Raw genomic sequence first — 57,671 nt, 5'->3', positions numbered from 1 at the left:
CGCTAGTTCACCTGACATCGTGATGGACGGGATCAGAAGTAGTATCCAAAAAACGACGATTTTCGGCATTTATATACCCTTTCATGTATCAGAAAGGAGCCTCGCACAATTATGCCAAATGGTTAAGAGGGTTAAGTTTGCGCTCACAGCATGTGCATCCATGCCTGCGGCGCGGATATTTTGAACATTCGGAGAAATGACGTTGGGAATTGGCGCGGTTCACGTCCGTGTGTTTCACCTTGTCGCCAGTTCTATGCTCTGTTAGTTTGGGGATACCTTAGCACCAAGGATCGGTGCGTTACACGGAGGATACGGTTCTGGCTAGAACTGTTGATGCAGCAGAACCTGCAAATGCGACAAACATCCCGAGCATGTCTTTGCTCGATTTGGTTTTGAATTCACTTCAAGATGACAAAGCAGAGGATATCATTCCCATCGACCTGTCTGGAAAATCTTCCATGGCGGATCATATGGTTGTGGCATCTGGCCGTTCATCACGCCAAGTGGCGGCGATTTCTGAAAAGTTATTGCAGCGGATCAAAGAAACCACAGGGATAATCGCAAAGCTGGAAGGCAAAGGCACGGGCGACTGGGTTTTGGTGGATGCGGGCGATATTATCGTTCATGTGTTCCGCCCAGAAGTGCGCGAATTTTACCAGATCGAAAAGATGTGGTTGCCTGACGAAGCCGCCGAACCAGCGGACGCATAAATGCGCGTGCATCTATGCGTGATTGGCCGATTGCGAAATGGGCCGGAACGCATATTGATTGACGACTATCTTGATAGATTTAACAAAGCGGGACGTGGCATGGGCCTTGGGCCCGTTGTTGTGCATGAATTGGAAGCCAAGAAAAGCGGCATGGCCGACGAAGCCACGCTGTTGCGCCGCGCCATTCCAAAGGGTGCGATTTTAATCACGCTGGATGAACGCGGCAAGGTGATATCAAGCCCCGACTTTGCGCATCGGTTGGCAGAGTACCGCGACCAAGGGCGTGGAGATATTGCTATTGTCATTGGGGGTGCGGATGGCATTGCACCCGATCTGCGCAAAGAGGCGGATTTCAGCATCAGTTTAGGCAAAATGGTTTGGCCACATATGTTAGCGCGTGTGATGATCGCAGAACAGTTATACCGCGCCGCCAGCATTCTGAATAATAGCCCATATCACCGCGTGTAATGCCGCCACGAAAGAATTGTTTGATTTGGCCATTTGAGTTAGCCGTTTAAAAACTTTGGAAAGAATTGCATGACACATAGTGTAGAAGACATCGTCGCCCTGTTGGATAGCAAAGCACGTGGGAACATTCGCGGCAGTGCAAAATTGGTGTTCACCGACCTTGCCACCATAATCCTGACCGAGGACGGTGCCACATTGGGTGACGCAGACGCCGATGTGACATTGAGTGCCGCACCCGAAGTATTTGCCGCGATTTTGGACGGAAGCCAAAACCCAATGATGGCGGTGATGAAGGGTAAGTTAAAGGTGGATGGCTCAAACACGCGCGCATTGAAGGTGAGCGACATCTTAACACGTTGAATGGTTGATTACGCAGCCTTTGCACAGTAAAACGCTGGTAAGCAAAGGACATTATCCATGACGACCCCCAAACCTGTTATTCTGTGTATCCTCGATGGCTGGGGATTAAGCGATATACGCGATGGCAATGCCGTGGCATTGGCAAACACCCCGACATTTGATCGGATCATGGCGGATTACCCATCGTCGACCTTGATCACATATGGCACGGATGTTGGTTTGCCCGCAGGGCAGATGGGCAATTCCGAAGTGGGCCATATGAACATTGGCGCTGGGCGTGTTGTGGAAATGGATCTGCGTAAGATTGAAAGCGCGGTGGAACGCGGCGTATTTGATACCCTACCTGGGATCACGCGATTTATAGCGGCGCTGAAGGCCAGCGGCGGTGTTGCCCATTTATGTGGCGTGCTGTCCGATGGCGGTGTGCATAGCCATGTGGATCATATGATCGCCACCGCCAAGGCCTTGGGTGCAGCGGGGTTGGACGTGAAGTTGCACCTGTTTGGCGACGGGCGCGATGTGGCGCCAAAGTCGGCAATTGGATATTTGGAACATTTGGAGCGTGAGCTTGGCGATACAGTTGAGATCGCCAGCATTTCCGGACGGTATTTCGCGATGGATCGTGACAATCGTTGGGAACGTGTGGCACAGGCCTTTGGCGTGATGGTGCATGGAGATGGAGTGCGTGGTGATAGCGCGCGCATAGTGATTGAAGCAGCCTATGCCAATAATGTGACGGATGAATTTATCCCGCCAACCGTGTTGGGCGATTATGCAGGGATGCGTGATGGTGATGGCATCATGTGTTTGAATTTTCGTGCCGATCGTGCGCGCGAAATTATGGCGGCGATTGGTGATCCTGCCTTTGATGCGTTTGATACGGGTGCGCGACCATCGCTTGCGACTATCTGTGGGTTTGGTGAATATTCAGATGCGCATAATGCGTATATGGATGCGGTATTCCCGAATGAGGATATCAAGAACACATTGGGTGAATGGGTTTCAAAGCATGGGCGCAGACAGTTTCGTATTGCAGAGACTGAGAAATATCCGCATGTGACGTTTTTCCTTAATGGTGGGGTGGAGACACCCGCACTAGAAGAGCATCGCTATTTAGCGCCGAGCCCCAAGGTGGCGACGTATGATTTGCAACCTGAAATGTCATCGGGCGAAGTCACGGATCATTTGGTCGAGGCAATTTCGCAGGGCGGGTATGATTTGATCGTGGTGAATTATGCCAATCCAGATATGGTCGGACATACAGGTGATTTGGATGCAGGGATCGCCGCGTGTGAATCGGTTGATCGTGGGTTGGCCGCGGTGATGTTGGCGCTGGATGCGCAGGGCGGAGCAATGATTGTTTGCGCCGATCACGGCAATTGCGAAATGATGATTGATCCAAAAACCGGCGGGCCACATACCGCGCACACGACCAACCCTGTGCCCGTGGCATTGATCGGCGGCCCCGAAAATGCGCAATTGCGCGATGGCGGACGATTGGCGGATTTAGCGCCCAGCCTGTTGGCGTTGATGGGTTTGGAACAGCCCACGGAAATGACAGGCGAAAGTTTAATTATTCAATGAAACCCGTGCGTGCCATTGTTGGTTTGATCGCGGCGATGTGCATGGCATCAGGCGCATTTGGCGCGGCCAGTTCAACAAAAATGGCGCGGGATGCATCGCAATCGTTGCGCGAAGCGAGTGCCAAGCTGATCGCTGCGGAGTCTGCAGATGACCGCATTGCCGCACTGACCCAAACCATTCGCGCATTCGAAGACGGATTGTTAGCCATGCGCGATGGGTTGCGCACCGCCGCCATTCGCGAACGTGTGATCAAGTTGGAATTTGAAAACCGCCGCGATCAGATTAGCCAGCTTTTGGGGGTTTTGCTCACACTTGAGCGCGCGACAACCCCATTGTTATTGATCCATCCAGAGGGCGCGGTTGGCACGGCGCGATCTGGCATGATGGTATCAGAAGTAACGCCGGGATTACAGCTTGAGGCGGAAAACTTGCGCGTTCAATTGACCGAATTAGAAGAAATTCGCAGCATGCAACAGCTTGCTGAAGAAGATTTGCAACTAAGCCTTGCTGGTGTGCAAGAAGCGCGGGTGAAATTATCACAAGCAATCAGCCAGCGCGAAGAATTGCCAAAACGGTTTAGCGAAGATCCCATCCGCATTCAAATTTTGGCAGACAACAGCGCAACATTGGATTTTTTCGCCGATGCGTTAACACAAATTCCATTTGATGAGCTGGACGAACAACCGATTCCATTTGAAGAATTACGTGGGAAATTGGTGCTGCCGACCACTGGAACGCTGTTGCGCAAGTTCAACGAGGCGGACGCGGCTGGGCTAAAACGCCCTGGTATTTTGCTGGCAACATCCAGTTTGGCATTGGTTTCATCCCCCGTTTCGGCAACAATTCGATACGCTGGACCATTTCTTGATTACGCAAATGTTATTATTCTTGAACCCGATGCGGGTTATCTTATTGTATTGGCAGGCATGAGCCAAGCGTATGGTGCGGTTGGCGAAGTGGTTGAAAAAGGCGACCCTGTGGGGCTTTTGGGCGGAAAAGAAGCGAAACTTGGCGATTTTCTGGTCGACGCATCACAAGGGAGTGGTACTCTGGGGCAAGAAACGCTCTATATAGAAGTACGAGAAAACGGAAACCCGACGAATCCTATGGATTGGTTCGGATTGGAACAGAATTAGGATATCTGATGAACAAATTGTTTATGGCAGCTTTGGGTGGCACGCTTGCTGGGGTTGTAATGACATCGCAATTCACCGGCCCTTTGATCGCGCAAGAAACGGCAAAGGTGAAATCGACCTATGAACAGTTGGATTTGTTTGGCGATATCTTTGAGCGCATCCGTTCGGCATATGTCGAAGAGGTTGATGAGGGCAAATTAATCGAAAGCGCAATCAATGGGATGTTAACGTCCCTTGATCCCCACAGCAGCTATATGCCGCCAAGCGATTTTGATTCCATGCAAGTGCAAACACGCGGCGAATTTGGCGGCCTTGGCATCGAAGTGACCCAAGAAAACGGCTTTATCAAAGTTGTATCACCGATTGACGATACACCAGCGGCAAACGCGGGCATCGAGGCGGGCGATTTCATCACAAAGGTCGATGGCGACAGCACAATGGGATTGTCATTGGATGAATCCGTTGAAAAAATGCGCGGGCCTGTTGGATCTGAAATCATCGTCACAATCGCACGCGAAGGCGTCGAAGAACCATTCGATGTGTCAATCGTACGCGATATCATCAAGATCAAAGCAGTACGTGCGCGCACCGAAGGCGAAACCGTTGTTTTGCGCGTGTCATCATTCACCGATCAAACCTATGAAAACCTAGAAGACAGCCTTGCCGATCAAGTGAGCGAGCTTGGCGGGATTGGCAATGTAAACGGGTTTGTCATTGATTTGCGTAACAACCCTGGTGGTTTGTTGAAACAAGCGATCTTGGTTTCCGATGCGTTTTTGAACAAAGGTGAAATCGTTTCAACCCGTGGACGCGACAGCGGTGACAGCGAACGGTTCAACGCAACAGACGGTGATTTGGCACAAGACAAACCCATTGTGGTTTTGATCAATGGCGGATCCGCATCTGCATCTGAAATTGTTGCCGGTGCATTACAAGATCATCACCGCGCGATCATCATCGGCACAACCAGTTTTGGTAAAGGATCGGTTCAAACCATCATGCCACTGCAAGGCGATGGTGCAATCCGTTTAACCACGGCGCGGTATTACACGCCATCTGGGCGATCCATTCAATCGCTGGGCGTGGCGCCCGATATCTTGGTTGAACAACGCCCGCCGCTGGACGATATTCTAGAAGAAGATTCACAGGCGCAACGGTTCGAGGCAGATTTGCGCGGTTCATTGGAAAATGACAGCCTGACAGAAGATGAGCGCAAACAGTTGGAAGAAGAGCGCAATGCGCAAATCGAAACGGCGAAATTGCGTGATCAGGATTATCAGCTCGCATATGCGTTGGATGTGCTCAAAGGTTTGTCCGTTTTGAAAAACGGCAACTAAAACGCGGGGGCGCAACAGCCCCCGCCTATTTTACCCCAAGGTTTCAAGATGACCGAAGAAGAAATTCACGCGCTACCTTATCGTCCATGCGTGGGCATAATGTTGTGCAATCGTGATGGTGGTATTTTCGCAGGTCAGCGTTTGGATAATCCAACCGCCGCGTGGCAAATGCCCCAAGGTGGCGTTGATCCGGGTGAAGACCCCCGCGATGCCGCGTTACGCGAACTAGAAGAAGAAACTGGCATTCCCGCCAACGCCGTGGAAATTGTTACACAAACGGATGATTGGATTCCATATGATCTGCCACATGCGCTGGTTCCCAAATTGTGGAAGGGCAAATATCGCGGGCAAGAACAACAATGGTTTTTGATGCGGTTTTTGGGTGATGATAATTTGGTAAATATCGAAACCGAGCACCCCGAATTTGCAAAATGGTGCTGGATGCCCGCCGATCAACTGTTGGACAGTATCGTGCCATTTAAACGCGCCACATACGAACGGGTTTTACGCGAATTTCAAACCCAACTGGCGTAAGCACCCATTTGATATCTGATAAATCGTTATTACCTGTCTATGCGAGAGGATCGATATGAAACCTATTATTTTACTTGCATGCGCTGGCATGATGGTTGCCCAATCCGCCCACGCGCTGTCATGTATGCGCCCGAATATTGCCCGTTCGTTCAATGATTTTGCCGCGAGCGATGACACATATGTTTTGGGGTTTGGTAAAATAACCGCGACACAAAAAATTGTTAACCCAAACAAGGGTAAAGACGGCACCGCGCAACATGAATCATATTCTGTTCAAGCATCATTCAGCGGTCGATTTATGGGCGATGCAGGATGGGGTGATCCAAAAACCCTGCCTGTGAATGTCCAAGTCCAATGTTTATCCGTGTGGTGTGGTGGGTTTCCAACCGATGACCAAGACGCCATCGCATATTTTCAAAAAACCAGTACCGGATATGTTTTACAAATGGGCCCTTGTGGTGGGCATTACAAAGCATCCCCAACATTACAGGAACAACGCATTTTAAAATCCTGTTTTCGCAATAAAAAATGTTCCAATTCCCAGATTGAAAAACTAGGTGGGACATATCGTTAATTCTTAAGGAGAACTTATGAAACCGATCTACGCATTTTTCGCGGTCTTCGCGCTTGGCGCATCCGCGTTTGCACATGGCAACGCGACGGGTGCTGTATTGGAACGCATGGAAGGGATGAAATCCATACAGGCGGCCATGAAGGTCTTGGGAAAACAAGCCAATTCAAATGACACATTCGACCGCGATTTGGTCAGCGCCGCCGCGAATGACATCGCGGTTCACGCGCATAACATCCCCGCGCTTTTCGCCGAAAAAGATATGTCGATGCCAACCGAGGCAAAAGCAGAGATTTGGGACGATATGGATGCGTTTAACACGCTCGCGCACGATCTGGAATCTGCTGCAATGGCTGCAGCAACGGTGCAAAATGGCGATGATCTAAAATCTGCGATGGCCGCGATTGGTGCATCTTGCAAAGCCTGTCATAGCCAATATCGCATCAAAAATTAAACGGCACATACCAAGACATGCTTATGGATGGGCCATGGTGTGTTTCATCCGAAATATAGCGTCGATCAGCGGTATAGCGCAGATTTAGATTTAAATTCCCACGATCATAAATCGGCCATTTCAACCGAATCCCCCCGTCTATTTTCACCTTGTTATTGTAATCCAATCCTTCGTGATCGGTAACAAATCCTGCACCCAGAAAAACGCCCACGCTTGGCGCTGGGTCGATATGGCGAAGCCGTGTAATTTCGCGTGCGACCTCAAAACGCCCTTGGCCAACCCAATTGTCCGCGCGCGCGCCATCACGCCCGGCAGAATTGCGCAGATTTGCCCACCCGCTCAACACAATTTGATCGCCGTCTTTAGCGGGGTTCAATCGTTTCCACAGATCAAAATCCGCTGTTGCAATCCAGCGCTTGTAGCGTGTTTGCGACAGATCGCGGTTGTCCATGTCATATCGCGCACCAAATGCAACCTTGGCGCCTGCAAACAATTCATATCGCAGCTTTGCACCAATGCTAAGCCGTTGTTTGGAAGCAAAACGGTTGTCTTGGGAATCGCGCGCGCCGAAAAGTGCGCTGTACAAAATGAAATCCGCGGTTCCCAAAACGCGCCCGTAATTCACACTATGCGTCAATGTGGTTTCCGCGTTCAGGTTATCATCATCCGATGGCAATGCCGAATTTGGAAAAACCAAGCTGCCAGAAAAAACGCTACTGGTTTGCGGGGCGGCAATCACGGCGTTGGGGATAATGCTCATCAACAGAAAGGTTATCTTTTTCATATGGCGAGTGTTACCGCCAAGCCTTGAGAAATTCTAAACGTATAAAAATTTACCCACAATAAATACGTTCAATGCGACCTAATTTTCCAATCGCAATGTTCATGCGGTCGCTACGATAATCCATGGTTACAGCCGTATCTGGCCCAATCACGCGGGTGCCTTTTGGCAGTGTGACACCGTTTAGAAAATCTTGAGGCTGCCACAATAAGTGCTGAAATGAATCAGCTGCGCATTCTTGGGGTGCGCCGATCACCTCAACAGGCATTTGCTGTTCGCAAGCTGTTACGCCCACAAGCGCACCGCAGATTAACAAAGTTCTTGTATCAAACATAAATCCATTTTCCTTATGGGGCGAAATTGCCTACACTCTGTCTGAAATATCAGCTTGGAGATGAATCATGATAACACGCGCCGCCGTCGCCATGGAAGCAGGCAAACCACTCGTCGTAATGGATGTAAACCTAGAAGGCCCAAAGGCGGGCGAAGTGTTAATCGAGATCAAGGCCACTGGCCTGTGCCACACCGACGAATTCACACGATCAGGCGACGATCCAGAAGGCGCATTTCCCGCCATCCTTGGCCACGAAGGTGCAGGCATTGTGATCGAGGTTGGCGAGGGTGTCACATCACTAGAAGTTGGCGATCACGTGATCCCGCTTTACACTCCTGAATGTCGCGAATGCGAATATTGTTTGAACCCAAAAACCAATCTGTGCCAAAAAATTCGTGCCACCCAAGGTGCAGGCGTTATGCCCGATGGCACCACGCGGTTTTCCATGATGGATGGCACGCCGATCCTGCATTACATGGGCTGTTCCACATTTGCCAATCACACAGTGATGCCCGAAATCGCATTGGCCAAGGTGCGCAAAGACGCGCCATTCGACAAGATTTGTTATATCGGTTGTGGTGTCACAACGGGCATTGGCGCTGTGATTAACACAGCCAAGGTTGAAATCGGATCAACCGCGATCGTGTTTGGTTTGGGTGGTATTGGTTTGAACGTGGTTCAGGGCTTGCGCCTTGCGGGCGCAGATCAAATCGTTGGTGTTGATTTGAATGATTCCAAGGTTGAAATGGCCACCAAATTTGGCATGACCGATTTTGTGAACCCCAGCGAAGTTGAAGGTGACTTGGTCGAACATCTGGTCAACGTCACGGGTGGTGGCGCGGACTATACATTTGATGCTACTGGCAACGTAAACGTAATGCGCACCGCATTGGAAGCAGCCCACAAAGGTTGGGGCGAAAGCGTCATTATCGGTGTGGCACCAGCAGGTGCGGAAATTTCCACACGTCCATTCCAACTGGTTACTGGGCGCGTGTGGCGCGGCACCGCATTTGGTGGCGCATCTGGACGCACGGATGTTCCCAAGATTGTTGATTGGTACATGGATGGTAAAATCGAGATCGACCCAATGATCACGCATAAACTTTCGCTTGATGAAATCAACGAAGGATTCGAATTGATGCACCAGGGTAAATCCATCCGCGCGGTTGTTGAATTTTAAGTTCGAAAAATGATCCAAATCTCGCCTGCAACAAACGCCGATCAAGATGCAATATGGGCAATCTTGGAACCTGTGTTTCGTGCAGGCGATACGTATGCCATTGATCCAGATATCAGCCGTGAGAACGCGCTGTCATATTGGATGGAAGGTAATCACTCTGCATTTGTTTGCCACGACGGCAACACGGTTTTGGGTACATATTATATTTGTCCCAACCAAGCGGGTAATGGCGCACATATCTGTAATTGTGGATTTGCCACCAGCAACGCGGCACAAGGAAAAGGCGTGGCGCGCGCAATGCTGGATCACGCGCTAACAACCGCCACAACGAAGCAATTTCGTGCCATGCAGTTTAATTTCGTCGTTGCCAGCAACACCCGCGCAATTGCGATATGGCAACGCAATGGGTTTGACGTCATCGGGCGCATTCCCGATGCATTCGATCACCCACAAAACGGCATGGTTGATGCGTTGATAATGTATCGCAAACTGGATGAATAAACCTTGCGTGGGAAAACCCGTGCAAATATCCTGATCATGAAACACGGGAACGACGCATGTCTCATTATGACCTGATTATTATTGGTAGCGGCCCATCCGGGCGCGCTGCCGCGATGCAAGCCGGTAAATTAAAACGCAAAGTGTTGGTTGTGGAACGTGGGCGCAAGGTAGGCGGCGTATCTGTGCATTCAGGTACGATCCCGTCGAAAACCTTGCGTGAAACCATTATGAACCTGTCTGGGTATCGCGAGCGCAGCTTTTATGGTCGTGCGCACCGCGCCAAGGATGTGATCAAGGCGGATGATCTGCGCCAACGGTTGGTTAAGACATTGAACTACGAGGTTGATAACCTTGAAAATATGTTCGCGCGAAATCATGTGGACATCATGCACGGCGAGGCACATTTTACATCGAAATCATCAATCGAAGTCATCGGTGAAGACGACGAACGCATGACCTTCACCGCGGATCGTTTCCTGATCGCAACAGGCACCGTGCCATTTCGCCCCGAATATATCCCGTTCAACGGCAGCACAATTTTGGACAGTGATGACGTGATCGAACTAAACCGTTTGCCCCGTAGCATGATTGTAATTGGTGCGGGTGTAATCGGCGTGGAATACGCCACAATGATGCAAGCACTAGATGTTAAGGTCACATTGATCGAGCCGCGAAAGACGTTTTTGGATTTTATAGATGCCACCCTTATCCAAGATTTTTCACATGAAATCAGAGATATGGGGCTTGACCTTCGACTAGGGTGCAAGGTGACATCGGTGGAAGACGAAGGCGATCAGATCGTTGTGCAAACCGACAATGGGCGGCGTGCTTGTGCGGAAATGTTGTTGTTTGCTGCGGGTCGTATGGGTGCCACCGAAAGCTTGAACTTAAGCGCCTGCGAGCTGGAAACAGATCACCGTGGGCGCGTGAAAGTAACTGAAAAAACCTATCAAACAGAACAACCGCATATCTATGCGACGGGCGATGTTATTGGGTTTCCATCGCTCGCGTCAACCTCGCTATCACAAGGGCGCATTGCGGCATGTCATGCGTTGGGTGAAAAAACCCTACCTGAATCACCGTGGTTTCCGTATGGCATTTATGCTGTACCCGAAATTTCAACCTGCGGCATGTCCGAAGAAGAGCTTCAGGAGCGTGGCATTCCATACGAAGTTGGGATCGGCAAGTTTCGCGAAACATCACGCGGCAACATCATGGGCATCGAACATGGCGTTCTAAAAATGCTGGTCAGTCTGAAAACGCGCCGTATTTTGGGCGTTCAAATCATGGGCGAAGGCGCGACAGAGCTTATCCATATTGGACAAGCCGTGATGAACCATTCGGGCACTGTGGATTATTTCATTGAAAACACGTTCAATTATCCAACATTGGCAGAAGCATATAAAGCGGCTGGTTTCGATGCATGGCAACGTATGCCAAAGCCCGAAATGAAATCATGACCAGTGTTTATGTCGATGCCGACGCTTGCCCCGTCAAAGACGAGGTCGTGCGCGTGGCCGAGCGCCACAAATGCAAAGTCTTCATCGTATCAAACGGCGGTTTGCGCCCCAATCCGCACCCGCTGGTGGAAAATATCATTGTTCCAGACGGCCCAGATATCGCCGATATGTGGATCGCGGATCGCGCAAAGTTGGGCGATGTGGTGATCACGGGGGACATTCCCTTGGCGGCAAAAACCGTTGCTGGTGGGGCGCGAACCATTCGCCACAATGGCGATATGTTTACATCAGCAAACATCGGTAACCAATTGGCAACGCGTGATTTAATGGCGGATGTCCGCGCCGCAGATCCATTTCATCGCGACGGTGGAAAACCATTTTCCAAGGCGGACCGATCCAATTTTCTCAATAGCCTAGAGCGCGAAATTCGCGCGGCATTAAAGGAGACCGCCCCATGATTACCGCCGTTATTTTTGACATTGGAAATGTTCTGATCGAATGGCAGCCAGAACGGCTTTATGATGCGGTGATTGGCGCGGATCGACGCAAAGCGATGTTTGCGGAAATTGATCTGCACGGCATGAATGACAGCATTGATCGCGGCGCACCGTTCAAAGAAACTATTTATGACTTTGCCGAGAAAAATCCAAAATGGCGTGACGAAATTCGAATGTGGCATGATCGTTGGATCGAAATGGCAGCACCCGTTATTCCCCAATCTGTAAGCTTGCTGCGAACATTAAGATCAAAGGGTATTCCTGTGTTTGCATTAACAAATTTCGGAATTCAAAGCTTTGATTATGCTGAAACGGTGTATGATGTTTTGGGCGAATTTGATCAACGATATGTCTCTGGGCACATGGGTGTAATCAAGCCCGATGCGCTGATCTATGAAATGGTCGAAGAGCGTTGTGGCCATGCACCAGAAAATCTGTTGTTCACCGACGATCGCGCAGACAATATCGAAATGGCAAAATCACGCGGGTGGAATACCCACCTGTTCACAACATCCAGTGGATGGGCGGATTGTCTGGTCGAACATGGGTTGCTCACCAAATCTGAGATTTAGTTATGGCACATATACCATTGATATCATTCGAAGAAATGAACGGCGTCCTTTCGTGGACAGACATGGCAAATGCTATTCATGCGGGTCACGCTTTGCCCAAAGCACAGCTTCAAGATGTCTTTATCCGTCGCGATGCCGATACGTTGTTAAACCGAAGTGCGTGGATCGATGGGCTGGGTGTAGCGGTTAAAGCCGCCACCATTTTCCCGAAATCCAACCCATCAGTGGATGGCGGAATGCTGGTGTTTAATGACGACAATGGCACGCTTGAAGCAGTGGTCGATTTCAAACTGGTCACAAAGTGGAAAACCGTTGCAGATAGTATGTTAGGCGCGAGCCTGTTGGCCCGCCCTGACAGCAAACGATTGTTGGTTGTGGGTGCAGGTACCGTCGCGGAAAATCTGATTGCCGCATACCAAGAGTTTTTCGACCTTGATCAGATTTCTGTATGGAGCCGTAGCGGTGAGAGCGCCGAAAAATTGGCGCAAAAAGCCAATTTGACACCTGTCAGTGATTTGCAAACGGCCGTTGCCAATGCCGATATTGTTAGCTGTGCAACCATGGCAACCGCACCCGTGGTGTTGGGGGAATGGCTGCGGGCGGGGCAGCATATCGATTTGATCGGTGCGTATCGCGGCGATATGCGGGAGGTCGATGATAACGCTTTGACCCGCGCAAACATATTTGTGGATTCGCGCGAAACCACGATTGATCATATTGGCGAGCTGAAAATCCCCATTGCGGATGGTGCAATCAACACAGATGATATTATTGCCGATTATTACGATATTTCCACAGGCAAGTTCGCACGTAAATCAGACAGCGAAATCACCCTATTTAAAAATGGTGGTGGTGCGCATATGGATTTGATGATTGCCAAGGCGATCATCAAAATTTGGCAACAGACTAATTAGACGATACAGTTTCATCAGGGGCGATAATCTCGGCCTCTTGAACGTCAACATCTGGCTGTTTTTCGGTCTCTCCCGTTAACATACCAGCGGTAAAGCCGAGCATTGCGGTGCTGCTTTGCAAATCGGCGCTGGTTGGGGGAACCTTCCATGCCAAGGTATCAAAACCGGCACAGTTTTCGCATCGTGGTGTCCATGCTGCGTGTATGTTTGAACAATTTCCACAGACCCATTGTGCACCGCGCGGGGCATCCAATGCCTTGTTCAACCAACCGCGCACGACCTGTTCCGATGCACCCTCGCCTTTTTCAATGGCTGCCATGATGGTTAACGAACGTGTGGTGGGCTCGTCCTGTGCCAATTCACGCGCCGCGCGGCGTGCTGCGGGAAAATCTTCGTCCGCAAGTGCAAGTTCAGCCTTTAGCAATTTTGTTTCACTGCTGTCGGGGTGCTGTTTCGTCAATACGCCAAAACGTTTCAATCGCGCGCCCGGTGTTTCGTCTGGTGCAACTTCTGCCAATGCGGCAGCAAGATCAGGGTGCGGATTTGCCCCCCATGCCTTTTTCAACACGGCCGTGGCGGCGCGTTTGTTGTTGTCCAACATATACATTTCAGATGCCAGCACCGCAGCAGGAACCAATGCAGGTGACAGTTTATTCGCATAGAGCGCCGCATTTTTGCCAGCCTCAATATCGCCCGCATCCAGCATTTGGCGCGCATCGGCAAGTGCAACCACCGCCTCGCGGCGCTTGCCGACATCCTTGGGCAGGTTGTTCGTGCGAACCTTTGCCTCGATGGTTTTTTGTGCGCCTTGCCATTGGGATTTTTCCGTTTGCAAATCAAACAAGGTTTGCAATGTCGCCCCATGATTGGGGCGCAGCGCGAATGCCTTTTCCGCTAGCTTTAGCGCGGTATCCGTATCACCATCCGCCAGTTTTTGTTTCATAATGCCATGCACACCGACAAAACGCGTGCGATCATTATCCAACAATTGTTTGTAGTATTTCATCGCACGATCTGTATCGCCGTTCAATTCGGCGGCTTGGGCGCTGATCAAATTTGTAAGCTCGGGTTTATCCAAATACCGTTCAGCGGTCGCGATCTGTTTGATTGCGGTGCGTCCTTCGCCTGCGGCCATTGCAACCATGCCATCGGTCAACGCATCAAACCCGCGTTTTTCTTTGTTACGGCCAAAATAACGCGTGATCGCGGTTTCATCCCCGTTAAAAAATTTAAAGATAGAAATTGCCAAACCCACCAAAAATTCGGTGACCCACAATGCGGCAATAAACAACACAATCGCCAAAACCGCCTGCATTGGTGAAATGCTGATTTCTTGGTCGCCAAATTGAATGTTCACGGATCCGCCCGTGTCAATCACTTGGCCTGCGCCAAACGTGATGGCCGCAATGACAACAACGAAAAGGATGATTTTAACAAGAGACCAAAGCATAAAAAATTCCTTTTCGATTAACTGTCAAATGACGCGGAAATTGATTGCAATGCTGATTGAGCATCAACACGCGCGGTCGCATTTCCAATCCAGTCGGACATCGCTGATTTTGCACCATCATTGAGCGTTGCCAATTCCGTCAGCGCCATGGCCAAATCGTTTTCGTCCAATGCACCCTGTACACGCGACAATATCGCATCGGTGCCATTGCCAGCCTTGGGTGTTAATGACCGCACGGTGACTTGGGATTTGAAAAACGAAGAAATCTTGCCGCCCACACCTTCCGCTTGTTCAGATGCAATTGATGCCTTGAGTGCGGCGTGCGCAGCAGGAGAGAAATCTGATTTCAACTGTGCCATTGGCATCACGCCAGATTGTGCAACATTTGACAGTGCTTGGGGTATTTCCACACCATTATTTCCCAAATGTACCAGAACGGTTTCAAAACCAGCACCCGATTCAATTGCGCCTGACAGATCGCTAATCGCTTTCTTTACTTCGGCATTTGCCACGCGTGCATTTGCGGTTTCTGTGACAGCCGCGATTTTGGTTTCCGCTTCTTGAACCTTGCGTTCAGAGGTTACAGAAACCTCGTCAATTTTTTGGCTAAGCGAACCTTGTTTCGATGACACATCGTTAAGCTCTGCTTTTAAACCTTCGATTGTCGCGGCGTAGCCAGCGATTTTGGCGGCTGTAGCATCATCAACTGTGCCGCCATTCAAATCGACATCGGCCAATTGATCCGTCAATGTTGAAAGCTGTGCGGCCACGCCTTCCATACGGGTTTCAATGGATGACAAGCGCGATTCAATATTTGCGCTGTCAGCAGCAGCCAGTTTATCTTCAAACTCCTGAATCGTGGCAGCGTTTTTGGAATCATATGCCGCGAGGGCTGCGTCAATTGCGGCTTGCGTATCATTCGCATTGGCAAGATCGGCGAATTTCGTATCCAACTCGCCACGCAATTCTGTGATTTGTTGTGTTGCACCCGATTGTCCCGGTGCCAAAAATTGTGCGACAGGCGACAAACCAGCGGGCAAATGAGGTGCAATTTTTGGACCACCCCAAAGCGCAATACCACCACCAAGTGTCAACAACACCAAACCCGTCAACACCATCGACGACAACGACGAACCGTGCGCCATGTCTTCGGTATCATCGTGATGGTCTTCTTCGAATTCGGACGCTGCGTCGTCGTGTGATGTTTCCAGAACCTCAGGCTCTACGATTGGGGTTTCTTCAACAGATGTTTTCGCGGCGGTTTCATCCGCTATTTTGTTCGTTGGTTTGGTATCTTCATTCGCCACGCTCGATATCCCCTTGATCGCCTGTTCCCTTAATATAGGGCGCTTTCATCCCCTATAAAAGGTTTGCAGGGAATTCTATGAGTCGACAAGCAAAGATTACGTTATTTACCTGCGGTATATGCGCCTGACACAACCGTTAACATCCCTGCGCGGTTTGGCTTTGAGGCGACTTCAATTTGAATGTACGACATATCATCGAATATTTGTGCGACTTGATTGCTGATACATGGCAAAATCAAATGGCGCGGTTGAATATGGCGTAACTGACTGTGTAACACCTGTGCACTATTGGTCGAAAAAACAGGTATAACACATTGTTCTGTTTGGATTATTTTCGTACATATCTGATCCAAATCCAAACTAATTTGCCGATATGCAGCGAATGTTTCGCATTCAATCCCGCGACGATCTAAATTTTCGCCCAAATCAAACGATATCTGTTCGCCATGAATGTAAACCACGGGGCCTTCGGTTATCATACCCGCCAATGCGGCCCCATCACCCGATCCTTGGGTCACGAAAAAACCTGCTGCCCGTGCGCGGGCTGCGGTTGCGTCATTTACACAATATGCGTGATTGCCCACGGGGCGATGGTTGCGCAAATAGGCATCCACGCCATTTGCTGAGGTAAACGCAAAAATGCGATTCTTTGGAGCGGGTAGTTTGATCGGTAAAAATTCAATTTCAACAAGCGGCGCGTAATGCACCGTCACATCATCGCAATTTCGACGAAGCGAATCGACGAAATCACGCGCCTGTCCGCTGGGGCGTGTCATGATCAAAATTGGTTTTGGCTGTGGCATGGTTGCTTTGCATTGAATGGGGCGTTCTGGGATGATACCCAGTTGGTGAATATGAACATGCAATGGGCCGATTGGCAATGGAACAGAATATCACAATCCTTGGGATCGAAAGCAGCTGTGACGATACCGCCGCCGCCGTGTTACAACACCAAGACGGCAAGGGCGAAATCTTGTCATCCGTTGTTTCAGGCCAAGAAGACTTGCACGCTGCATTTGGTGGTGTCGTTCCCGAAATTGCCGCACGCGCACATGCCGAACGATTGGATCTCTGTGTTGAAATGGCCATTTCCGAGGCCAATGTATCATTATCCGACATTGACGCAATCGCGGTTACCGCGGGACCAGGTTTAATCGGTGGTGTCATCAGCGGCGTGATGTGCGCCAAAGGATTGGCAGCGGGGCTAAACAAACCGTTGATCGGCGTGAATCATTTGGCAGGCCATGCATTAACCCCGCGCATGACGGATGGCGTTGCCTATCCCTATTTGATGTTATTGGTTAGCGGTGGACATTGCCAATTTTTGGCCGTCCATAGCGCGGAAAAATTCACCCGACTAGGTGGCACAATTGATGATGCACCGGGTGAAGCATTCGATAAAACAGCCAAGCTTCTGGCGCTTGGATATCCTGGCGGACCATTGGTGGAAAAGGCCGCGGCCGTGGGTGATCCCGCCCGCTTCAAATTCCCCCGCCCGCTGTTGGATCGTGCAGGATGTGACATGTCGTTTTCGGGATTAAAAACCGCATTACGCCGTGCGCGTGATCAAATCGTTTCCGAAAAAGGTGGGATCAGCGAACAAGACAGATCCGACCTATGCGCCAGTTTTCAAATGGCCGCCGCCGATACATTGGCCGAAAAAACTCGCCGTGCGTGTTTGGCGTTTTTGGAATTATGTGGAACAAAAACACCTGTCATTGCTGTTGCTGGCGGTGTTGCGGCGAATGGCGTTATTCGTGGCAAACTGGAACAGGCGGCACATAATGCTGGGTTCAAATTCCTTGCGCCACCGATGAAATATTGCACCGACAATGCCGCGATGATCGCATGGGCCGGTTTGGAACAATTCAACGCTGGTCGCATTGACGATATGACACTTTCAGCGCGTCCGCGATGGCCGTTGGATAAAGCAGCAGCACCAATGCTTGGGTCAGGGAAAAAGGGAGCCAAGGCATGAATAACATTGGGGTTATCGGCGCGGGTGCGTTTGGTACGGCAATGGCATATGTTTTCGCAAATGACGGCAATCACGTCACCCTTTGGGGGCGCGATCAGACCAAAATGGACGCCATGGCGCAATCGGGTGTGAATGCGGATTATCTGCCCGATTTGCCATTGCCAAACGGATTGTTGCCCACATCCGATTTTACGCGACTGTCCGATATGGATGCGATTTTGATGGTCGTACCAGCGCAACAATTGCGCGGTTTATTGACGCAAACTAATTTTGACAAAATCACCTGTCCCATTATTTTTTGCGCCAAAGGGATCGAAACAGATAGCGGAAAATTACAAACAGAAATCGGCGCCGAACGGTTACCTAACCACCAATTAGCTGTGATCACGGGCCCCGGGTTTGCAGGCGAAATCGCAAGTGGAAAACCCACTGCGCTAACCATTGCTGCCGATGACCCAACACTCGGCGAACGATTACAAGAAATGTTATCGACCCCCAGTTTGCGATTATATCTGTCCAACGATATGCGCGGTGCACAATTGGGTGGTGCGTTGAAGAACGTATTGGCAATTGCCTGTGGCATTGTCGCGGGTAGCGGCCTTGGCCAGAGCGCGCAGGCCGCATTGATGACACGCGGATTTGCGGAAACCTCACGGCTTGGTCTAGCGATGGGAGCGAAAATCGAAACACTGTCTGGACTATCTGGATTTGGTGATTTGGTGTTAACCTGTACATCAAAACAATCACGCAATTTTTCGTTTGGCTATACGCTTGGCCAGACTGGCGCATTTTCCACCGGCAAAACATACGAAGGCGTAGCAACTGCAAAGGCGTGTTTGAAATTGGCGGAACAATTCAATGTTGAGATGCCCATTGCACAAACAGTTGCGGATATCTTGGATGGACAGATGGATGTTCCAAGCGCCCTTACATCACTGATGTCGCGCCCGTTGAAGGCCGAAAATTAACCAACCTCGCAATACCACAAAACGCTAGATTTTTCACCCTCACCCTTGCATAATTTCCACAAACAGGGAGGAAATTATGCAATTCATCGCCGTCATTATCGCCGCCGCTGCAAGTTTTGGGTTTGGTGCAATCTGGTACATGAGCCTTGCTAAACCTTGGATGGCAGCTTCGGGTATCAGCGAAGAACAGGTCAAGGCGGGCGCAAGCCCTGCGCCATATATAATCGCATTTATCAGCGCCATATTGGTGGCGGGCATGATGCGCCACATTTTTGCAAGTAGCGGCATTGATACCGGCGCCAAGGGGTTGGTTAGCGGGCTTGGTATCGGATTGTTTTTGGCATCCCCGTGGCTCGCGACCTGTTATTCATTTGGGATGCGCCCCAGAAAATTAATCGCAATTGACGCTGGTTACATCACATTTGGCAGCGCCATTATGGGGTTTGTATTGGGGTTGTTTTAACGACAACTGTTCCAACGACCCTGATCAAAATGAAAATGATCTTTGTGCAGGGCGTTGTAATCTGGGCTTAGCGTGACTTTGAACCAATCACAGGCACCATCACGAATTGTACGCAGAAATTCACCCTTTTCAGATTGATCATCCCAATCCGACAAAACTGAAATTTTCTGTCCGTCTGCCAATACAAACCCTGCAATATCAACCGCGTTAGCGGTTGCATGTTCGCTCATACGGCGGCGCTGGCCATTTGTTGTACGTATTGGGCGGCATGAAAAACTGGCAAAATGTTCTACACGCGCCACCGATTGACCCAAAAGTTCAAAAGCGGCGGATTGTAGCGCATGGCGTTCCCATAGCGCCAATCGCAACGCAATTTCGCATTTCGTTTCCAACGGCGCGATGACAGATTGTCCAGCTCCGCGCATCACAACGCGGTTTGTAATGTTGCAATCATTGGTTTCCACACGATCAGATAAGGATTGAAAATTCGCACCCATTTGCGCCAAAAGCACACCACATTGTGTGGGGTTTTTAAGAACCCTATTTAGTTTGATATTCGAAAACGCAGAAAACTGTGCCGTTGGATCAAACGGGGTTGTTGGGTTCCACATATCGGGCAGCGGCGAATTTGGAAGATAAATCAAACCAGCGATCACCATGCTCCACAACAAGCACAGGGAAAACATCACTCCGTTTAACCAACGTAAAAACCGCATCTAATCCGTCCAATTTAAGGCTGCAAGGAACACCTTTTGCAACAAAAGTTCAATGCAAAAGAAAAGGGGCGACCCGTGTCGGAACGCCCCTTACCCCACGCCCCAAAATGGAGCCTCACCAATTTCTTGAATTGGAATATAGGCCGAAATACTTGGGCATTACAAATTTTGTTTGCGAATAAATTATGACAATTCAATTTCTTAACCATTGTCTTAAATAAAAAAGGGGCGCGAATGCACCCCTTTAGAATCGAATAGTTTTGATCAAATCAACCGTAAACGGATTCTTTGCCAAAATGTTTTGTCAGCATGTAATAGACAACTGCGCGATATTTTGAACGCTCTGAACGGCCATATGTGTCCATTGCTTGATTGATTGCATCCATCAATGCCGGGCTGTCAGCCAAGCCCAATTTTTTAATCAGGAAATTGTTTTTCACTGTTTCAAGTTCGGCTGCTTGTGTTGCCGCAACAGTTGATGCGTCATTGTTGTAAATAGCTGGTCCGCAACCGATGGTTACTTTGGTCAACAGATCCATATCTGGTGACATGCCACATTTGTTTTTCAAATCGTCTGCGTATACCGCGATCAAATCGTCTCTTTTGCCCATGAAATTGCTCCTTGTTTGCAAAGCAGGTTATTAATTTCGGCAACAGAAAATCTAACTCTGCCACCTCCCATGGGTTAAAGATAGGGTATGTTGCCGCCCAAAAAAAGAGGCAAGATGTAGAAACATCTTTTCTTTGGCTAGTTATTCAAAATCTCGATGATCGCATGCCCCATTTGCGGCCCGATCCATTGCTCAGATTTCCAAACCTTACCAGATGCTTGGCTGATCCAATATCGATTTTTAAAAGCGTGTGTTGGGCTTTTGCAGACTTCTTCTACACGCGCTAGAGTATAGCTTTTCTCTACGATCGTGATTGTTTCGCTTGTTTGCCCTTCAAATTCACATCTGAATTGGATTTGAGCGAGATGATTTTCTGGCGTTAGATACCGATAGGTTCGATCATTTGAACCACTGGACCCCATCGCCATCAAATCAAATTCCAACCCGCGCGTCGCGACTAGTTTATTATTTCTAATCGTAAACGTTTTACCACCTTTGTTCAAAAAAGTACGGTTTGAACCGTTTTGTGACACCATGGTAAACAATGATTTCACGCCCGCTCTGGGTACAGAAATCTGTGCGATGCTTTGATCTACATTTGCAATGCTTGCACGGCTAAGCGGTTTTGGTTTAACACCTGAACGTTTCGCCTTTCGCGCGGCGATCATTTTTTTCGCGGTGTCGCTCATCAATCCACCACCAGCAACATTGTTTTTGCTGCTACACGCGCCAAGACTTATTGCAATGGCGACCCCAATTAACAGGCCAATTCGTTTCATCGCCAAAACCTTCCCCAAGAACCAGATACCGCATTCGTGTGATAGTCCTTCACAATCGGATACAATCGGTTCTCCACATTAAGTCGTGCACCACCATCCCGCGTTAATGATGTCAGCGTGTTATTCACAGTTTTCTTGCTTGATGTACCGACTGCCCATGCAAGCGGAATTTCCATTCGCACACCTTTGTCAAAGCTGCCTTCGCCAAAATCTTCGGCGGGCACATCAGTAAGCGTTGCATAGGCGCCGATTTTCCAGCCGTTATCAAACGTGCGATCCACAGAAAACGTTGCGCCAACATCACCCGCCAAATAGCGCCCTGCATCCAATTGCAAAGCAAAACCATTTTTCATATCCAGATATCCAGACACATGCCCCGTCACAACGGAATAGTCGCGAAAGCCCAATCGCATATCAAAATCACGCTGTTTGACATAATTGATTTCAGCGCCCAATCCCCAGTTTTGTTCAACAGGTTTATACAGCACCTCCGCCGAAACACCCCCGTACATTTTTTCCAAATAACCCGCCGAAACACGGCCATATACCGCAGGGGATATTTTAAACAAATAGTCCGCGGTCAAACGATCCAACGCGGGATCGCCATGGCGGTTATATTGACCGACATCCGTGCGCACCGCTGGCAGGTTGCTTTCACTTGGGGAAGGTTCAAAATCATTTTTGATAAGCTTTTTGGATACCGAACCACTGATCGAAAAACCTGGTGATATGTCCAAATCCCCACGCAAACGTAATCCACCTGTCACCGCAAATGGATCGTCAGAATCGAAAACCTTGATCGAAACATATGGTGCAAGTGACCATGTGAAATCGGGATAGAGTTCTGGATCAAGTTCACCATTTGCTGGCAGCTTTTGCGCATCACTCAAATCAAACGCGCTTGCGCTTTTGACGATGCCATTTGGGTCATTTTCAAATTTTTCCAGTTGACCGCGATTGATCGTCATCGAGGCAACTGGCAGGCCCTGTTCAACGGGCGTGATAACAAACGTATCCACGGAATCGGGCATGACAAATGCCATTGCACGCGCGGCGCGCCCATACGCCTGAGCAGTGGTAAGGTAACGATTGTTACGCACACGCAATTCAGCACGATTTGCACTTAGAGCCAATGATTCAACAACCAAACCTTCTTTGTTCAACAAAGTGTTTAGCTGTTTACGACCCTTTGCGTTGATATTGTCAACGGTTTGCCAATCTGTTGAACGATCCACAGGGCGGGCGCGTGGGGTTATTGGCAACGGTGCACGATCCCGAACACCACGACCACCCGTTTTTGGATTGAGTGATGTGGTAAACCGCAGCCCAAGTTCGGACCCGTACATGTAATAAAGCCCGACACTATATGAATCATTGCGTGAATATTCCAAACCGAAATTCAACGGCGACTTGCGATCAAAGGTAATTTCAGAGCGCCGGTTTGGGAAATTTTCATCGCGATCAAGCGTGTTTTCAATCGCATATTTATCGGATGAATATTCAACCTTTGCACGCAATCCCTTCACGGGTGTTTGCCATTCAACGCCGCCAAAAAATCCCGCGGGGCCGCTGAACCAATCGTCGACGGATGGCTTGCCGCCCAAGTTTCCTTCGCGATAGACTTGGATATCATTGCTGTTGGAAAAGCGTCCCCAACCGACACCACCCGTTACCTTGAGCTTGGGTGTAATGTTTTTTGTGGCGACAATATATTGACCAGAATAAATTCCTGTGCCCATGAAATCACGCAAACCAATGGCAAGTGCTGGGCGGTATTTGGTCTCATCGAGCAAACGATACTGAAAATCAAAACTACGATCGTAGGTTTCGTTGTCAAACACCCAGTTATCAATCTTTGTGTATCGAAATGTTCCTGACAGGCGCGGGGTCACTTGAAACGTGAATGTACCGCGAACTGACCCAGCGAAACTGGAAATCGTCGTGGAAAAATCCGCATCTGGTTGGCTCTCTGCCGATGGCATATCGATCAAGCCTGACGTGCCAAACATGTTCATTGATGGTCCAAATGACAGGGACTGGGCCGAAATGGCGGATGCGCTGACCGTTAACATCAACGTTGAAATACATCGCAAACGATGTTGAAATTTGCTGGCTCTGCCCACCTGACTGCCCCTTCACTTAACGCGAACTTTTGTTGGTTATAACAATAGCATCTCTAAAAGAGAAAGTTAAATCGTCAGGCAAAAAATTGCGCGTGATTGAATGCTAGGCTGTTTGCTGTTGTTTTTGCCAATAATAGGCATCACGGGTCGCAACGCAAAATGCCCCTATAAGCAGCGCAAAGAACACGGCGATACCCGTTTTCACAACTGTACCGTAACCAATTTTGGCACCGTGGTTAGCAATGGATAAAATGCGGCTCTCGCTCAATCCTTGAGTTTGTGCATCTGAAACCTGTCTAAACTGCAACAAAGCCTGATCGTGTAACAGTGTATTTGTCGCTACCTGTCGGTTCAATTCTTGCAAGTTTACCAAATCCGCTGCGTAGTCTTTGATTTTTTGCGCCAATTGAGTTTGCGCAAAAACCAGAGCATCGCGTTGGTGTTTGCTGCGTATTTGATCCTTGCTCAAAGCCGTGTTTAGCGCTGAATTGATGTTCTTAAGTTTCAAACGCAACGGTTCACCCAAATCCGTATCAGTTGCAGTTTTCGCATTGAGCACGGTGTCGGCTTGATCTGGGAACCCTTTGAAATTCACAATTTCAAATTCTCCAGAAGCCTGTGTAATTTGTGCAATCCGTTGACGCGTCTGTGTCATTTGAAGATATAATCGGTCCAATTCTTGGGGTAATGACGCATGCGTAGTTTGCTTAAATGCACGCAAATTTTCCTGAGAAATGCTTAGTCGTTTTTTGCTCTCTGTGACACGTTGCGACAAATGTTCCATGCGGTTTTCAGCCACTGAAAAATGATGTGCGATTTGGCGTTCGGTGTAGATTTCGACAAGTTGGTTTGCCAAATTGATGGCATTAGTGGCGTCGCGTGCCGTCGCCGAAATCTCTATGATATAGGAATGGCGGATGTTTCTGACGCTTATGTTGCGCGCCAATTTATCAATGATTTGTTCGGGATCTTCAACATTTGAATATTCTGCAAATGTTTGCGCATTCGAACGCGTGGCCAATTCAGACAGTAAATCGCGCGACGTCAGCACCGCCACCTGTGTGTTCGCCGCATATTCCAATGACGTATTCGTGCCATTTGCCACAGGGTCTCCGCCATCATTTTGACCAAGCGAAATAACAATTGCAGATTTCGCTCGATACCAGTTTGCTGAAAGATAAGTAAAATATGCCGCGGAAACTATCCCCGCAATCAAGCCAAGCGCAATCAAAAACGCCTTTGCCCGCCACATGATCGCCGCAAGATGAAAGATATTTACATCACGCGAAACAGGCACAACAAGCCGCGGAGCAGTTAACGTTTCATGCAGCAATTTATTAATCTTTCATGATGAGAACAGAAATGGATCTGGCTCAACATTTACAAATTTAATTAAATTTATATTAACACTGCGATGAATGACTAATTCGCAAGAGCAACCGTTATGTCATGCGCGGTTTGACATATTATTGGCGCAAGCTCTGCTTCGACGCGCTCCACTGTCCAATTTGGCATTGTTACACAAATGTTGATTGCCCCCACACCCTGGCGACCTGCACCAAAAATTGGTGCGCCAATCGAAATTTCCCCGATGATACATTCTTGAACAGCGATCGTATAACCTTTGTTCGAAACATCGTTGATGCGACGTAAAATTTCCGCGTTATCGGTAATCGTGTGAGGCGTAAGATTGCGAATGTCGGATTCTTTTAGAATTTTTGCCCGCTCTTTGTCAGGCAAAGTTGACAAATATGCGCGACCACTCGCTGTGCAAAACATCGGTGCGCGGCCTCCGACAATTGGACTAACGATGGACGAATGAAAGCTGGGCAAACGCGCCACATAAATCACATCTTGGTCCATCGGTAGTGCCAGATTAACAGCCTGTCCACATGTTTCACGCGCACGTAACAAATGTGGTGCCGCCAAAGTGTTCACGGGATCAGATCGCAAAAACGTATAGGAAAATTCCATCAACTTTGCAGATGGGAACATACGACGGCTATCCGCTTCGCGTTCGAGGTATCCCATTTCTACCAGAGCATAACAAAACCGTTGTGCCGCGCTTTTGCCCAAGCCAGTTTTCAATGCGACCTCGGTAAGGCTAAGCGGTCTTTTTGATTGATGGAACGCGTTCAAAACAAAAAAGCATTTTTCCACAGACCCAACAAATAGTGAGCTGCGATTATCCTGCGCACTGGATTTTTTCTCTTTATGGGACAGTAATTCCGCCGCATTTGTCATCACTGTCACACCCCCGCACGAAATAATTTCAAATTCCGTTTGCAAATCTAGTTCATCTGGATACAGTTTGTACTGTTATTTGACACAAAGTATTGCAATAAAATACTTTGTGTCAATTGATAATACGCTGAGTTAACGAACCAAAATGAAAGCCAAACACCTTATGATTGCATTTGTTGCTATGGCGTGGTCACATCCAACGTATGAAATTAGTGAAAACCACCAAAAGCAGTGTACGATAAAACCAGAATAAAAAATTCGATCTTTGCTGCAATCCAACATGAATGAAGGGAGACTTAAGATGAAAACCAACTTATTTATATCCGCCGCAGCCTGTGCGCTCTTGGCGATGCCCACGATGGCGGCATCGCCAATGGAAGGTGAAAAGCTCGCCGCAGAACAAGTTTACACATACCGCCTGCTTGACGATATCAAATCATTTGACCCTCAAATCAACACCGATGTTGAAGGGTCCGAAATCATGCGTGACCTGTTCGAAGGCTTGATGAACGAAGACGCAACAGGTGGTTTGGTTCCAGGTGCCGCAGAGAGTTTTAGCGTTAGTGACGATAAGCTCACCTACACATTCAATTTGCGTGATGCGAAATGGTCAAATGGCGATCCAGTGACGGCCAATGATTTTGTATATGCTTGGCGCCGCTTGGTCGATCCTGCGACCGCATCTGAATATGCGTGGTATATGGAATTGATGGGTGTGAAAAACGCCAGCAAAGTTGTGAAAGGCGAGGTTGCCCCAGATCAGCTTGGCGTGCGCGCGGTTGATGACAAAACATTCGAGGTCACAATCGACACGGCACTACCCTATTTTGCCGCCATGACAGTTCACGGTTCAACATTTCCGGTAAACCAAAAGGTTGTGGAAACACATGGTTCTGAATGGACAAAACCGGGCAATCTGGTTGGTAATGGTGCCTATGTTTTAACCGAATACCGTTCGGGTGAACGCGTGGTGCGTGAACGCAACCCAATGTATTGGGATGATGCAAACACGATCATCGAAAAAACTGTTGGCTTGGTTGTGAATGATGAAAACATCGCGCTCACACGTTATTTGGCTGGTGAAATGGACCAAACGGATATTCCCGCCGGTCAATATCCACGCCTGAAAGCGGAACTGCCCGATGATACATATTCATATCCACGTTCATGTTCGTATATCTATTGGTTCAACCAAGGTGAAAAAGGCAACCCAGCACTGAAAGACGCACGTGTGCGCAAGGCGTTGTCATACACAATTGATCGCGAAGTCGTCGTTGATCGCATCCTGCAAGGTGGCCAATATCAATCATATAACTTTACCCATCAAAAAACCGCTGGGTTTGAGTTGCCAGAAATTGATTATGCGAGCTGGACACAGGCCGAACGCGACGCCAAAGCCAAAGAATTATTGGCAGAGGCAGGTTACGGCCCTGATAATCCGCTCAGCGTGAAAATTTCCTATAACACCGACGAAGCGCATAAAAAAATCGCTATCGCTGTGTCACAGTTTTGGAAACAAAAACTGGGCGTGAATACGGAACTGGCAAATTCAGAATGGAAAGTTCACACAACCAATATGCAAAATGGCGATTATGAAATCGCGCGTTACGCATGGTGTGGCGATTATAACGAAGCATCCACATATCTTGATCTGATGACTTCATATTCAGGCCATAACGTTTCTGGCTGGAGCGATCCAGAATATGACAAGTTGATGAAAGATTCAAAAACCATGGCGGATCCAAATCCGAACTATGCCGCCGGTGAACAACTGTTGGCCGAAAACATGGTGTTTGCGCCAATCTATCAATACACTGGCATCATTATGCTCAAGCCAGAGGTGAAAGGTTTCCCAATCGATAACCTGATGCAAAACTGGTATTCGCGTGAACTGTACATCGTAGAAAAATAATCATATGTGGGGCGGCGCAAACGCGGCGCCCCATCATATCTGCGATAGGTACACTCTATGCTGAACTATATAATCAAACGGCTGGCGATTGCCGTTCCAACGATCCTTGTGTTGATCGTATTTTCATTTCTTTTAATGCACGCCGCACCCGGTGGGCCGTTCACCGCGGAACGCGCTGTACCCCCTGAAATTCTAGCTAATCTAGAGGCAAAATATGGTCTCGATCAGCCACTATATATGCAAATCTGGACCTATATCAAAAATGTGGTTTTCCATTTCGATTTTGGTCCGTCATTTACATACAAAGACCGCACGGTGAATGAAATCATTGCCCAAGGTTTTCCAATCACCCTAACCTATGGTTCGGTGGCGTTCGTGTTTGCCGTAATTGTTGGTGTATCGCTTGGTGTGACCGCCGCAATTTTTCACAACAGCTGGTTGGATTATTTGGCCGTTGGCATTTCCATTGGTGCACAGGTATTGCCCAACTTTGTTATGGCGCCGATCTTGGTATTGATCTTTACGCTCTGGCTTGGCTGGTTGCCAGGTGGTGGCTGGGAAAACGGCGAGGTTAAATTCCTCATCATGCCTGTGATCGCCCTTTCGACCAGCTTTATGGCATCCATTGCGCGCATTATGCGCTCATCAATGTTAGAGGTGATGAACGCCAATCACATCCGCACCGCGCGTGCCAAAGGATTGCCAACACGCCAAATCATTTTTCGCCATGCGTTAAAACCCGCGATGTTACCCGTTGTATCATATCTGGGCCCTGCATTTGTCAGCATGATCACAGGTTCCGTGGTGATTGATATGTTCTTTTCCACAGGTGGCATTGGTCTGTTCTTTGTGAACGCTGCATTAAACCGTGATTATTCTGTGATGATGGGGATCACGATTTTGATCGGAGTTCTCACCATTCTTTTCAACCTTGTGGTCGATATCATCTATGCATGGATCGATCCGAAAATTCGGTATTAAACATATGTTGATCGAACAAGATAAAATGGAAAACCTCGCCGATGCGATGGTCGCCGCAGAGGTAAAGGGGCGATCACCTTGGGTGGATGCGCGCAAACGATTTTTCAACAACAAGGCCGCCGTGGCGGGATTGATCGTGTTGATATGCGTTGGGTTGTTTGCATTTCTGGGCGGGTATTTCGCGAAATTTAGCAATGATGAAATTGACTTTATGGTCATCGGACAGGTCGCCCAATTGGGCGGGCCATCCATTTCATCGGGGCATTATTTTGGCACCGATGATTTGGGCCGCGATATGTTTGCACGCGTGGTACAGGGCACACAAATCTCCCTTATGGTGGGTGTTGTTGGCGCGGCAATCGCGGTGATTGCGGGTACACTATATGGTGCGACGGCTGGATATGTTGGCGGGCGCATTGATAACATCATGATGCGCATTGTCGATATCTTGATGGCGATCCCATATATGTTCGTCTTGATCTTGCTTCTGGTGATTTTCGGGCGTTCCATTTCAATGTTATTCATTGGTATTGGTTTACTGTCCTGGCTGGAAATGTCGCGCATTGTGCGCGGCCAAACCCTGACCCTTAAAAACAAAGAATTCATCGAGGCGGCACAGGCCACAGGTGTTTCAAGTTTCAAAATCATCACCCGCCATATCGTGCCCAATCTGTTGGGTGTGGTTGCGGTTTATGCAACCTTGCTGGTTCCCCTGATGATCCTGACAGAAAGCTTCATTTCATTCCTTGGGCTTGGCGTGCAAGAACCGCTAACTTCATGGGGTGCATTGATTTCCGAGGGCGCAGGCACAATGCAATACGGCACGTTATGGCAATTGGTGTTTCCATTGTTTTTCTTTGTCATAACCCTGTTTGGTTTTTATTTTGTTGGTGATGGTCTGCGCGATGCGCTCGACCCAAAGGATCGTTAAAATGGCACTTCTTGATGTTCAAAATCTGTCTGTGTCATTCAAAACCAACGACGGTGTTGTGAATGCGGTCAACGATGTGAGCTTTGCAATGGACGCGGGCCAAACCTTGGCCATAGTCGGCGAAAGTGGTTCGGGCAAAAGCCAAACCGCATTCGCGATACTTGGGTTATTGGCGCAAAACGGTATCGCATCTGGTTCGGTAAAATTTCAAGGAAACGAAATTCTAAATGCACCTTTGTCCACGCTGAATAAAATTCGCGCCGCAGACATTGCAATGGTGTTCCAAGATCCGATGACATCGCTCAATCCATATATGCGCGTATCCGATCAAATGGTAGAGGTCTTGATTCACCACAAAGGCATGTCAAAAACCGAGGCGATTGCTGAATCTGTGAAAATGTTGGATGCGGTAAAAATCCCCGATGCGGCGGCACGCGTACGGCTTTACCCCCATGAATTTTCGGGCGGGATGCGTCAACGTGTGATGATTGCAATGTCGTTGTTGTGTAAACCAAAACTGTTGATTGCGGATGAACCCACAACCGCCCTTGATGTAACAGTTCAGGCGCAAACCATGACCTTGTTTTCCGAAATCCAATCCGAATTTGGCATGGGTGTTATTTTAATCACCCATGATCTAGGTGTGGTTGCGGGTTTTTGCGAAGAAGTGATGGTTTTGTATGGCGGGCGCGTGATGGAACAGGGGCCAACCGATCCGATATTCGCAACGCCAAGCCATCCATACACTCGTGGTTTGCTCAGGGCGATCCCGCGTGTCGATCAACTGAACGCCGAACTTGATACAATTCCAGGAAGCCCTCCAAACATGTTGCAAGCACCCAAAGGGTGCCCGTTCGAACCGCGCTGCCAATATGCCCAAGAGGATTGCGTGCAATCCCTGCGCCCGCTGACAGAATTTGCAACGGGGCGCAAACGCGCCTGTAACCGTGAATTGGAGGAATTGATATGAGCCATCCATTACTAAAGGTCGAAAATTTACGCGTATCATTTCATATCAAATCCGAAGGCGACATGCCTTGGACAAAACCGCGTGAATTGCACGCCGTTGGCGGTGTTGATTTTGAATTGAAACAGGGTGAAACGCTGGGCATCGTGGGTGAATCGGGTTGCGGTAAATCCACGCTTGCGCGCGCGCTTATTCGCATGGTTCCAGGTTCTGGAAAGGTGGTTTGGATGGGTGGCGACAATTTATTAGACGTCAGCAAATCCAAAATGATGAATTATCGATCTGAAATTCAGATGGTGTTCCAAGATCCGCTTGCATCGTTAAACCCACGCATGACCGTGGGGCAAATCATTGCCGAACCCTTACGCACGCATCAGCCAAATTTAAGCAATGCACAGGTAAAGGAACGAGTGAAAAAAATGATGCAACAGGTCAGCCTGTTGCCAAACCAGATCAACCGATACCCACATGAATTTTCTGGCGGGCAATGCCAACGCATCGGCATCGCGCGCGCATTGATCGTGGAACCAAAGCTGATCATTTGCGACGAACCCGTTTCTGCATTGGACGTTTCCATCCAAGCACAGGTGATTAACCTGTTGATGGAATTGCAGCGAAAAATGGGGCTATCACTTATTTTCATCGCCCATGATCTGTCGGTGGTGAAACACATCTCGAACCGCGTGATGGTTCTGTATCTGGGCAAAGTGATGGAAGTGGCCGATCGTAATGATCTATACGAAAACCCGCGTCACCCTTACACACAGGCATTGATTTCTGCCGTACCAATCCCCGATCCAGAAATCGAACGAAACAAAGAAATCATTCTGATCGATGGGGATTTACCTAGCCCGCTTGCCCCGCCATCGGGCTGTGTTTTTCGCACACGCTGCCCCAAGGCACAGCCGATATGTGCAACCACACCGCCCACACTTGATCCACAATCAGATCAGGAAACCCATTTGGTCGCCTGTCATTTCGCGTGATTATTCACGCCTCGGGCTGGCGGCGGAACCCGCCAAAATCCCACCATCGATAGTCAGTTCTGCGCCCGTCATATATGCCGCCTCGTCGCTGGCGAGCATGACGGCGATTGCCGCAACCTCGGACGGGTCACCAAATCGGCGCATCGGCGTGTCGGCAACAAATGCTTCCATACGTTTTTCGCGATCAGGGCCATCGCCCAACATCGGTTCCCACATTGGGGTGAGCACGGCGGCGGGGTGAATGGAATTGCATCGAATACTCAACCCCTCTTGCGCACAATAGAGCGCCACTGTTTTCGTGTGATTGCGCACCCCCGCCTTTGACGCCGCATATGCAGCAGCGGCTGGAATACCGATCATTCCAGAGCGTGACGATATGTTGATAATAGAACCCGCACCAGATTTGCGCATGGCACCAATCGCGTATCGGCAACCCAGAAATGTACCATCACTGTTAACGGCGTGAACCGCGCGCCAATCGGCAAGGCTTGCATGTTCTGGATCGTGGGGCACCATGCCCTGTTCAAATCCTGTGATGCCCGCGTTATTCACCAACACATCAATTTGTGGATAGTGACTGGACAATTGTGCCCAGCCATCTTCGGATGCGACATCCAACTGATATGCGTTGCCACCAATTTTGCCGGCTACATCCGTGGCTGATTGCAAATCAATATCTGTGACAATAACCGTTGCGCCCTCGGCGACAAAGGCATGTGAAATGGCCGCACCAATACCGCGGCCCGCGCCTGTGACGACGCATGTTTTATTTTTAAGACGTTTCATAAAAACCCCAATGATCAGAGAAACCGCATCTGCGGCGAACAATAAATTTCGACTTTAACGTAGTGAATTGTTCATCTGACTGATCCTTTGGTTACCCATAGGGTATCCCAAAGCGGGCGAAGTTTCAAGATCGCTTGCAGCTGACCAAATGATTGTCCCACGCCAGTGCATGGCGTTTTTTCGCAATCAAATCACCACCGTCACAAGTATATACACCACCCCCGCCATCGGTAATTTTGAATCCTGCACTGTCGGTTGCAATCCCACATGCATCGGAGCGATGCAGCATGTTTTGAAACCCAAGGTGCGTATCATAAATTTGCACCTTATCACCACGCGGCGATGTCGCACCGATGTGTTGTCCGTCACCTGAAAACGCAACGCTCCCGATATAGTTTTTCATCTGGCGAAGCTGTGCAAATGGCGTGTCGAACAATGTCGCATCCTTGCCAATTTGATGCGTCCCAACCAGCGGTGGTGTTTCGGTTTCATCGCCTTGCCATTGCATGCCAAACGCCACCAAACCATCCGTGTGTACATCCATATGGCGGATTGAATTTTTACGAAAATCTTCGTGCAATTCAATCTGATCGATCAATTTACCATCACGTGTTAGATAACTGATATTGGATTTCATATCGTCCAGATTCAAAATCTCGCGGCCGTGATCAGGGTGCGTCTTTAATCCGCCGTTCGCAACAACAAGCGTTTGGTCATCGGGCATGGTGCAAATTTCGTGTGGCCCAATGCCGCCTGATGAAATTTCACCGATACGGCGATAATTGTGCGCACGCGACCAAATGCCAATCACACCGATCCCGCGTTCATAATCATTTTCCGTGGTGCACAAATACGCACCATTTTCGACAAAGGTGCCATGCCCATAAAAATGACGCCCAGCGGGTGCATCCAATTGTTTGACCACATCACCATTGGCACAATTGATCACAACCGCAAAATTTCCAGGGCGGCGGGCAAATCCGACGGCCTCTGGTGCGGTTGGATGCGCACAGGCTGCGTGACCGCGATCTGGCAATGGAATTCGAAAAACCTCGCTGCCATCATCGGCCAAACCAAATAGCGCAAATGTACCGCTTGGCTCTTTGGCGGCCGCCAATAATGACGGACTACCTGCATCGGCCCACGTCAACCGCGGTGTCGCGCTTGCGCTCAATAATCCCGCCAAAAATACTCGTCGCGTTGTCATTCAATCACCATCCAATGCATTGAATCCCATGTTAACACCCAGGTGTGTGCCCAGCTCAACGCTCATCGCTTCGTTCGCACTGTGCACCATTGTTTGTAGGCTTTCGACTTGGAACCGTGTTCCCATATCGGTGATATTTGCGAATGCGGGATCGTCAATGGTCGGAATAAAGCGCAACAACGCGCCCATGGTTTCATTTGTTTCTGGTGTAGCATCATCACCCAACGCACGGATCATGTGATCCAACGCTGTGATTGTCGCGTTGATGTTGGGCAATGCGCGCGCCGAACGCCATGCCTCTGCACGTTTGGGTCGGGGGCGTTCCAATGTTCCAAGTGGGCGCGCCAGACGGGATGTTTCGATAAATTCAAACGCACCAGAAAGCGAAGTTAAATATGCCTGCGCCGCCTCTTCCTTGGTAAAATAAGTGGTGTTGTTTGGTTCGCCCGCGCCCCGCACGGTTTGTGCAAAATCATTTATCCACGCAACATTCATTTTCATCGCCTTATCCGCAATATCTTGGGTAATGCGGCGCACCAATTGGCAAGAATATGAATCCTGTTCAAATTGATTGAACCGTTGATCAAACAGCATCATATCGAGCGCCAAAAACCCATGCGCAGCGATTGAAACGGATGCAAATTCATCAGGCGCATAAATTGCTTCATCTTGATCTGCAATTAACTGCGATAATGCCTTTGCGGTGAAACCCTTTTTGTCTGGCCAGAACGACAAAACTAATGCGCCACCTTGTTGTTCCAGTGGACCAAAGGACACAATGCTAGCACCATTCCACGCATCATACGCCCGATGGTAATTTTCGATAATCTCATCGCCACGACATTCCGATTGCGCCAGACTTTTGGCGGTATCATCGAAACGTTGATATAGTTCCAGTGTGACATCAAGACCTTTGTCAACGCCCGCAAAAACAGGGGATGCCACAACAAGGAGTATCGATAAAATTTTGCGCATCACAGGCTTTCGATAAATTTTATAAGCGCCTCGCGGTCGCCGGTGGGTAAATCAACAACGCGTTGTTTCGCATGTTCACCTTCACCGCCGTGCCACAAAATCGCCTCTAGCAGATTACGTGCCCGACCATCGTGAAGGAAGCGCGTATGGTCGCTGACTTGTTGCGTCAAGCCAATACCCCAAAGCGGCGGTGTGCGCCATTCATTGCCCTGTGCCTCACCAGAAATTGAACCATCTGCCAAACCCTTGCCCATATCGTGCAACAACATATCAGTGTACGGCCAGATCAACTGAAAGCTTTGCGCATCTTGATCCATCAAACGGTTGGTTACAAATTTTGGACGATGGCACGCGACACATCCAGATTCATAAAAAACCTGTTTCCCACGCAGCACGATGGGATCATCCAAATCACGGCGCAAGGGTACGCCCAAATTACGCGCATAAAAATTCACCAACTCCATTGCGTCATCAGATATTTCAACATTACCGTGTTCTTCGGTACTGCCATCTGGCGCGGCGCGGCACGCGGTTTGATTTTCGGAACAATCGCCCCAGCCATCGGGGAACACTGTGCTGGAAATTCCGATATCGTTCTTAAACGCGGTTGCCGATTGTTCGAAAATTGTCGGGCTGCTCGCCTTTAGCCCAAAGCGACCCAATTCAACCTTGCGTGTTATCGCAGACAACACCCAGTTGGGCCGCCCAGAAATACCATCACCATTTGCATCATCAGGATCGGCATGTGCCAAAATATCGGCGGCTGGTATCGCTTCTAACATGCCCAAGCCAATCATTTGGGGTGCGATACGAGGCGCGATCACCGTATCGGGGTGCATTTCACCATAGGCCAAATTTTCGACCGCATAGGTTGGATATTGCAACGTCACAATCACACCATCAGATAGCGTTACCTCTATGTCAGATGTGGTAATGACAAACTGGCCTTCAGCGGGATGGCCTGGAGTTGCGAAATCTTGCAACTGTGATCCATAGATTGGGTCGGGCAGGGATGTAATGTAGTCTTTGATTGCGTCTGAATCTGGCCTTACTGGCGCGGGATGTGACAAATTCATCAACATTGAAACATGGCTGTCATTTTCATCAAACGGTGGATGCCCACGCCCATCTTTTAGATGGCAACGCTGACAGGATCGCGCGTTATACAATGGGCCAAGCCCATCTGATGCAACTGTGCTGGACGGGGATGATACCCACAATTTGCGAAATAGCGCATTGCCCAGTTTGAAATTCAGTTCATCCGCAAAGCTAATGTTCGCCGAAAAATCGGAAAAAGCATTGCTGTCACTCCGCACACGCACACTGGCTGCTCCTGCAGGGCGGGTTTCAAATTGTTCAGACTGTTTGAAATCATGCGTGGGTGCAGTGATCGTCGCCACGCGTTCAATCTCTTCATCAGTGCGTGGCACGATGTTTAGGTTGAATGGCTCGCGGGGTTGTGCGTTGGCGATTCCTGCGCAAATGCACAGGCTGAATGCTATCCATTTCATAAGAAAACTCTTGTTTGTTTTCGCGTCATTAACACGAAAAAACGGCGCCTAACAGACGCCGTTTGAAAAGTTGATGATGGATTTATTGAAATACTGCGTCTGGATCATCAAGGCTATCAGAACCTTCAAACGCAATCGCATCAAGGCCCAGCGCCGTTGTCGCGCGTTCAATTGATTTAGTTTGTGCGACCAAACCGTTGACCGCATTCATGATCAGCATTTCGCCTTTTTCGTTTCCACGTTCCAACATTTGATCATATGCAAAGCCAGCGTCCGCCGCTGATTTCAACGCACCCAGATCCAACATTGTTTGCGCCAAATCATTTGTCAGCGCCGCCGCGGTTTCCGCGTCTTTTTCGGCAACCAAACCAAATAGTGAATCGCCCGTTACGACAGAACCGTCTGTGCGTTTATACGTGCCCAAGAATACGTTTTGCACACCCAAACCATCATAAAAGTGGCTGTTATGTGTGTTGTCAGAAAAACAATCATGTTCCTCTTCTGGGTCATTTAACATCAGGCCAAGTTTCATACGTTCGCCAGCCTGTTCGCCATAAGACAATGAACCCATGCCCGTCAGCATCGCCAGAACACCCGCATCTGGGTTGCCTGTAACGGCGTCGCGTCCTTCGCCACCTGTTTCCCATTGTGCAACCATCCATTCCAAGTCTGAAACCAACAAATCTGTTGCAGCTTGCAGATAGTCACCACGACGATCACAATTGCCACCCGTGCAATCATCACCAGCAGCGTAATCTGTTGCCGGGCGTTCGCCAGCACCCGCACCGTGGCCATTCAAATCTTGACCCCAAAGCAAAAATTCAATTGCGTGATAACCCGTTGCAACATTGCTTTCGATTTCGTCTGCTTCGTGCAATTCACCAGACAAAAGTTCAGGCGTGATATTGGTGGCGTCAATTTCTTGACCCGCAACTGTCAGCGTTGGGTTCGCGATCACATTCAAAACAGCCAATGCATTTTCGTCCGTCGCGCCACCATAAGATGCGTCAACATAATCGATCAAACCTTCGTCCAACGGCCAAGCATTCACTTTGCCCTCCCAATCATCAACGATGACGTTGCCAAAACGATATACTTCGGTTTGTTGATACGGAACGCGCGAAGCCAACCAAGCAGTTTTTGCCGCCGCCAATGTCTCATCAGATGGGTTTGCGATCAATTCGGATACGGCCGCTTGCAATACCTTTGCGGTGCTGAGGCTGTCTTCGTATTTCGCTTGGGCGATATTAGCATAGTTTTCAACGACGCTTGCTTTGTCTGCCAGTACGGGCGTGGCGATCAATGCCGCAGCGATTGCAACGATGGATGATTTCATAACGGGTGTCTTTCTGAACAGATAAATTCGAATCCGCATACGCGGTTGCCTTTATCTGACAAAAATAATCACCTATGTCAAATCAGAGTTATTTAGTCGGAATTAATTTGTTAAGCAGTTCTTCCAATTGGGAAGCGGTTACGGGTTTGTATAACACATCGTCAAACCCCGAGATTTCGCCCATGGCGGTCACCGCCTCTAGCGGGATTTCATGCCCACCACCAGAAATCATTACAATAGGCACATTTTCGAATATATCGCGGTGTGACTTATACAGATCAATACCTGTCGTATTGCCAAGCCACATATCCAACAACACCAAATCAGGTTTTGATTTTTGCATGTGTGCGATGAATTCATCTGTTGTCGCGACGCTCAATGCGGTGTGGCCAAATATTTCACACATCGCACAAAGTGTTGTGCCAAATTCAACATTATCGTCAAGAATATATACTAATGCCATAATCAACCAATACTAAGACTCACGCGCATTTATACACGCTCTACCGCATCGCATACCACTTTTGGCTGTTAATCGCCAATTACAAACCACCAAAGGGCGATAAACTGGCAATAAAACAAAGAAAGCTAACGACAACAACGAATTAGAATTGCGTAAACCCCACCCCACATGGCAAAGTAACGACACTTTAATAATGTGCGAGGACACCAGTTTGAATAATTGCAATCAAGAATCTTTGATGCTGCGCATTCAAATGGTCGTGTTCGATGCCTGATGCCAATCGCACACAACTGGCAACTGCCGTGTTGTTGGAACAGGTTTTGCGGAAAACTTATGTCCGGCTTGGACCACAGGAATTACAGCCCGCGCAATGGTCAGCGCTACGCTATTTTAAACGCATCTATCCCACTGGCGGCACAGTGTCCGAACTTTCCAAATTTTTAGGTGTCACCGCTGGGCCCGCTAGCCGCGCTGCACATACATTGGTTAAGCGCGGATTGTTAGAAGCACGAAAAAATCCAGACGACAAACGCAGCACATTTTTCTGCCTGACAGCCAACGGGCGGGCAAAACTGGCACAAGACCCAATGCTTGCCTTGGCAAAAAACATCTCCACGCTCACCCCAACAGAACAAGAAAACCTTGCCGAAACACTGTTAAAATTAACGGGTTCGCTTAAAACTGACACACCTTAGACGATAATTTTCCACAGCCTCACCACCTTAATGATTGAATTTCAGGCCTAAGGGTCGTCTAATCAGAGAAATTAAAATTATTCTAGTGGCGAGTATACAAAGTGAGACATGGTTTAAAACTACTCGTATTGAATATTGCGGCAAGCGTAATTTGCGTGGCCATCGCAACAACGGGTCATGCGCAATCACAAAACAGAAGCTTGTTTATGTCACATGGCGTGTTGTTACCGCTGTCGACCCCTGAGAATGACGGATATCTTGACCGTGTGGTTCTGGAAATGTTCAAACGCAATAATCTGTTGCTTCAAAAAGAATATGTCGCACCCGCGCGCGCACTTGATATGGCCACACTGGGTTTAACCGATGGGGACATGGTCAGAACCGAAAGCGTCAAGATCTCGCATCCAGATTTGTTACAGGTTCCTGAATCCATATATTCGGTTATTGTTACCGGGGTGTATGTCGATCCAAAAATAGAATTAGAGAGCTGGTCAAAATTCAGCGATTACAAAGTCGGTTATATCCGCGGCTGGCAAGATGCGCTGAGAGTGTTTGATAATCGGGATAATTTTTTAGAAGTTTCCGATGCTCAAACTTTGTTGCTTATGCTGAAATCTGGTCGCATTGATGTCGCTTTCCTTACCCTGTTTCCAGCCAAGTTTTTGGCAAAAGAATTGGAATTTGACACGCTATATTTTTCTAAAATTCGCGAAGAGCGGGAAATGTACTTGTATCTGAATGAGCGAAACGCGGATTTGATCGAACCGCTCTCTGCCAGTCTTCGTGAAATGAAACGTGATGGTACGTATCAACAAATCATGGGCCCGTATATTGAGGGCAACAAATAAATGACGCCCAATCGACCGCGGTTATCACGGATTGGCGTCGCCACGGCGAAATCAATTTTACTGCCATTGATTATTGCCAGCGTGGTCAGCTGTACAGTGTTGGTGAGTTGGGTATATCGCACCGAGCAAAATCGGCTGATGAATGAGTTGGATCACCACGGTCGCACACTTGTAACAGCATTGGAACAATCGCTGTGGCTGTTTGATGATCCGCTGACCAAACAACATATCGACGATGCAATCGAGTTCAATTTTATCACCTTCGTACGGCTGGTGGATAATTTTGGGGATAATTATCAATCTGGTAACTTGGATTCCAAAAGTATTTTTACCCAAGAATACATCATTGAACACGATTTTCGTGGCGAGACAATCGCGCTTGGCACCTTACAATTGGGTGTCGATACTAGTCAGCTGGCCACAGATTCAATTTTGCTGGCGGCATTTCAGGCAATCATCTTTTTTGCCACGACCATGATTGCCAGTTTGATTATTTATCTTCACCTGAAAAACAACCTGTTATCCCACCTTGATGCGATCGCACAAAAGCTAAAATCATCACCAGAATTTCCATTGGGGTTTAACATCACGCTTGATCGCCAAAACGCCAAAACAGACGAACTCGATGAACTGGTTGAATCTATTCACCACATGCATCACCAACTGGTCACAACCCGCGCCACCAGCGAACAGACCAAAGGCAGATTCCAAGGGGCATCAAAATTTGCAGAACTTGCGCATTATACAGTCGACCTAAACTCTTTTCGTTTGATCGAGGCCGACGACGCATTTATCGAATTGATTGAATTAGATCCCGAAATTTTACACACAATTGATGTTGTAAATGAATTGGCACCCAGCAGGTTAACCAAGCAATATCAAGATGTTGTTCCGAAAATAGTGGAACGATTGTTGCGTTTCGAAACCTTCGAAAACGTTATGGAGTTTGCGCTACCGTCTGGCAAAGCTAAGTTTGTCCGTCAGTTGTTTACGCCATTACCCACCGAACCAGATGGAACGCGGCTTGTGGATATAATCGCGCTCGACATTACCGAAATTTACGAAATGCAAAACAGATTGTTACAAACACAAAAGGTTCAGGCGATTGGTAAACTGACGGGTGGAGTCGCGCATGATGTGAACAATATTTTGGCAATCATTTCTGGGAATATCGAACTGTCACAAATCTTGAATAAGAACGAAAAAATTGACGACTATTTGTCTGTTGCCCTAACAGCCACCCAGCGCGGCGCAGGGCTAACACGCCAATTGCTCGCCTTTGCACGACAACAACCCCTATCGCCCAAGGCCATCAATCCCAGCGATCTTGTCCAAGAATCAAAGGAGCTTATCCGCACCACAATCGGAGAACATATTTCAATTTCTGCGGTTGTTGATGATGATACATGGTGCTGTACCGCCGATGAAACACAGCTACAAGCGGTTATATTGAACCTTGTTTCAAATGCACGCGATGCGATGCCATATGGTGGCAAGCTTTCGATTTTAGTGTCAAATGTGACTCTTGACCAAGAATTCGCAAATTCAGAGGCGGATCTAGAGCCCGGCGATTACGTTTGTATCTGTGTCTCTGACAATGGATTTGGCATGAGCGACGACATCTTAAACAAAGTGATCGATCCGTTTTTCACAACCAAACCATTGGGATCGGGCACAGGGCTTGGCCTGTCCATGGCGTTTGGATTTGCAAAACAATCAAACGGGCACCTTCAGATTAAGACTAAACTGGGTAAGGGAACATGTATCCGCATCTATTTGCCGCGCGACCACAGCATCGACATTGATCAATCCGAAACGACCAGTACGATACCGCCTAACTTTCTTAAGGGTAAGTGCATTCTTTTGATCGAAGACGATAATGTTTTACGCGAGATTTACGCCAAACAATTGGCCACCACGGGCTGCATCGTTCAATCCGCATCCGACGGGCCAACTGCCATAACTTTGGCGTCTTCGATGCCACGCATTGATCTGGTTTTATCAGACTTTATTTTGCCCCATGCGATGGATGGGAAAGTTGCGTGTCAGGAAATCTTAAAAATCCATCCAAGCGCATCGACATTGTTAATGTCGGGCTACACCGGGGATGCCGATTTGTCGTCACCAAACGATGGCACCGTTGGGCATGTCCTGCAAAAACCATTTGAGTTTGCCGATTTATTAAAAGCGATAAACGCCACATTAACACCATAAAGTCCCCTCAAGAGTGTGAATATGAGATTACAACAATAGCATATTGCTACTAGCAACTAAATATGCTAGAGGTTGAGTGTAACATTCACGATAGAGTATTTTTTATGAGCAAAGAAACGCAGAGTCGGGAAAAGCAATCTAAAAAGGTGCAACAGATTAGATTGATCAACAAACTGTATGAACAGGCGGATCAACATTTTGAAAAGCCCGTTGCAAACAGAAATCACATGCCAAGCGAAAAGGCTTGGGCGAAAACACATCTCGCACAAGAATAGATTGGCATCATTCCAACACTTGGAAATACTCCTAGGAAAGTCGATGAAATCTCTATCGGCTAAATGAGTCACAGGTTTTTGCCTGTGGCTCATTTTTACGTGAAAATTGTACACAAATCACGGAATCCCGTTGGTATTTCGGGATAAACACGCCACATTGGCACCAACTATAACCGTTGGAGCATTGCCATGAAAACCTATGAAAAATCCCAAGAGGCGCTGGCCAACCTGACACCAGAACAATTTCGCGTCACACAACAAAATGGTACGGAACGCCCAGGTACGGGTGAATATTTGAATAACAAAGAACCCGGAATTTATGTCGATCTGATCACGGGTGAACCGTTGTTTGCGTCATCGGACAAATATGAATCCGGTTGCGGTTGGCCAAGTTTTACCAAACCAATTGAACCTGCACACATGAACGAACTGCGCGATGAAACGCATGGCATGGTGCGCGTCGAGGTGCGTTCCACCCATGGCAACAGCCACCTTGGGCACGTATTCACCGATGGCCCGCCCGATCACGGTGGGCTGCGGTATTGCATTAATTCTGCATCCTTGCGTTTCGTTCATCGCGATGCGATGGAGGATGAAGGTTACGGCGATTACATCGACCAAGTAGAGGATATCTAACATGGCACAATCACGCGCGGTTTTGGCAGGCGGTTGTTTTTGGGGAATGCAGGATTTAATCCGCAATATGGATGGCGTTATATCCACCCGTGTGGGTTACACGGGCGGTGATGTGGAAAACGCAACCTATCGCAATCACGGCACCCATGCCGAAGGGATCGAAATTATTTATGATGACGCCACCATCAGTTATCGTAAATTATTGGAATTCTTTTTTCAAATTCACGACCCAACCACGGCGAACCGTCAAGGCAACGATATGGGCGCGTCTTATCGTTCCGCAATTTATTACACGGACGAAGATCAACACAGCGAAGCGTTGCGTACAATTGTGGATGTAAACGCATCTGGCCTGTGGCCCGCCCCCGTCGTGACAGAGGTTGAACCCGTCGGCGCATTTTGGGAAGCCGAGCCCGAACATCAGGACTATTTGAAACGCATTCCCAACGGTTACACTTGTCATTTTATCCGCCCAGATTGGGTTTTACCACGCAATGACGCCGCAGAATAACCATTGAAAGCCACTGATGCCCATCGATTTTCATTTTGATAATACATATGCGCGTGAACTGGATGGGTTCTATGTGCAATGGCAGGGCGATTCCGCTCCAGATGCAAAAATCGTAAAGTTTAATCACGATTTGGCATTTGAATTGGGGCTAGATGCAGATGCGTTAAACTCATCTGATGGTGCAGCAATATTCGCTGGAACCATTGCGCCAACAGGCGCAAGCCCGCTGGCACAAGCCTATGCGGGCCATCAATTCGGCGGGTTTTCACCACAGCTTGGCGATGGGCGCGCAATTCTTTTGGGCGAAATTATCGCCAAAAACGGCACCCGCCAAGATTTGCATCTCAAGGGATCGGGGCGCACCCCATTTTCACGCGGAGGCGATGGCAAGGCCGTGCTTGGCCCGGTGCTGCGGGAATATATGATGGGCGAGGCAATGCATGCACTGAATATCCCAACAACACGCGCACTGGCCGCCGTCACCACTGGCGAAGACATCTTGCGCGAGGGATATCAACCCGGTGCTGTATTGGCGCGCATTGCCAGCAGCCATCTGCGCGTCGGCACATTCCAATTTTTTGCCGCACGTCAAGAAAATGAAAAGCTACGCCAATTGGCAGATTACGCGATCCATCGTCATTACCCAGATATGGCCAATGCAAACAATCCCTATATCGCCTTGTTGCAATCGGTTTGCGCAGCGCAGGCAGAATTGGTTGCAAAATGGATGTTGGTTGGATTTGTCCACGGCGTGATGAATACCGATAATATGACCATTAGCGGAGAAACAATCGATTACGGCCCCTGTGCGTTTATCGATCAATACGCGATTGATGCGGTCTATAGCTCGATTGATGCAAATGGGCGATATGCCTATGGCAATCAACCCAAAATGGCCAAATGGAATTTGGCACGGTTGGCGGAATCCTTGTTACCGCTCATTGATCAAAATACAGATCGCGCAATCGAAATTGCGACGGTCGAGATTAATAAATTTGACGAAACATACGCCCGTCATTGGGTCAACGGAATGCGCGCAAAAATCGGTTTGTCCTCTGCGCATGGCGATGACGAAGATTTAATAAATCAACTGTTCACATCAATCGAAAACCAGCGGGTCGATTTCACTCAATTATTTCGTGCATTGGCAAATGCGACAAGCGGGAACAACAACGATGTATTTGCTTTGGTTCCAAATTCGGAGGGCTTCAGGGCATGGGTATCACGTTGGCAAGAACGCCTTACCCAAGAAACGATCAACCCTGAGGAACGCGTTGCTGCAATGAACGCGGTTAATCCGCTGTATATCCCACGCAATCATCTGGTCGAGGGCGCGCTTACTGCAGCGGTTAACGATGGCGATATGAACCCGTTTGACGATTTATTGGCGGTGCTAAAACATCCATTTACACCGCAATCAAACGCAGAAACTTATGCGAAACCAGCGCCGACAGATTTTGGACCCTATAAAACATTTTGCGGCACGTAGCGTTTAGGCCCACGAACGTGGCAACACACAATTGAAATTTTTGCCCAAAATTCGACGCAAAGCGTTGCTAACCATATGTTTTTAAGTGCACTATTCTTGCAACCAATCTGAACTTTAAACCTCAACCTAATACTGCAGAGCTAAACTCATGGATCTGATCGAAACCATTTCACACCATATTCAAGCGGCACCGATCATCGCGGCCATTACGCTGGCATTGTTAACGATGCATTACGGTGTTGCGTGGTTATGGAATCGACGCAAATCAGCCAGTGCGAGCGACAGCGAAGTCAAAGAATATGGTGGCGATGGTGGGTTGATTGCCGACATGATGAAGGCTGGGGCTGGCAATAACAGTTTGGAACAACGCGAAGCAAAGGAACGGGAAAACCCGCCGACCTCGCTTCGAATTGTTCCCCAAGTTCCGATCCGAACAGATGTTGCCTACAACAGCTGGTTTGGCGGGCACCCCTATTTACCAGACGAGGCAAATTGGCCAGTAGCACCCAACGATCACATGCATTTTTTGGCACAGATAAATTGTGCAGATATTCACCCGCATGTTTGGGGTGGTGCAGGCCCACGCAAAGGTTGGCTGGTGGTGTTCTTGACTGAATCTTGGCCGCCAACACCGCTGATTTTATATACGCAAACGTTGGGTAAACCACGTTCGGCGCCGACCCCATCCGATAAAATGCAACAATGGTTTGAACCCAAAATGGAAACGGGGCTGGTTTATCAACCTGTATCACCGCGCTGGCCGGTTCAATTTGGAGTGCACACAATGGGCATGGATGATCCGTTTGATTGGCAAGAAGACAACGCAATCACTGGCCCTGCGCGCCCCGATCCGCGCACAGCGATTCCATTTGATATTCAACAACCTCATTTTCGTCCGTTTGATTGGGCGTCAACACTTCACGTTTTGAAATTCATCAAAACGCAAAAACAATCACAACGCTCCGCATTCGTTGATCGCAATGCGATGAAACTGAAATCAAACACGATGAATCCAGATCAACTGGCACAGTATAACCAAACCGTTTCACAAATGGACGGACAGTTATCGAAATTCCAAATGTTGTTGGACACTGCCCAAAATCAGGCGCAAACTAAACCGTTCACCGATACCGAGTTAGAAGCGAGTTTTGGATTAGTAAGTTTCTTTTTCGGGGAAACATTTTTCCAAGATAACCAACGCGATTACCAGCGAGCGATGTATGAATATTGCAAACATTTATACACGCAAGCGCCCAACAGTTTGCCAGATACGCACCGTGCATATTATGAATCACTTTGGGCGTTTGATGCGCGACGTGAAATTGGCGCAGTCGGCAATATTCCACGCGGAAATATTGATCTGTTTATCGGTCAAGACAGCGACGATGTTGTATTGCTGGAACTTCCAAGCAGTGCAATGATGGGTTGGGTTTGGGCCGAAAACCGCGATCTGGTCATCACAATGAAAAGAAGCGATCTGCGCCATTCCTATTTTGGAAATTTGGGGCTTCATCTAACTACCTAACGCCTTGCAAGACGTATTAAACTTGAAAAGGAAATTGTCGCGTGTCGTCAAAACCTGAAATCACCATTAGATTGGCAAACCGCCTGAAAGAGGCGCGCACAGCCAAGGGTTTAAGCCTTGATGCTTTGGCAAAACTGTCTGGTGTTTCGCGATCCATGCTCTCGCAAATCGAGCGAGGCGGTTCCAGTCCAACAGTGGCAAGCCTTTGGAATTTAACCCGTGCATTGAATGTCGATTTTGCGGGGTTGCTTGACGAAGATCAAGACGAACACCACCCGATCAAAGAATATATTAGCGCGGATGAAACACCCGTAATTTCGCAAAAAGAATCGGGATGCACCATCCGAATATTAAGCGCCCCAAGCGACGTTGGCGAAACGGAGGTTTATGACATAACGTTTAACGCCAATGCGTTGATGGATAGCGCACCACACAAGCGCGGATGCCTTGAATCAATTACAGTTTTGGAAGGTGCGCTAAAGGTAACAAGCCATGGGCACAGCGTACAATTGGCAAAGGGTGATACCGCACGGTACGAAGCAGATAAAAACCACGCGATACAGGCGGAAAGCCCCGCCCGTGCGCTATTGATCGTTAAAAATGCATAACGGATGAATTCCAATATGACGTCATAGATTCCCGTATCTTGACACAGTTCACCTTAATGGATATTCCTCCAACATACAGGAGGCACGATAATGTCCACAGAATTTCTAGATCACATCACAAACACCCTCACTGAAATCGACGCTGACGGTTTGTACAAACGCGAGCGCATGATTGTATCACCGCAAGCGGGTCGGATCACTGTCGATCATCCCACCAATGGGCACAGTGAAATGGTGAACCTTTGTGCGAATAATTATCTGGGTCTTGCGGATCACCCCGCGCTGATCGCGGCCGCAAAGGGTGCGCTGGATGAACATGGGTTTGGCATGGCATCGGTGCGGTTTATCTGTGGCACACAGGATATTCACCGACAATTGGAACAACGCCTTGCGCGGTTTTTGAACAAAGATGACGCAATTTTGTTTGCCGCATGTTTTGACGCAAACGGTGGTCTGTTTGAACCACTGCTTGGGCCAGAAGACGCCATTATTTCAGACAGCTTAAACCACGCTTCCATCATCGATGGCATCCGCCTGTGCAAAGCAAAGCGTTATCGTTATGCAAATTCAGATATGGCAGATTTGGAAACACAATTGATCGCCGCACGTAGAAACGGTGCGCGGTTTATTATGATCGCAACCGATGGTGTGTTCTCGATGGATGGGTATTTGGCAAATTTGCCCGCGATTAATAAATTGGCGGCAAAACACAATGCGCTGGTGATGGTGGATGATTGTCATTCCACTGGCTTCATGGGGCCAAAAGGCAAGGGAACGCCAGCTCATTTTGGCGTTGATGTTGATATTCTAACGGGCACACTGGGCAAAGCATTGGGTGGCGCCATCGGTGGATATATCGCTGGCCCACAGGCCGTGGTTGATTTATTGCGCCAACGCGCCCGCCCATATCTGTTTTCAAATTCATTACCACCCGCGATTGTGATGGCAGGGATGGCCGCGCTCGATTTGATTGAACAGGGCGATGATCTGCGCAAACAATTGTTTGAAAACGCGCATTACTGGCGAACAGGTTTAACCGACCTTGGCTTTGAATTACTGTCTGGCGAACATCCGATCATTCCCGTGATGCTGGGTGATGCGCGCCTTGCCCAAGATATGGCAGCAGAACTATATAATCGCAGCGTATATGTTGCGGGTTTCTTTTTCCCAGTTGTTCCCAAAGGACAAGCGCGCATTCGCACGCAAATGAATGCCGCCTTAACCCGCGATGATCTGGATTTCGCGCTGGATGCATTTGCAAAGGCTGGACGCAAAACCGGAGTGTTATCATGAGCAATCAAATGAAATCACTTGTCAAAGCAAAACCAGAACAAGGCCTGTGGATGCAACAAAGCCCAGTGCCCGAAATTGGGCCAGATGATGTATTGATCCGCATCAACAAAACAGGCATTTGTGGCACAGATATCCACATCTGGAACTGGGATGATTGGGCGCAGAAAACCGTGCCAGTGCCAATGATTACAGGGCATGAATTCGCTGGTGAAATTGTTGAATTGGGTGCGAATGTAACCGAACTTACCGTTGGACAACGCTGTTCGGGCGAGGGGCACCTTATTGGTAAAAACAGCCGTCAATCGCGCGCGGGGCATTTCCATCTAGACCCTGATACCCGCGGCATTGGTGTGAATGAACAGGGCGCATTTGCGCAATACCTGCGTTTGCCTGCGTTTAATGTGGTGCCATTGCCCGATGAAATTTCAGACGATATCGGCGCGATTTTGGATCCGTTGGGCAATGCAGTTCACACCGCGTTGTCATTTGATTTAATCGGCGAAGACGTGTTGATAACGGGTGCTGGCCCGATCGGCATTATGGCCGCAGCCGTGGCGCGCCATGCGGGTGCGCGAAACGTGGTGATCACGGATATAAACCCCGCGCGTTTGGCGTTGGCAGAACAGGTAACCGATTTGGTGCCCGTGAATGTAGCAAACGAAGAATTGGCCGATGTGATTCCGCGCCTTAAGATGAAACAAGGATTTGATGTCGGCATGGAAATGTCGGGCAATCAAGTCGCTCTGGATCAAATGATCGAGGCCATGGTAATGGGCGGGCGCATCGCGATGCTGGGTATTCCACCTGGCAAATCACCTGTTGATTGGTCGCGTATCGTATTCAAAGCCATCACAATCAAAGGCGTTTATGGCCGTGAAATTTTTGAAACGTGGTACAAAATGATCGCCATGCTGCAAAACGGTTTGGACGTGAGCAATGTGATCACCCATCATTTTGACGTCGACGATTTTGAACAAGGGTTCGCAGCGATGAAAAGTGGGGCGAGCGGCAAGGTGGTTTTGGATTGGACCAAATCCATCTGATCCTATGATGCGGCCTTGCACTCGGTTTGTAAGTCAATAATTGCCTGAAACTTGCGCTGACAATCCGCGCAATATTCGTTTTCGACACCTGCTTGGTCTTCTGTTGGAAGTTCTTTGTTACATTCGCAGCAATGCACTGTGGAGTTTACTTTTGTTGCAAGTTTTTCTTGGTTATTATTTTTCTTCAACATTCTGTGTTCGCTATTTAAAAGTGAATAATTTTTGTCATGTTAAACCTTAACAAGAGTTGAAATTATTTCAAATTAACCGGCGATTTACTGTCTTTTCGGACAGTTTTTCCTTTATAAAAGCTGTTTTCCCACCGAAATTGCCACCGCTTGAGTCCGCGTTTTGGCTCCCAATTTATGCAGCGCTTTGCCGCAGCGCTGCTTTACCGCTGATTCTGAAATGCCGATGGTTTGGGCAATTTCGCGTTGTCCCATACCATCGCGAAGGCATCGCAGAACCTGTATCTCGCCAGCAGATAATTTTGGATCAGCCGCAACCTCATTCAATATTTTTTCGAATGCTTGATTAAGCGCCGCAATTTCCCCATCGGTAAAATCACGATCGGCACGCGCAGCTGCGACAAAGGATCGTTTATATTGAATTTTTCGCGAAATAACGACACCGTATTTCATTCCAAAATCAAGGTTAGCTTCCTTTAAAATACCGCGCATATCGGGCAACGGGATTTCTGACCATCGCTTTACGCCTTCGTTCGTGACGCTCCACATAAATATCGGATCTAGCGCGAAATAATTTCTCCGCTGATATTTGGCTTGCCACTGTTTGGGATAGGTTGTGTACCAAAAATTTGGCCCCCTAACCGTCAGATTGACAGCCAAAACAAATCCGGATTTTCCCATTTTTTTTATGGGCGCCACATTTTCTTCAAAATTAGGTATAATACTAGCAAGCATAACAATAAAACTTTCAACGAATGAAGCACTTTTATCAGTAACAATATTGTTATAAAATACCTGATATGCTTCGCCGTAGTGAAATGTGAACATACGGTGGTTTAAAACGCGGCATTTTTACGTTATGCTGCGTCTTGGATCAAAAGTGTCGCAACCAAGTACGCTGAGATTGTGGGGAAATATGCAAACGGTAACAAATGAAAACACAGTGATAAAATTCACCGCCGACATGGCGGAAAATCTTATGACGTATTTTACAAATTACGAAACAGGCGGGGTAGTGGCAATTGAATCCAATCACCTTGGGCTGTGGTTCGTGAATCCTAATGATGGGTCACGACAATTTCTGGGCAAAGCTGCCATAACATCGCGCAACGCCACCGGTGTTTTCAAATCGGTTCAGTTCAACAAACAATAACCGGCTTGCCAACTGTGAACAGAATGTTCACAAGGTGCGCCTATGACAACAACACCAAAAATTTTATGCGTCGGTTCTGTTCTGTGGGATATTATCGGCCGATCGAGCAGCCATCTGCGTGTGGGTTCTGATGTTCCCGGGCGGATAACGCGCATTCCCGGTGGTGTCGCAATGAATATCGCAATGACTTTGCGCCGCTTTGGGCTTACCCCTGCGTTGCTAACCGCGATTGGTCAGGATGACGAGGGGCGTGAATTACTATCCGCTTGCGAGCGAATGGGTATGATCACAGATCACGTTTATGCGTCAATTGATCTGCCAACAGATCGCTATATGGCAGTCGAGGGCGCCAATGGATTGATTGCAGCAATCGCAGATGCCCATTCACTAGAGGCTGCTGGCGATAAAATTTTAACACCACTAGCTGACGGACGACTGGGCAGCGCTGACAAACCATATGCTGGCATCATCGCGCTTGATGGTAACCTCACGTTGTCGCTGTTGTCTGATATCGCCAAAAGCCCGCTATTCAAATCCGCCGATTTGCGTATCGCACCTGCAAGCCCTGGAAAAGCGGAACGCTTGTTGCCCGTGCTTGGCCACCAAGGTGCAACGCTTTATGTAAACCTAGAAGAGGCGTCACTGCTCTGCCACTCGGAATTTGCCAATTCTGATGCTGCGGCAAAAGCGTTGATCGCAAACGGTGCGCACCGCGTATTGGTCACTGATAGTGGCGATATGGCCACAGAGGGCAGCGCAGATGGATTTATTTCCGCCACGCCACCACCCGTTTTGGTCACGCGCGTCACAGGCGCAGGCGACACGTTTATGGCCGCCCATATTGCCGCTGAAACACGCGGCGAACCGCAAGAACAAGCATTGAATTCCGCACTCAAAGCCGCGGCAGATTACGTTTCAGGAGACACGAACCTATGATCCCAATAACCTATTCCAGCGCAGTTGCTGCCGCACGCAAAAGTGGCGCACCAATCGTGGCGTTGGAATCAACCATCATCACCCACGGCATGCCATACCCGCAAAACATGGAAACCGCACAGCGTGTGGAACAAGTTGTGCGTGACAATGGCGCTGTCCCCGCAACCATCGCCGTGATCGATGGCAATTTGTGTATTGGATTAGAGGAAACGCAACTGGCCGCACTGGCACAGGCCAAGGATGTTGCCAAACTTTCGCGTGCTGATTTGGCCGCTTGTATTGCCATGGGTGGCACGGGTGCAACCACTGTTGCCGCCACGATGATTGGTGCCGCACTGGCCGATATCAAAGTGTTTGCAACAGGTGGTATTGGTGGTGTCCATCGCGGCGCCGAACTCACATTTGATATTTCTGCTGATCTGCAAGAATTGGCACAAACACCTGTGTCCGTCGTGGCAGCAGGGCCAAAGGCGATCCTTGATATTCCGAAAACATTAGAGGTGTTGGAAACGCTCGGTGTGCCTGTGATCGCATACGCCCAATCGCAAATTCCCGCGTTTTGGTCACGCTCGTCTGATATTGCAGCGCCACTGCGTATGGACACGGCCCGTGACATTGCCAGCGCGCATATCATGCGCGAAAACATGGGATTGCCCGGTGGTCAATTGATCGCCAACCCAATCCCAGCCGACGATGAAATCGGTGCCGACATTCTCGCGCCAATCATCGAACAAGCACTGTCGGAAGCCGAAGCACAAAACATCGCGGCGAAATCCGTGACCCCGTTTTTGTTGCAACGCATATTTGAACTGACCGACGGTAAATCATTGACAGCAAATATCGCGCTTGTGCTCAACAATGCCCGTTTAGCCAGCCAAATCGCCGTTGAAATGGCGCGCTAACGCCGCCTAAAAACAGTTGTTTGATTATTAAAACCATGAAAAGCTGCCCCATAAAATTTATGGGGCGGGTACATTGACACAAGATAGCAGCGGCGAAAATCAATACGATTATATTATTGTTGGCGCTGGTTCTGCTGGCTGTGTTTTGGCCAATCGCCTGTCTGAAAACCCCAAAAACCGCGTGCTGTTATTAGAGGCAGGCGGCAAAGACAATTACCACTGGATCCATATCCCCGTTGGATATCTGTACTGCATCGGCAACCCGCGCACCGATTGGCAATTTAAAACCGAACCCGAAAAGGGACTAAATGATCGCAGCCTTTTGTACCCGCGCGGGCGCGTTTTGGGTGGTTCATCATCAATCAATGGCATGCTCTATATCCGTGGTCAGGCTGCGGATTACGATGGCTGGGCACAGATGGGTTGCACCGGTTGGGGCTGGGAAGATGTGTTACCGTTGTTTCAAAAATCAGAGGATTCGTTCACCGGCAAAACGGATCACCACGGCGCCGGTGGTGAATGGCGCGTCGAAGAACAACGGCTTCGCTGGAATGTGTTGGATTCAATCCAAGATGCATTTGTCCAAACGGGTGTTCCGATCAGCGATGATTTCAACACTGGCGATAACTTTGGTGTTGGTTATTTCAAAGTGAATCAAAAATCTGGCTGGCGTTGGAACACATCCAAGGGGTTCTTACGCCCTGTGAAAAACAGACCAAACCTAACCGTGCGCACCAAGAGCCAAGTGCAAAATATTATCTTTGAAAAAAAACGCGCCATTGGCGTGAAGCTGCTGGATGGCACAAATTTTTTCGCCAAGGCCGAGGTCATTTTAAGTGCTGGCGCAATCGGTTCGCCACAAATTTTGCAACTGTCTGGCATTGGCGACGGCGACGATTTGCAAACGTTGGGTATCGATGTTGTTCACCACATTCCAGATGTGGGTAAAAATCTACAAGACCATTTGCAATTGCGTTGCGTTTGGAAAGTTAAGAATACCAAGACTCTAAACACCATGGCCAATTCGCTGATGGGTAAGGCGCGTATCGGCATTGAATACGCATTAAAGCGTAGCGGGCCGATGTCGATGTCACCAAGCCAACTGGGTGCGTTCACCAAATCATCCCCTGAAATGGATACGCCCGATTTAGAATATCACATTCAACCGCTATCACTCGGTGCATTTGGCGAAGACTTACATAATTTTGATGCAGTCACGATCAGCGTATGTAATTTGCGCCCGCAATCACGCGGGCAGGTGACGATCACATCACCCGATGCACGCGCGCACCCCAAAATCGCGCCAAACTATCTGTCCGAACCTGCCGATTTACGTGTTGCCGCAAATGCCATTCGACAGGCGCGTGATATCATGGCGCAAACCAAAATGTCCCAATACGAACCCGATGAATTTTTGCCGGGTGCGGACAGGGTTTCCGAAACTGAACTCCATACGGCGGCGGGGATGGTTGGTTCCACCATTTTTCATCCCGTGGGAACTGCGCGAATGGGCATTGATGATCAATCTGTTGTTGATCCAGAACTGCGGGTGCGCGGCGTTGATGGTCTACGGGTGATTGATGCATCCGTGATGCCCAAAATTATTTCAGGCAACACCAATTCACCCACCATCATGATCGCAGAAAAGGGCGCACAAATGATTTTGCGCGCCGCGAAGTAATCTAATTAAACGCCTGTAATCCCGTTTGCGCACGGCCAAGGATCAACGCGTGAACATCATGCGTGCCCTCGTATGTATTGACGGCCTCTAGGTTCATCACATGGCGGATCACGCCATATTCATCGGACACGCCGTTACCGCCGTGCATATCACGCGCCACACGCGCGATATCCAATGCCTTGCCACAGTTGTTGCGTTTCATCAGGCTAATCAATTCGGCAGGTGCGCGATGTTCATCAAACAAGCGGCCAAGCCGTAAACACCCCTGAAGCCCAAGCGAGATTTCCGTTTGCATGTCCGCCAGTTTTTTCTGAATAAGCTGCGTTTGCGCTAATGGTTTGCCGAATTGTTTGCGCTCCAGCGTGTAATCACGCGCCGCATGCCAGCAAAATTCAGCAGCCCCCATCGCACCCCACGCAATGCCAAAACGCGCACGATTCAAACATCCAAACGGACCAGCCAAGCCAGCAACATTGGGCAACAAATTTTCCTCTGGTACGAATACCTCGTCCATTTGAATCATACCGGTTGTCGATGCCCGCAATGAAAATTTGCCCTCAATCTTGGGGGCATTCAAACCTTTCATTCCCTTTTCTAAAACGAAACCTTTGATCGCACCATCATGCGCATCTGATTTTGCCCAAACCACAAACACATCCGCAATGGGTGAATTGGTGATCCAGTTTTTCGCTCCCGAAATTGAATACCCACCATCAACCTGTTTGGCGCGAGTCAACATGCCACCAGGATCAGACCCATGATCCGGTTCGGTTAGTCCAAAACAGCCAACCCATTCACCACTTGCCAATTTTGGTAGATATTTTTTACGCTGCTCATCCGTGCCATATGCAAAAATTGGATGCATCACCAACGAACTTTGCACCGACATCGCGGATCGATAACCGCTGTCTACCCGCTCTACCTCGCGCGCGACAAGACCATAGGACACGTAATTTGCACCAACTCCACCGAACTCTTCTGGGATGGTAGAGCCAAGCAATCCAAGTTCGCCCATTTCGGTCATGATTTCACGGTGAAACACCTCGTTTCGGTTTGCTTCTGTCACACGGGGTTGCAGTTTATCTTGGCAATATGCGCGTGCGGCGTCGCGGATCATGCGTTCTTCTTCTGTCAATTGGTCCTCGATCAAAAACGCATCTTCCCAGATCAGTGCGGGTGGTTTCGCGCGGGCCAATTCGGGTGTGTTTTGTGCCATGATAATTTCCCATTCTTTCGATTTTTCAAAATATTGAACTATTTCAAATGGAATGAACAGAACAGTTTTTGCCGAATCTGAAGGTGAATTCTAGTAATTGCCACATTCAATGATTACACAAGGTATTCAGAACAAAGATGAAATGATGCCAAAAACAAAATCCGCCGCTTTTGCCTTTCGCGTTGATCGCATGGGGTCGCGAATGATCGCGATCCTCAACGCGTTGCGTGTGGCCACCGATTACGACATTGATTTCAAATTGTATTGGCTGATTACCGATACGATGAGCGACGAAATCAAAGACCCAAGTCAGATTTTTTCTCAAAATTTCATCGACAAATATTTTGTCGCAAAAGACAGTTTTGAATCCCTGCAACCCGATATGTTTGAGGTTGCCTATCGCAATCCTGGTTGGGACGAGGCTAAGCTGAAGTCAGAAATCGCCAAGGGTAAAAACCTGTTACTATCACATGCATTTGCAAGTGTGGCGACATTCCCCCACGAAGATGAAAAACAGGTTCGAAAAGGTGTTGCTGCTGCGTTTGATCGATTGGAATTCAACCCCGTCGTCGCGTCAATGATCGACAAAATCAATATCGCATTGGATGACACACCGCCGATCGCATATCACATTCGTCGCGGTGATATTATCGACCCAAACAGCAATGCCGCCAATAAGGTTTGGCCAAAAAAATATACGCCACGCGAATTTTACCATATTCATTTACAACGACACTGCGAAAAATCAGACGGCAAGATTTTGGTGTTTTCCGATGAACCACGCGAAGTTGATCGCCTAAAGAGTATGTCATCACATGTGCTTGCGCTTGATGATATGATCGACACTGACATATTGAACGATGCGCAATTTGATTTTTTGAGCCTTTATGCCATGTCGCGGTGTCACGAAATTATCGGCCCACCGGGCAGTGCTTTTTCTGAAACAGCAGCATTATTTGGCAATGGCACAGTTACCGATGTCCAGGAAACCCTATCACCTGAAGATCATGATAGCGCGCTGGCATTGCTGGTGTCTCATTTGGACAGTGGCCCCGAACATTTTCTCGGGCTTGCCGATGTTGGGCAAACATTGCCATTTGCATCGCAATATTGGTTAAAGAAAAATCAATCGAAACAAGGGGCCGCCATTACCCGCAAATATTTGGATATGGGCCTGAACCGCGCCTATATCTATGTTATTTTATGCGAATTATATCTTGGGCATGACGATGCGCAGGCCGCATTGGATATCCGTGCATTGGCACAAAAACAAGAATTGCAATTTGATATCGCAATGGCCACGATTAACCTGATGTGCGTGCGTGCACATCTTGCGCAAAACGATAAATCAGGCGCGATCCAATCGCTTTGCCTTTCGCTTTGGTCATTCCCAAACATTCAGGGTGCCGAAAAAACGACGCTTCAAATGGTGTTGAACAAGTTATTGACCCCAGAAAATTTCTTTCCATTCGACCTAACGCTCACGCGGTTTGCACTTCCGGGTTCGCCGGCGGCGGGTGGTAACAAAGTTGGGGGAATTATCGGCAAAAAACCAATCGAAATACCATTTGTGTCCATCGATATGATTAGCCGCGATTGGTCGCTGTTTTTGGGAAAACGCCGCCATCGATTATTCCACCACAAAGATCGCATAGAAATGTTATTCTCGCGCATCAAATCTGTCTGTGAACGCTGTTCACCACAACATGCATTTGACAGCATGGTGGGTTTATACGCGCTGGAAATGGGTGATGTGAAACGCGCATTGAAATTACATCGCGCAGCAACCGATGCGATGCCCAAAAATGCGCTCTATCAAAAACGTCTTGGTGATGCTTTGATTGCAGATGATCAAATCGGCAAAGGTATCCGTACTCTAAAGCATGCTGCCGAACTTGAACCAAATCAGATACTCTTCACCGCTCACCTCGCGGAAGCACAGGTAAAAAATAAACAAGTGGATGATGGGATCGAAAGCTATCGATCAATCGTGGCACGCGCCGATAATTATCCCGAAATAGTTTTAAAAGCCGCGCTTGCGCTTTCACGTAAGAAAAACCACCGTGAACAAGCGCGGAAATTGGGCTTGATTGCGTTGGAAAACAGCCAAGGATCTGCGCGTGTATTGAATGCCTATGCCACGATTTTAAAGCGCTGCGGGTCAAAAAACGAACTTTTGGCGATTCTCAGCATATTACAGGAAGTCGGAACGTTGCGCCCAGCATTTCAAAAAATTTATGATAAGCTGAGCACAGATTTCAAACGTAAATCGGCCTGATTACGTGGCACCGTATGTGCGGCGTGCCAGACGTTCGGTTTTCAACAGCTGACGGTCCTCTGTGACCATCTCTTCGACCAATTTTTGAAACGG

The 57,671-nt window shown here is 48.6% G+C and carries 61 protein-coding genes (2 of these 61 cut by a window edge); 39 read left to right on the top strand and 22 right to left on the bottom strand.

The window, feature by feature from the left end:
• Positions 1 to 69, bottom strand: the 5' end (the start) of a protein-coding gene (locus IE094_RS06435) for a lysozyme inhibitor LprI family protein (RefSeq protein ID WP_189639757.1). It extends 357 nt beyond the left edge of the window; 69 of the gene's 426 nt are visible here — the first part of the coding sequence; its start codon is at positions 67 to 69; its stop codon lies off the left edge, out of view.
• A 302-nt stretch (positions 70 to 371) separates the two neighbouring features.
• Between IE094_RS06435 and rsfS the strand changes: the two genes are divergently transcribed.
• The 9 genes from rsfS to IE094_RS06390 all read left to right on the top strand — a co-directional run bounded on the left by rsfS (position 372) and on the right by IE094_RS06390 (position 7,154).
• Entirely contained in the window at positions 372 to 710 is a 339-nt protein-coding gene (gene rsfS / locus IE094_RS06430) for a ribosome silencing factor (protein WP_189639821.1), read from the top strand.
• Entirely contained in the window at positions 711 to 1,178 is a 468-nt protein-coding gene (gene rlmH, locus IE094_RS06425; RefSeq protein ID WP_189639756.1) for a 23S rRNA (pseudouridine(1915)-N(3))-methyltransferase RlmH, read from the top strand.
• A gap of 69 nt (positions 1,179 to 1,247) precedes the next feature.
• Positions 1,248 to 1,538 (top strand): SCP2 sterol-binding domain-containing protein, encoded by a 291-nt coding sequence (locus IE094_RS06420; protein ID WP_189639755.1) that lies wholly within the window; start codon positions 1,248 to 1,250, stop codon positions 1,536 to 1,538.
• A 57-nt stretch (positions 1,539 to 1,595) separates the two neighbouring features.
• Positions 1,596 to 3,122 (top strand): 2,3-bisphosphoglycerate-independent phosphoglycerate mutase, encoded by a 1,527-nt coding sequence (gene gpmI / locus IE094_RS06415; RefSeq protein WP_189639754.1) that lies wholly within the window; start codon positions 1,596 to 1,598, stop codon positions 3,120 to 3,122.
• On the top strand, positions 3,119 to 4,258 hold the full coding sequence (locus IE094_RS06410; protein ID WP_229802107.1) for a murein hydrolase activator EnvC family protein: 1,140 nt from the start codon (positions 3,119 to 3,121) through the stop codon (positions 4,256 to 4,258). Before gpmI ends, IE094_RS06410 begins: the two co-directional genes overlap by 4 nt.
• A gap of 8 nt (positions 4,259 to 4,266) precedes the next feature.
• Positions 4,267 to 5,595, top strand: a complete 1,329-nt coding sequence (locus tag IE094_RS06405; protein WP_189639753.1) for a S41 family peptidase — start codon at positions 4,267 to 4,269, stop codon at positions 5,593 to 5,595.
• A 48-nt stretch (positions 5,596 to 5,643) separates the two neighbouring features.
• The gene (locus IE094_RS06400) at positions 5,644 to 6,129 is read left to right on the top strand and encodes an RNA pyrophosphohydrolase (protein WP_189639752.1); all 486 of its coding nucleotides are present in this window, start codon (positions 5,644 to 5,646) and stop codon (positions 6,127 to 6,129) included.
• A 55-nt stretch (positions 6,130 to 6,184) separates the two neighbouring features.
• On the top strand, positions 6,185 to 6,703 hold the full coding sequence (locus IE094_RS06395; protein ID WP_189639751.1) for a hypothetical protein: 519 nt from the start codon (positions 6,185 to 6,187) through the stop codon (positions 6,701 to 6,703).
• A 16-nt stretch (positions 6,704 to 6,719) separates the two neighbouring features.
• Entirely contained in the window at positions 6,720 to 7,154 is a 435-nt protein-coding gene (locus tag IE094_RS06390; protein ID WP_189639750.1) for a c-type cytochrome, read from the top strand.
• Here the strand turns inward: IE094_RS06390 and IE094_RS06385 are convergent.
• Together IE094_RS06385 and IE094_RS06380 are read right to left on the bottom strand one after the other, a co-directional pair.
• The gene (locus tag IE094_RS06385) at positions 7,144 to 7,914 is read right to left on the bottom strand and encodes a hypothetical protein (protein ID WP_229802104.1); all 771 of its coding nucleotides are present in this window, start codon (positions 7,912 to 7,914) and stop codon (positions 7,144 to 7,146) included. The two genes, IE094_RS06390 and IE094_RS06385, sit on opposite strands and share 11 nt — an antisense overlap.
• A 73-nt stretch (positions 7,915 to 7,987) precedes the next feature.
• Complete coding sequence (locus IE094_RS06380; RefSeq protein WP_189639748.1) at positions 7,988 to 8,269, bottom strand: I78 family peptidase inhibitor; 282 nt, start codon at positions 8,267 to 8,269, stop codon at positions 7,988 to 7,990.
• Between the two features lie 67 nt (positions 8,270 to 8,336).
• Between IE094_RS06380 and IE094_RS06375 the strand changes: the two genes are divergently transcribed.
• Genes IE094_RS06375 through IE094_RS06350 form a run of 6 tightly spaced genes read left to right on the top strand, consistent with a single transcriptional unit; the run spans position 8,337 to position 13,393 of the window.
• Complete coding sequence (locus IE094_RS06375) at positions 8,337 to 9,449, top strand: S-(hydroxymethyl)glutathione dehydrogenase/class III alcohol dehydrogenase (RefSeq protein ID WP_189639747.1); 1,113 nt, start codon at positions 8,337 to 8,339, stop codon at positions 9,447 to 9,449.
• A gap of 9 nt (positions 9,450 to 9,458) precedes the next feature.
• Positions 9,459 to 9,950, top strand: a complete 492-nt coding sequence (locus IE094_RS06370; protein WP_189639746.1) for a GNAT family N-acetyltransferase — start codon at positions 9,459 to 9,461, stop codon at positions 9,948 to 9,950.
• Positions 9,951 to 10,006: 56 nt separating this feature from the next.
• Positions 10,007 to 11,410 carry a Si-specific NAD(P)(+) transhydrogenase gene (gene sthA, locus IE094_RS06365; RefSeq protein ID WP_189639745.1) on the top strand — a complete coding sequence of 468 codons (1,404 nt, stop codon included), beginning with the start codon at positions 10,007 to 10,009 and terminating at the stop codon, positions 11,408 to 11,410.
• Positions 11,407 to 11,868: a YaiI/YqxD family protein gene (locus IE094_RS06360; RefSeq protein WP_189639744.1), complete on the top strand. Its 462-nt coding sequence runs from the start codon at positions 11,407 to 11,409 to the stop codon at positions 11,866 to 11,868. The genes sthA and IE094_RS06360 overlap by 4 nt, the downstream gene beginning before the upstream one ends.
• Complete coding sequence (locus IE094_RS06355) at positions 11,865 to 12,479, top strand: HAD family hydrolase (protein WP_189639743.1); 615 nt, start codon at positions 11,865 to 11,867, stop codon at positions 12,477 to 12,479. Before IE094_RS06360 ends, IE094_RS06355 begins: the two co-directional genes overlap by 4 nt.
• A 2-nt stretch (positions 12,480 to 12,481) precedes the next feature.
• Positions 12,482 to 13,393 (top strand): ornithine cyclodeaminase family protein, encoded by a 912-nt coding sequence (locus IE094_RS06350; protein ID WP_189639742.1) that lies wholly within the window; start codon positions 12,482 to 12,484, stop codon positions 13,391 to 13,393.
• On the opposite strand, the gene IE094_RS06345 is transcribed toward IE094_RS06350, so the two are convergent.
• From IE094_RS06345 to IE094_RS06335, 3 genes are all read right to left on the bottom strand, one after another.
• Positions 13,386 to 14,843 carry a heme biosynthesis protein HemY gene (locus IE094_RS06345; RefSeq protein WP_189639741.1) on the bottom strand — a complete coding sequence of 486 codons (1,458 nt, stop codon included), beginning with the start codon at positions 14,841 to 14,843 and terminating at the stop codon, positions 13,386 to 13,388. The genes IE094_RS06350 and IE094_RS06345 overlap by 8 nt on opposite strands.
• Positions 14,844 to 14,860: 17 nt before the next feature.
• The gene (locus IE094_RS06340) at positions 14,861 to 16,150 is read right to left on the bottom strand and encodes a COG4223 family protein (protein ID WP_189639740.1); all 1,290 of its coding nucleotides are present in this window, start codon (positions 16,148 to 16,150) and stop codon (positions 14,861 to 14,863) included.
• Between the two features lie 101 nt (positions 16,151 to 16,251).
• Positions 16,252 to 16,953 carry a uroporphyrinogen-III synthase gene (locus IE094_RS06335; protein WP_189639739.1) on the bottom strand — a complete coding sequence of 234 codons (702 nt, stop codon included), beginning with the start codon at positions 16,951 to 16,953 and terminating at the stop codon, positions 16,252 to 16,254.
• A gap of 77 nt (positions 16,954 to 17,030) precedes the next feature.
• Between IE094_RS06335 and tsaD the strand changes: the two genes are divergently transcribed.
• From tsaD to IE094_RS06320, 3 genes are all read left to right on the top strand, one after another.
• Entirely contained in the window at positions 17,031 to 18,128 is a 1,098-nt protein-coding gene (tsaD, locus tag IE094_RS06330) for a tRNA (adenosine(37)-N6)-threonylcarbamoyltransferase complex transferase subunit TsaD (protein WP_189639738.1), read from the top strand.
• Entirely contained in the window at positions 18,125 to 19,096 is a 972-nt protein-coding gene (locus tag IE094_RS06325) for an NAD(P)H-dependent glycerol-3-phosphate dehydrogenase (RefSeq protein WP_189639737.1), read from the top strand. Before tsaD ends, IE094_RS06325 begins: the two co-directional genes overlap by 4 nt.
• Positions 19,097 to 19,172: 76 nt before the next feature.
• A complete protein-coding gene (locus IE094_RS06320) occupies positions 19,173 to 19,559 on the top strand; it encodes a DUF1761 domain-containing protein (RefSeq protein ID WP_189639736.1) in 387 nt (128 codons plus the stop codon).
• Here the strand turns inward: IE094_RS06320 and IE094_RS06315 are convergent.
• The 6 genes from IE094_RS06315 to IE094_RS06290 all read right to left on the bottom strand — a co-directional run bounded on the left by IE094_RS06315 (position 19,556) and on the right by IE094_RS06290 (position 26,032).
• A complete protein-coding gene (locus tag IE094_RS06315) occupies positions 19,556 to 20,275 on the bottom strand; it encodes an extensin-like domain-containing protein (RefSeq protein WP_189639735.1) in 720 nt (239 codons plus the stop codon). The two genes, IE094_RS06320 and IE094_RS06315, sit on opposite strands and share 4 nt — an antisense overlap.
• Positions 20,276 to 20,544: 269 nt before the next feature.
• Entirely contained in the window at positions 20,545 to 20,886 is a 342-nt protein-coding gene (locus IE094_RS06310; protein ID WP_189639734.1) for a DUF2853 family protein, read from the bottom strand.
• A 137-nt stretch (positions 20,887 to 21,023) separates the two neighbouring features.
• Positions 21,024 to 21,665, bottom strand: a complete 642-nt coding sequence (locus tag IE094_RS06305) for a YjbF family lipoprotein (protein ID WP_189639733.1) — start codon at positions 21,663 to 21,665, stop codon at positions 21,024 to 21,026.
• Positions 21,662 to 23,737 (bottom strand): YjbH domain-containing protein, encoded by a 2,076-nt coding sequence (locus tag IE094_RS06300; protein WP_229802102.1) that lies wholly within the window; start codon positions 23,735 to 23,737, stop codon positions 21,662 to 21,664. The genes IE094_RS06305 and IE094_RS06300 overlap by 4 nt, the downstream gene beginning before the upstream one ends.
• Before the next feature lie 154 nt (positions 23,738 to 23,891).
• Positions 23,892 to 25,121, bottom strand: coding sequence for a Wzz/FepE/Etk N-terminal domain-containing protein (locus tag IE094_RS06295; protein WP_189639731.1), 1,230 nt, complete (start codon positions 25,119 to 25,121; stop codon positions 23,892 to 23,894).
• 89 nt (positions 25,122 to 25,210) lie between these two features.
• The gene (locus tag IE094_RS06290) at positions 25,211 to 26,032 is read right to left on the bottom strand and encodes an IclR family transcriptional regulator (protein WP_189639730.1); all 822 of its coding nucleotides are present in this window, start codon (positions 26,030 to 26,032) and stop codon (positions 25,211 to 25,213) included.
• Positions 26,033 to 26,333: 301 nt separating this feature from the next.
• Here IE094_RS06290 and IE094_RS06285 point away from each other — a divergent pair, with 301 nt between their 5' ends.
• From IE094_RS06285 to IE094_RS06265, 5 genes are read left to right on the top strand one after another with little or no spacing between them, the layout of a single operon-like run.
• A complete protein-coding gene (locus IE094_RS06285; protein ID WP_189639729.1) occupies positions 26,334 to 27,944 on the top strand; it encodes a peptide ABC transporter substrate-binding protein in 1,611 nt (536 codons plus the stop codon).
• 57 nt (positions 27,945 to 28,001) lie between these two features.
• Positions 28,002 to 28,925: an oligopeptide ABC transporter permease OppB gene (gene oppB / locus IE094_RS06280; RefSeq protein WP_189639728.1), complete on the top strand. Its 924-nt coding sequence runs from the start codon at positions 28,002 to 28,004 to the stop codon at positions 28,923 to 28,925.
• Between the two features lie 4 nt (positions 28,926 to 28,929).
• Positions 28,930 to 29,856: an ABC transporter permease subunit gene (locus tag IE094_RS06275; RefSeq protein WP_373295855.1), complete on the top strand. Its 927-nt coding sequence runs from the start codon at positions 28,930 to 28,932 to the stop codon at positions 29,854 to 29,856.
• Between the two features lies 1 nt (position 29,857).
• Positions 29,858 to 30,826, top strand: coding sequence for an oligopeptide/dipeptide ABC transporter ATP-binding protein (locus tag IE094_RS06270; RefSeq protein WP_229802101.1), 969 nt, complete (start codon positions 29,858 to 29,860; stop codon positions 30,824 to 30,826).
• Positions 30,823 to 31,809, top strand: a complete 987-nt coding sequence (locus IE094_RS06265; RefSeq protein ID WP_189639727.1) for an oligopeptide/dipeptide ABC transporter ATP-binding protein — start codon at positions 30,823 to 30,825, stop codon at positions 31,807 to 31,809. The genes IE094_RS06270 and IE094_RS06265 overlap by 4 nt, the downstream gene beginning before the upstream one ends.
• On the opposite strand, the gene IE094_RS06260 is transcribed toward IE094_RS06265, so the two are convergent.
• The 6 genes from IE094_RS06260 to IE094_RS06235 form a co-directional block, all read right to left on the bottom strand.
• Entirely contained in the window at positions 31,810 to 32,595 is a 786-nt protein-coding gene (locus IE094_RS06260; RefSeq protein ID WP_189639726.1) for an SDR family NAD(P)-dependent oxidoreductase, read from the bottom strand.
• 124 nt (positions 32,596 to 32,719) lie between these two features.
• Positions 32,720 to 33,802 carry a DUF1513 domain-containing protein gene (locus tag IE094_RS06255; RefSeq protein ID WP_189639725.1) on the bottom strand — a complete coding sequence of 361 codons (1,083 nt, stop codon included), beginning with the start codon at positions 33,800 to 33,802 and terminating at the stop codon, positions 32,720 to 32,722.
• On the bottom strand, positions 33,803 to 34,777 hold the full coding sequence (locus IE094_RS06250; RefSeq protein ID WP_189639724.1) for an imelysin family protein: 975 nt from the start codon (positions 34,775 to 34,777) through the stop codon (positions 33,803 to 33,805).
• On the bottom strand, positions 34,777 to 36,288 hold the full coding sequence (locus tag IE094_RS06245) for a di-heme oxidoreductase family protein (RefSeq protein ID WP_189639723.1): 1,512 nt from the start codon (positions 36,286 to 36,288) through the stop codon (positions 34,777 to 34,779). The genes IE094_RS06250 and IE094_RS06245 overlap by 1 nt, the downstream gene beginning before the upstream one ends.
• A gap of 82 nt (positions 36,289 to 36,370) precedes the next feature.
• On the bottom strand, positions 36,371 to 37,624 hold the full coding sequence (locus IE094_RS06240) for an imelysin family protein (protein WP_189639817.1): 1,254 nt from the start codon (positions 37,622 to 37,624) through the stop codon (positions 36,371 to 36,373).
• An 88-nt stretch (positions 37,625 to 37,712) separates the two neighbouring features.
• Positions 37,713 to 38,087 carry a response regulator gene (locus tag IE094_RS06235; RefSeq protein ID WP_189639722.1) on the bottom strand — a complete coding sequence of 125 codons (375 nt, stop codon included), beginning with the start codon at positions 38,085 to 38,087 and terminating at the stop codon, positions 37,713 to 37,715.
• Between the two features lie 266 nt (positions 38,088 to 38,353).
• On the opposite strand from IE094_RS06235, the gene IE094_RS06230 reads away from it, so the two are divergent.
• From IE094_RS06230 to tdh, 11 genes are all read left to right on the top strand, one after another.
• Positions 38,354 to 38,782 (top strand): MarR family winged helix-turn-helix transcriptional regulator, encoded by a 429-nt coding sequence (locus tag IE094_RS06230; protein WP_189639721.1) that lies wholly within the window; start codon positions 38,354 to 38,356, stop codon positions 38,780 to 38,782.
• A 155-nt stretch (positions 38,783 to 38,937) separates the two neighbouring features.
• Entirely contained in the window at positions 38,938 to 39,630 is a 693-nt protein-coding gene (locus IE094_RS06225; RefSeq protein ID WP_189639720.1) for a substrate-binding periplasmic protein, read from the top strand.
• Entirely contained in the window at positions 39,631 to 41,844 is a 2,214-nt protein-coding gene (locus tag IE094_RS06220; RefSeq protein WP_189639719.1) for an ATP-binding protein, read from the top strand. It begins immediately after the preceding gene.
• Between the two features lie 146 nt (positions 41,845 to 41,990).
• The gene (locus IE094_RS15600; RefSeq protein ID WP_268247214.1) at positions 41,991 to 42,119 is read left to right on the top strand and encodes a hypothetical protein; all 129 of its coding nucleotides are present in this window, start codon (positions 41,991 to 41,993) and stop codon (positions 42,117 to 42,119) included.
• A gap of 189 nt (positions 42,120 to 42,308) precedes the next feature.
• Positions 42,309 to 42,755, top strand: a complete 447-nt coding sequence (gene msrB, locus IE094_RS06215) for a peptide-methionine (R)-S-oxide reductase MsrB (RefSeq protein WP_189639718.1) — start codon at positions 42,309 to 42,311, stop codon at positions 42,753 to 42,755.
• Position 42,756: 1 nt separating this feature from the next.
• Positions 42,757 to 43,266 carry a peptide-methionine (S)-S-oxide reductase MsrA gene (msrA, locus tag IE094_RS06210; protein WP_189639717.1) on the top strand — a complete coding sequence of 170 codons (510 nt, stop codon included), beginning with the start codon at positions 42,757 to 42,759 and terminating at the stop codon, positions 43,264 to 43,266.
• 22 nt (positions 43,267 to 43,288) lie between these two features.
• Positions 43,289 to 44,755: a protein adenylyltransferase SelO gene (locus tag IE094_RS06205; RefSeq protein ID WP_308429205.1), complete on the top strand. Its 1,467-nt coding sequence runs from the start codon at positions 43,289 to 43,291 to the stop codon at positions 44,753 to 44,755.
• A 148-nt stretch (positions 44,756 to 44,903) separates the two neighbouring features.
• Entirely contained in the window at positions 44,904 to 46,280 is a 1,377-nt protein-coding gene (locus IE094_RS06200; protein ID WP_189639715.1) for a DUF1963 domain-containing protein, read from the top strand.
• Positions 46,281 to 46,321: 41 nt separating this feature from the next.
• Positions 46,322 to 46,888: a helix-turn-helix domain-containing protein gene (locus IE094_RS06195; RefSeq protein WP_229802100.1), complete on the top strand. Its 567-nt coding sequence runs from the start codon at positions 46,322 to 46,324 to the stop codon at positions 46,886 to 46,888.
• 90 nt (positions 46,889 to 46,978) lie between these two features.
• Positions 46,979 to 48,181, top strand: a complete 1,203-nt coding sequence (locus IE094_RS06190) for a glycine C-acetyltransferase (protein ID WP_189639714.1) — start codon at positions 46,979 to 46,981, stop codon at positions 48,179 to 48,181.
• The gene (tdh, locus tag IE094_RS06185) at positions 48,178 to 49,224 is read left to right on the top strand and encodes an L-threonine 3-dehydrogenase (RefSeq protein ID WP_189639713.1); all 1,047 of its coding nucleotides are present in this window, start codon (positions 48,178 to 48,180) and stop codon (positions 49,222 to 49,224) included. Before IE094_RS06190 ends, tdh begins: the two co-directional genes overlap by 4 nt.
• 2 nt (positions 49,225 to 49,226) lie before the next feature.
• Here the strand turns inward: tdh and IE094_RS15530 are convergent, their stop codons facing one another.
• Both IE094_RS15530 and IE094_RS06180 read right to left on the bottom strand, forming a co-directional pair.
• A complete protein-coding gene (locus IE094_RS15530) occupies positions 49,227 to 49,415 on the bottom strand; it encodes a hypothetical protein (RefSeq protein WP_229802099.1) in 189 nt (62 codons plus the stop codon).
• Positions 49,416 to 49,526: 111 nt separating this feature from the next.
• Positions 49,527 to 50,240 carry a helix-turn-helix transcriptional regulator gene (locus IE094_RS06180; protein WP_189639712.1) on the bottom strand — a complete coding sequence of 238 codons (714 nt, stop codon included), beginning with the start codon at positions 50,238 to 50,240 and terminating at the stop codon, positions 49,527 to 49,529.
• Positions 50,241 to 50,328: 88 nt separating this feature from the next.
• Here IE094_RS06180 and IE094_RS06175 point away from each other — a divergent pair, with 88 nt between their 5' ends.
• From IE094_RS06175 to IE094_RS06160, 4 genes are all read left to right on the top strand, one after another.
• Positions 50,329 to 50,565, top strand: a complete 237-nt coding sequence (locus IE094_RS06175) for a hypothetical protein (RefSeq protein WP_189639711.1) — start codon at positions 50,329 to 50,331, stop codon at positions 50,563 to 50,565.
• Between the two features lie 42 nt (positions 50,566 to 50,607).
• Entirely contained in the window at positions 50,608 to 51,501 is an 894-nt protein-coding gene (locus tag IE094_RS06170; RefSeq protein WP_189639710.1) for a PfkB family carbohydrate kinase, read from the top strand.
• Positions 51,498 to 52,403, top strand: coding sequence for a pseudouridine-5'-phosphate glycosidase (locus IE094_RS06165; RefSeq protein ID WP_189639709.1), 906 nt, complete (start codon positions 51,498 to 51,500; stop codon positions 52,401 to 52,403). The genes IE094_RS06170 and IE094_RS06165 overlap by 4 nt, the downstream gene beginning before the upstream one ends.
• Positions 52,404 to 52,476: 73 nt before the next feature.
• Positions 52,477 to 54,084, top strand: a complete 1,608-nt coding sequence (locus IE094_RS06160) for a GMC family oxidoreductase (RefSeq protein WP_189639708.1) — start codon at positions 52,477 to 52,479, stop codon at positions 54,082 to 54,084.
• Between the two features lies 1 nt (position 54,085).
• On the opposite strand, the gene IE094_RS06155 is transcribed toward IE094_RS06160, so the two are convergent.
• The gene (locus IE094_RS06155; protein ID WP_189639707.1) at positions 54,086 to 55,300 is read right to left on the bottom strand and encodes an acyl-CoA dehydrogenase; all 1,215 of its coding nucleotides are present in this window, start codon (positions 55,298 to 55,300) and stop codon (positions 54,086 to 54,088) included.
• A gap of 109 nt (positions 55,301 to 55,409) precedes the next feature.
• Between IE094_RS06155 and IE094_RS06150 the strand changes: the two genes are divergently transcribed.
• A complete protein-coding gene (locus tag IE094_RS06150) occupies positions 55,410 to 57,578 on the top strand; it encodes a hypothetical protein (protein ID WP_229802093.1) in 2,169 nt (722 codons plus the stop codon).
• Here IE094_RS06150 and gmd read toward each other — a convergent pair whose 3' ends face one another.
• A protein-coding gene (gene gmd, locus IE094_RS06145; RefSeq protein WP_189639705.1) for a GDP-mannose 4,6-dehydratase crosses the window boundary here: on the bottom strand, positions 57,579 to 57,671 show its 3' portion. The gene runs 978 nt beyond the window's last position; only the last 93 of its 1,071 coding nucleotides appear in the window; its start codon lies beyond the right edge, outside the window — the gene reads right to left on this strand; it ends in the stop codon at positions 57,579 to 57,581.

The organism is Paramylibacter ulvae, assembly GCF_014652655.1.
GTDB classification, from domain to species: domain Bacteria; phylum Pseudomonadota; class Alphaproteobacteria; order Rhodobacterales; family Rhodobacteraceae; genus Amylibacter; species Amylibacter ulvae.
This window is presented reverse-complemented; position numbering and strand designations above follow the sequence as displayed.

Excerpts from the sequence above, each read along its gene's own strand:
- IE094_RS06385 (WP_229802104.1), bottom strand. The coding sequence starts at position 7,914 with ATGAGCATTATCCCCAACGCCGTGATTGCCGCCCCGCAAACCAGTAGC.
- IE094_RS06165 (WP_189639709.1), top strand. The coding sequence starts at position 51,498 with ATGATCCCAATAACCTATTCCAGCGCAGTTGCTGCCGCACGCAAAAGT.
- rsfS (WP_189639821.1), top strand. The coding sequence starts at position 372 with ATGTCTTTGCTCGATTTGGTTTTGAATTCACTTCAAGATGACAAAGCA.
- IE094_RS06345 (WP_189639741.1), bottom strand. The coding sequence starts at position 14,843 with ATGCTTTGGTCTCTTGTTAAAATCATCCTTTTCGTTGTTGTCATTGCG.
- IE094_RS06370 (WP_189639746.1), top strand. The coding sequence starts at position 9,459 with ATGATCCAAATCTCGCCTGCAACAAACGCCGATCAAGATGCAATATGG.
- oppB (WP_189639728.1), top strand. The coding sequence starts at position 28,002 with ATGCTGAACTATATAATCAAACGGCTGGCGATTGCCGTTCCAACGATC.
- IE094_RS06155 (WP_189639707.1), bottom strand. The coding sequence starts at position 55,300 with ATGGCACAAAACACACCCGAATTGGCCCGCGCGAAACCACCCGCACTG.
- IE094_RS06410 (WP_229802107.1), top strand. The coding sequence starts at position 3,119 with ATGAAACCCGTGCGTGCCATTGTTGGTTTGATCGCGGCGATGTGCATG.
- IE094_RS06420 (WP_189639755.1), top strand. The coding sequence starts at position 1,248 with ATGACACATAGTGTAGAAGACATCGTCGCCCTGTTGGATAGCAAAGCA.
- IE094_RS06315 (WP_189639735.1), bottom strand. The coding sequence starts at position 20,275 with ATGCGGTTTTTACGTTGGTTAAACGGAGTGATGTTTTCCCTGTGCTTG.
- IE094_RS06305 (WP_189639733.1), bottom strand. The coding sequence starts at position 21,665 with ATGAAACGAATTGGCCTGTTAATTGGGGTCGCCATTGCAATAAGTCTT.
- sthA (WP_189639745.1), top strand. The coding sequence starts at position 10,007 with ATGTCTCATTATGACCTGATTATTATTGGTAGCGGCCCATCCGGGCGC.
- IE094_RS06245 (WP_189639723.1), bottom strand. The coding sequence starts at position 36,288 with ATGAAATGGATAGCATTCAGCCTGTGCATTTGCGCAGGAATCGCCAAC.
- IE094_RS06390 (WP_189639750.1), top strand. The coding sequence starts at position 6,720 with ATGAAACCGATCTACGCATTTTTCGCGGTCTTCGCGCTTGGCGCATCC.
- IE094_RS06250 (WP_189639724.1), bottom strand. The coding sequence starts at position 34,777 with ATGCGCAAAATTTTATCGATACTCCTTGTTGTGGCATCCCCTGTTTTT.
- IE094_RS06380 (WP_189639748.1), bottom strand. The coding sequence starts at position 8,269 with ATGTTTGATACAAGAACTTTGTTAATCTGCGGTGCGCTTGTGGGCGTA.
- IE094_RS06310 (WP_189639734.1), bottom strand. The coding sequence starts at position 20,886 with ATGGGCAAAAGAGACGATTTGATCGCGGTATACGCAGACGATTTGAAA.
- gpmI (WP_189639754.1), top strand. The coding sequence starts at position 1,596 with ATGACGACCCCCAAACCTGTTATTCTGTGTATCCTCGATGGCTGGGGA.
- tdh (WP_189639713.1), top strand. The coding sequence starts at position 48,178 with ATGAGCAATCAAATGAAATCACTTGTCAAAGCAAAACCAGAACAAGGC.
- IE094_RS06270 (WP_229802101.1), top strand. The coding sequence starts at position 29,858 with ATGGCACTTCTTGATGTTCAAAATCTGTCTGTGTCATTCAAAACCAAC.
- IE094_RS06400 (WP_189639752.1), top strand. The coding sequence starts at position 5,644 with ATGACCGAAGAAGAAATTCACGCGCTACCTTATCGTCCATGCGTGGGC.
- IE094_RS06375 (WP_189639747.1), top strand. The coding sequence starts at position 8,337 with ATGATAACACGCGCCGCCGTCGCCATGGAAGCAGGCAAACCACTCGTC.
- IE094_RS06405 (WP_189639753.1), top strand. The coding sequence starts at position 4,267 with ATGAACAAATTGTTTATGGCAGCTTTGGGTGGCACGCTTGCTGGGGTT.
- IE094_RS06275 (WP_373295855.1), top strand. The coding sequence starts at position 28,930 with ATGTTGATCGAACAAGATAAAATGGAAAACCTCGCCGATGCGATGGTC.
- IE094_RS06355 (WP_189639743.1), top strand. The coding sequence starts at position 11,865 with ATGATTACCGCCGTTATTTTTGACATTGGAAATGTTCTGATCGAATGG.
- IE094_RS06350 (WP_189639742.1), top strand. The coding sequence starts at position 12,482 with ATGGCACATATACCATTGATATCATTCGAAGAAATGAACGGCGTCCTT.
- IE094_RS06255 (WP_189639725.1), bottom strand. The coding sequence starts at position 33,802 with ATGACAACGCGACGAGTATTTTTGGCGGGATTATTGAGCGCAAGCGCG.
- IE094_RS06240 (WP_189639817.1), bottom strand. The coding sequence starts at position 37,624 with ATGAAATCATCCATCGTTGCAATCGCTGCGGCATTGATCGCCACGCCC.
- msrB (WP_189639718.1), top strand. The coding sequence starts at position 42,309 with ATGAAAACCTATGAAAAATCCCAAGAGGCGCTGGCCAACCTGACACCA.
- IE094_RS06230 (WP_189639721.1), top strand. The coding sequence starts at position 38,354 with ATGCCTGATGCCAATCGCACACAACTGGCAACTGCCGTGTTGTTGGAA.
- IE094_RS06150 (WP_229802093.1), top strand. The coding sequence starts at position 55,410 with ATGATTACACAAGGTATTCAGAACAAAGATGAAATGATGCCAAAAACA.
- IE094_RS06300 (WP_229802102.1), bottom strand. The coding sequence starts at position 23,737 with ATGTTAACGGTCAGCGCATCCGCCATTTCGGCCCAGTCCCTGTCATTT.
- IE094_RS06395 (WP_189639751.1), top strand. The coding sequence starts at position 6,185 with ATGAAACCTATTATTTTACTTGCATGCGCTGGCATGATGGTTGCCCAA.
- IE094_RS06320 (WP_189639736.1), top strand. The coding sequence starts at position 19,173 with ATGCAATTCATCGCCGTCATTATCGCCGCCGCTGCAAGTTTTGGGTTT.
- IE094_RS06285 (WP_189639729.1), top strand. The coding sequence starts at position 26,334 with ATGAAAACCAACTTATTTATATCCGCCGCAGCCTGTGCGCTCTTGGCG.
- IE094_RS06200 (WP_189639715.1), top strand. The coding sequence starts at position 44,904 with ATGGATCTGATCGAAACCATTTCACACCATATTCAAGCGGCACCGATC.
- IE094_RS06170 (WP_189639710.1), top strand. The coding sequence starts at position 50,608 with ATGACAACAACACCAAAAATTTTATGCGTCGGTTCTGTTCTGTGGGAT.
- tsaD (WP_189639738.1), top strand. The coding sequence starts at position 17,031 with ATGGAACAGAATATCACAATCCTTGGGATCGAAAGCAGCTGTGACGAT.
- msrA (WP_189639717.1), top strand. The coding sequence starts at position 42,757 with ATGGCACAATCACGCGCGGTTTTGGCAGGCGGTTGTTTTTGGGGAATG.
- IE094_RS06175 (WP_189639711.1), top strand. The coding sequence starts at position 50,329 with ATGCAAACGGTAACAAATGAAAACACAGTGATAAAATTCACCGCCGAC.
- IE094_RS06335 (WP_189639739.1), bottom strand. The coding sequence starts at position 16,953 with ATGCCACAGCCAAAACCAATTTTGATCATGACACGCCCCAGCGGACAG.
- IE094_RS06190 (WP_189639714.1), top strand. The coding sequence starts at position 46,979 with ATGTCCACAGAATTTCTAGATCACATCACAAACACCCTCACTGAAATC.
- IE094_RS06220 (WP_189639719.1), top strand. The coding sequence starts at position 39,631 with ATGACGCCCAATCGACCGCGGTTATCACGGATTGGCGTCGCCACGGCG.
- IE094_RS06180 (WP_189639712.1), bottom strand. The coding sequence starts at position 50,240 with ATGTTCACATTTCACTACGGCGAAGCATATCAGGTATTTTATAACAAT.
- IE094_RS06235 (WP_189639722.1), bottom strand. The coding sequence starts at position 38,087 with ATGGCATTAGTATATATTCTTGACGATAATGTTGAATTTGGCACAACA.
- IE094_RS06260 (WP_189639726.1), bottom strand. The coding sequence starts at position 32,595 with ATGAAACGTCTTAAAAATAAAACATGCGTCGTCACAGGCGCGGGCCGC.
- IE094_RS06360 (WP_189639744.1), top strand. The coding sequence starts at position 11,407 with ATGACCAGTGTTTATGTCGATGCCGACGCTTGCCCCGTCAAAGACGAG.
- IE094_RS15530 (WP_229802099.1), bottom strand. The coding sequence starts at position 49,415 with ATGTTGAAGAAAAATAATAACCAAGAAAAACTTGCAACAAAAGTAAAC.
- rlmH (WP_189639756.1), top strand. The coding sequence starts at position 711 with ATGCGCGTGCATCTATGCGTGATTGGCCGATTGCGAAATGGGCCGGAA.
- IE094_RS06290 (WP_189639730.1), bottom strand. The coding sequence starts at position 26,032 with ATGACAAATGCGGCGGAATTACTGTCCCATAAAGAGAAAAAATCCAGT.
- IE094_RS06265 (WP_189639727.1), top strand. The coding sequence starts at position 30,823 with ATGAGCCATCCATTACTAAAGGTCGAAAATTTACGCGTATCATTTCAT.
- IE094_RS06325 (WP_189639737.1), top strand. The coding sequence starts at position 18,125 with ATGAATAACATTGGGGTTATCGGCGCGGGTGCGTTTGGTACGGCAATG.